Origin of the sequence: Wolbachia endosymbiont of Culex quinquefasciatus Pel (assembly GCF_000073005.1) — a bacterium.
Classification (GTDB): Bacteria; Pseudomonadota; Alphaproteobacteria; order Rickettsiales; family Anaplasmataceae; genus Wolbachia.
The window spans coordinates 980544-1038214 of record NC_010981.1 but is presented as its reverse complement, the minus strand read 5'-3'; the positions used below and the strand labels follow the sequence as shown (position 1 = coordinate 1038214).

General features: G+C 34.4%; 57 protein-coding genes, 4 tRNA genes, 2 other RNA genes and 1 pseudogene (2 of these 64 cut by a window edge). 44 read left to right on the top strand and 20 right to left on the bottom strand.

Annotated elements, in window-relative coordinates; translation table 11 throughout:
* Positions 1-518, top strand: the final stretch of a protein-coding gene (ispD, locus tag WP_RS04830; protein WP_012481959.1) for a 2-C-methyl-D-erythritol 4-phosphate cytidylyltransferase. It extends 688 nt beyond the left edge of the window; 518 of the gene's 1206 nt are visible here — the last part of the coding sequence; its start codon lies off the left edge, out of view; its stop codon occupies positions 516-518.
* An 84-nt stretch (positions 519-602) separates the two neighbouring features.
* On the opposite strand, the gene WP_RS04825 is transcribed toward ispD, so the two are convergent.
* From WP_RS04825 to WP_RS04815, 3 genes are all read right to left on the bottom strand, one after another.
* The gene (locus WP_RS04825) at positions 603-1469 is read right to left on the bottom strand and encodes a ParB/RepB/Spo0J family partition protein (protein ID WP_007302356.1); all 867 of its coding nucleotides are present in this window, start codon (positions 1467-1469) and stop codon (positions 603-605) included.
* A complete protein-coding gene (locus WP_RS04820) occupies positions 1466-2308 on the bottom strand; it encodes a ParA family protein (protein ID WP_006014513.1) in 843 nt (280 codons plus the stop codon). Before WP_RS04820 ends, WP_RS04825 begins: the two co-directional genes overlap by 4 nt.
* An 86-nt stretch (positions 2309-2394) precedes the next feature.
* The gene (locus tag WP_RS04815; RefSeq protein ID WP_007302355.1) at positions 2395-4875 is read right to left on the bottom strand and encodes a response regulator; all 2481 of its coding nucleotides are present in this window, start codon (positions 4873-4875) and stop codon (positions 2395-2397) included.
* Between the two features lie 159 nt (positions 4876-5034).
* Here WP_RS04815 and hemF point away from each other — a divergent pair, with 159 nt between their 5' ends.
* The 9 genes from hemF (at position 5035) to sucD (ending at position 10614) form a co-directional block, all read left to right on the top strand.
* Complete coding sequence (hemF, locus tag WP_RS04810) at positions 5035-5859, top strand: oxygen-dependent coproporphyrinogen oxidase (protein ID WP_007302354.1); 825 nt, start codon at positions 5035-5037, stop codon at positions 5857-5859.
* 234 nt (positions 5860-6093) lie between these two features.
* The gene (locus tag WP_RS07730; RefSeq protein WP_007302353.1) at positions 6094-6249 is read left to right on the top strand and encodes a hypothetical protein; all 156 of its coding nucleotides are present in this window, start codon (positions 6094-6096) and stop codon (positions 6247-6249) included.
* A gap of 3 nt (positions 6250-6252) precedes the next feature.
* On the top strand, positions 6253-7083 hold the full coding sequence (locus WP_RS04800; RefSeq protein ID WP_007302352.1) for a hypothetical protein: 831 nt from the start codon (positions 6253-6255) through the stop codon (positions 7081-7083).
* A 60-nt stretch (positions 7084-7143) separates the two neighbouring features.
* Positions 7144-7215, top strand: a tRNA-Glu gene (locus tag WP_RS04795).
* 32 nt (positions 7216-7247) lie between these two features.
* Positions 7248-7943, top strand: a complete 696-nt coding sequence (locus tag WP_RS04790) for a 16S rRNA (uracil(1498)-N(3))-methyltransferase (RefSeq protein WP_007302351.1) — start codon at positions 7248-7250, stop codon at positions 7941-7943.
* 122 nt (positions 7944-8065) lie between these two features.
* A tRNA-Pro gene (locus tag WP_RS04785) sits at positions 8066-8139 on the top strand.
* A 198-nt stretch (positions 8140-8337) separates the two neighbouring features.
* Positions 8338-8538: a 30S ribosomal protein S21 gene (rpsU, locus tag WP_RS04780; protein ID WP_007302350.1), complete on the top strand. Its 201-nt coding sequence runs from the start codon at positions 8338-8340 to the stop codon at positions 8536-8538.
* A 30-nt stretch (positions 8539-8568) separates the two neighbouring features.
* Positions 8569-9729, top strand: a complete 1161-nt coding sequence (sucC, locus tag WP_RS04775) for an ADP-forming succinate--CoA ligase subunit beta (RefSeq protein ID WP_007302349.1) — start codon at positions 8569-8571, stop codon at positions 9727-9729.
* Between the two features lie 3 nt (positions 9730-9732).
* Positions 9733-10614 carry a succinate--CoA ligase subunit alpha gene (gene sucD / locus WP_RS04770; protein ID WP_007302348.1) on the top strand — a complete coding sequence of 294 codons (882 nt, stop codon included), beginning with the start codon at positions 9733-9735 and terminating at the stop codon, positions 10612-10614.
* 6 nt (positions 10615-10620) lie between these two features.
* Here sucD and dapF read toward each other — a convergent pair whose 3' ends face one another.
* On the bottom strand, positions 10621-11415 hold the full coding sequence (gene dapF / locus WP_RS04765; RefSeq protein ID WP_012481958.1) for a diaminopimelate epimerase: 795 nt from the start codon (positions 11413-11415) through the stop codon (positions 10621-10623).
* A gap of 18 nt (positions 11416-11433) precedes the next feature.
* Between dapF and WP_RS04760 the strand changes: the two genes are divergently transcribed.
* Positions 11434-12633 carry a glycoside hydrolase family 5 protein gene (locus WP_RS04760; protein ID WP_019078623.1) on the top strand — a complete coding sequence of 400 codons (1200 nt, stop codon included), beginning with the start codon at positions 11434-11436 and terminating at the stop codon, positions 12631-12633.
* On the opposite strand, the gene WP_RS04755 is transcribed toward WP_RS04760, so the two are convergent.
* Positions 12609-13181 (bottom strand): nitroreductase family protein, encoded by a 573-nt coding sequence (locus WP_RS04755; RefSeq protein WP_012481957.1) that lies wholly within the window; start codon positions 13179-13181, stop codon positions 12609-12611. The genes WP_RS04760 and WP_RS04755 overlap by 25 nt on opposite strands.
* A gap of 96 nt (positions 13182-13277) precedes the next feature.
* On the opposite strand from WP_RS04755, the gene WP_RS04750 reads away from it, so the two are divergent.
* The 8 genes from WP_RS04750 to WP_RS07545 all read left to right on the top strand — a co-directional run bounded on the left by WP_RS04750 (position 13278) and on the right by WP_RS07545 (position 20231).
* The gene (locus WP_RS04750) at positions 13278-13805 is read left to right on the top strand and encodes a biotin transporter BioY (RefSeq protein WP_007302344.1); all 528 of its coding nucleotides are present in this window, start codon (positions 13278-13280) and stop codon (positions 13803-13805) included.
* Positions 13802-14200 (top strand): DUF1284 domain-containing protein, encoded by a 399-nt coding sequence (locus WP_RS04745; protein WP_007302343.1) that lies wholly within the window; start codon positions 13802-13804, stop codon positions 14198-14200. Before WP_RS04750 ends, WP_RS04745 begins: the two co-directional genes overlap by 4 nt.
* Positions 14201-14268: 68 nt before the next feature.
* Complete coding sequence (locus WP_RS04740; RefSeq protein WP_012481956.1) at positions 14269-15135, top strand: tetratricopeptide repeat protein; 867 nt, start codon at positions 14269-14271, stop codon at positions 15133-15135.
* A gap of 64 nt (positions 15136-15199) precedes the next feature.
* Positions 15200-15272 (top strand) — tRNA-Val (locus WP_RS04735).
* A gap of 51 nt (positions 15273-15323) precedes the next feature.
* Positions 15324-18026 (top strand): DNA topoisomerase (ATP-hydrolyzing) subunit A, encoded by a 2703-nt coding sequence (gene gyrA, locus WP_RS04730; RefSeq protein ID WP_007302341.1) that lies wholly within the window; start codon positions 15324-15326, stop codon positions 18024-18026.
* Between the two features lie 94 nt (positions 18027-18120).
* Positions 18121-18720 carry a ubiquinol-cytochrome c reductase iron-sulfur subunit gene (gene petA / locus WP_RS04725; RefSeq protein WP_006014178.1) on the top strand — a complete coding sequence of 200 codons (600 nt, stop codon included), beginning with the start codon at positions 18121-18123 and terminating at the stop codon, positions 18718-18720.
* Positions 18721-19047: 327 nt separating this feature from the next.
* Positions 19048-19920: an IS982-like element ISWpi16 family transposase gene (locus tag WP_RS04720; RefSeq protein WP_007301954.1), complete on the top strand. Its 873-nt coding sequence runs from the start codon at positions 19048-19050 to the stop codon at positions 19918-19920.
* A 152-nt stretch (positions 19921-20072) separates the two neighbouring features.
* The gene (locus tag WP_RS07545; RefSeq protein WP_019078626.1) at positions 20073-20231 is read left to right on the top strand and encodes a hypothetical protein; all 159 of its coding nucleotides are present in this window, start codon (positions 20073-20075) and stop codon (positions 20229-20231) included.
* A gap of 450 nt (positions 20232-20681) precedes the next feature.
* On the opposite strand, the gene tldD is transcribed toward WP_RS07545, so the two are convergent.
* On the bottom strand, positions 20682-22112 hold the full coding sequence (gene tldD / locus WP_RS04715; RefSeq protein ID WP_007302340.1) for a metalloprotease TldD: 1431 nt from the start codon (positions 22110-22112) through the stop codon (positions 20682-20684).
* Positions 22113-22174: 62 nt separating this feature from the next.
* Between tldD and WP_RS04710 the strand changes: the two genes are divergently transcribed.
* The 3 genes from WP_RS04710 to WP_RS04700 all read left to right on the top strand — a co-directional run bounded on the left by WP_RS04710 (position 22175) and on the right by WP_RS04700 (position 23530).
* Positions 22175-22259: transfer RNA gene (locus WP_RS04710), tRNA-Leu, on the top strand.
* 59 nt (positions 22260-22318) lie between these two features.
* Positions 22319-22792, top strand: coding sequence for a hypothetical protein (locus tag WP_RS04705; RefSeq protein ID WP_007302339.1), 474 nt, complete (start codon positions 22319-22321; stop codon positions 22790-22792).
* A 351-nt stretch (positions 22793-23143) separates the two neighbouring features.
* Positions 23144-23530 (top strand): hypothetical protein, encoded by a 387-nt coding sequence (locus tag WP_RS04700; RefSeq protein WP_007302338.1) that lies wholly within the window; start codon positions 23144-23146, stop codon positions 23528-23530.
* 5 nt (positions 23531-23535) lie between these two features.
* Here the strand turns inward: WP_RS04700 and WP_RS04695 are convergent, their stop codons facing one another.
* Positions 23536-24846, bottom strand: a complete 1311-nt coding sequence (locus WP_RS04695) for a bifunctional folylpolyglutamate synthase/dihydrofolate synthase (RefSeq protein WP_012481955.1) — start codon at positions 24844-24846, stop codon at positions 23536-23538.
* Positions 24843-25427 carry an MlaC/ttg2D family ABC transporter substrate-binding protein gene (locus WP_RS04690; RefSeq protein WP_007302336.1) on the bottom strand — a complete coding sequence of 195 codons (585 nt, stop codon included), beginning with the start codon at positions 25425-25427 and terminating at the stop codon, positions 24843-24845. The genes WP_RS04695 and WP_RS04690 overlap by 4 nt, the downstream gene beginning before the upstream one ends.
* Positions 25428-25544: 117 nt before the next feature.
* Here WP_RS04690 and ssrS point away from each other — a divergent pair.
* The 3 genes from ssrS to WP_RS04680 all read left to right on the top strand — a co-directional run bounded on the left by ssrS (position 25545) and on the right by WP_RS04680 (position 26931).
* Positions 25545-25706: non-coding RNA, 6S RNA (gene ssrS / locus WP_RS06970), on the top strand.
* Between the two features lie 17 nt (positions 25707-25723).
* A complete protein-coding gene (locus WP_RS04685) occupies positions 25724-26185 on the top strand; it encodes a type II toxin-antitoxin system RatA family toxin (protein WP_006013504.1) in 462 nt (153 codons plus the stop codon).
* A 53-nt stretch (positions 26186-26238) separates the two neighbouring features.
* The gene (locus WP_RS04680; RefSeq protein WP_007302335.1) at positions 26239-26931 is read left to right on the top strand and encodes a thioredoxin domain-containing protein; all 693 of its coding nucleotides are present in this window, start codon (positions 26239-26241) and stop codon (positions 26929-26931) included.
* Positions 26932-26959: 28 nt separating this feature from the next.
* Here WP_RS04680 and WP_RS04675 read toward each other — a convergent pair whose 3' ends face one another.
* On the bottom strand, positions 26960-27238 hold the full coding sequence (locus WP_RS04675; RefSeq protein WP_007302334.1) for a DUF2671 domain-containing protein: 279 nt from the start codon (positions 27236-27238) through the stop codon (positions 26960-26962).
* 251 nt (positions 27239-27489) lie between these two features.
* Here WP_RS04675 and WP_RS04670 point away from each other — a divergent pair, with 251 nt between their 5' ends.
* Complete coding sequence (locus tag WP_RS04670; protein WP_006013497.1) at positions 27490-28167, top strand: O-methyltransferase; 678 nt, start codon at positions 27490-27492, stop codon at positions 28165-28167.
* On the opposite strand, the gene WP_RS04665 is transcribed toward WP_RS04670, so the two are convergent.
* A complete protein-coding gene (locus WP_RS04665; RefSeq protein WP_007302332.1) occupies positions 28139-28792 on the bottom strand; it encodes a glutathione S-transferase family protein in 654 nt (217 codons plus the stop codon). The genes WP_RS04670 and WP_RS04665 overlap by 29 nt on opposite strands.
* 203 nt (positions 28793-28995) lie before the next feature.
* Positions 28996-29118, bottom strand: a pseudogene (locus WP_RS07900) (WPE palindromic element domain-containing protein); the annotation flags it as partial.
* A 109-nt stretch (positions 29119-29227) separates the two neighbouring features.
* Here WP_RS07900 and ffs point away from each other — a divergent pair.
* From ffs to dnaN, 7 genes are all read left to right on the top strand, one after another.
* An RNA gene (ffs, locus tag WP_RS06965) (signal recognition particle sRNA small type) lies at positions 29228-29326 on the top strand.
* A gap of 16 nt (positions 29327-29342) precedes the next feature.
* Positions 29343-30926, top strand: coding sequence for a DNA polymerase III subunit gamma/tau (gene dnaX / locus WP_RS04655; RefSeq protein WP_007302330.1), 1584 nt, complete (start codon positions 29343-29345; stop codon positions 30924-30926).
* Between the two features lie 21 nt (positions 30927-30947).
* Entirely contained in the window at positions 30948-31262 is a 315-nt protein-coding gene (locus WP_RS04650) for a YbaB/EbfC family nucleoid-associated protein (RefSeq protein WP_007302329.1), read from the top strand.
* A gap of 336 nt (positions 31263-31598) precedes the next feature.
* Positions 31599-32285: a P44/Msp2 family outer membrane protein gene (locus tag WP_RS04645; RefSeq protein WP_007302328.1), complete on the top strand. Its 687-nt coding sequence runs from the start codon at positions 31599-31601 to the stop codon at positions 32283-32285.
* Between the two features lie 283 nt (positions 32286-32568).
* Positions 32569-33462 carry an RNA polymerase factor sigma-32 gene (locus WP_RS04640; protein WP_012481951.1) on the top strand — a complete coding sequence of 298 codons (894 nt, stop codon included), beginning with the start codon at positions 32569-32571 and terminating at the stop codon, positions 33460-33462.
* Positions 33455-33952 (top strand): invasion associated locus B family protein, encoded by a 498-nt coding sequence (locus tag WP_RS04635; RefSeq protein ID WP_007302326.1) that lies wholly within the window; start codon positions 33455-33457, stop codon positions 33950-33952. The genes WP_RS04640 and WP_RS04635 overlap by 8 nt, the downstream gene beginning before the upstream one ends.
* Before the next feature lie 111 nt (positions 33953-34063).
* The gene (dnaN, locus tag WP_RS04630; RefSeq protein ID WP_007302325.1) at positions 34064-35215 is read left to right on the top strand and encodes a DNA polymerase III subunit beta; all 1152 of its coding nucleotides are present in this window, start codon (positions 34064-34066) and stop codon (positions 35213-35215) included.
* 1 nt (position 35216) lies between these two features.
* On the opposite strand, the gene truA is transcribed toward dnaN, so the two are convergent.
* Positions 35217-35954 carry a tRNA pseudouridine(38-40) synthase TruA gene (gene truA / locus WP_RS04625; protein WP_007302324.1) on the bottom strand — a complete coding sequence of 246 codons (738 nt, stop codon included), beginning with the start codon at positions 35952-35954 and terminating at the stop codon, positions 35217-35219.
* A gap of 114 nt (positions 35955-36068) precedes the next feature.
* On the opposite strand from truA, the gene recA reads away from it, so the two are divergent.
* On the top strand, positions 36069-37136 hold the full coding sequence (recA, locus tag WP_RS04620; RefSeq protein WP_007302323.1) for a recombinase RecA: 1068 nt from the start codon (positions 36069-36071) through the stop codon (positions 37134-37136).
* Between the two features lie 34 nt (positions 37137-37170).
* Here recA and pth read toward each other — a convergent pair whose 3' ends face one another.
* Positions 37171-37734, bottom strand: coding sequence for an aminoacyl-tRNA hydrolase (gene pth, locus WP_RS04615; protein ID WP_007302322.1), 564 nt, complete (start codon positions 37732-37734; stop codon positions 37171-37173).
* Positions 37734-38345, bottom strand: a complete 612-nt coding sequence (locus tag WP_RS04610) for a 50S ribosomal protein L25/general stress protein Ctc (RefSeq protein WP_007302321.1) — start codon at positions 38343-38345, stop codon at positions 37734-37736. Before WP_RS04610 ends, pth begins: the two co-directional genes overlap by 1 nt.
* Before the next feature lie 142 nt (positions 38346-38487).
* On the opposite strand from WP_RS04610, the gene WP_RS04605 reads away from it, so the two are divergent.
* Together WP_RS04605 and WP_RS04600 are read left to right on the top strand one after the other, a co-directional pair.
* Positions 38488-38787 (top strand): ETC complex I subunit, encoded by a 300-nt coding sequence (locus WP_RS04605; protein WP_007302320.1) that lies wholly within the window; start codon positions 38488-38490, stop codon positions 38785-38787.
* 819 nt (positions 38788-39606) lie between these two features.
* Positions 39607-40479 carry an IS982-like element ISWpi16 family transposase gene (locus WP_RS04600; RefSeq protein ID WP_007301954.1) on the top strand — a complete coding sequence of 291 codons (873 nt, stop codon included), beginning with the start codon at positions 39607-39609 and terminating at the stop codon, positions 40477-40479.
* Between the two features lie 260 nt (positions 40480-40739).
* Here the strand turns inward: WP_RS04600 and rsmH are convergent, their stop codons facing one another.
* Positions 40740-41624 (bottom strand): 16S rRNA (cytosine(1402)-N(4))-methyltransferase RsmH, encoded by an 885-nt coding sequence (gene rsmH, locus WP_RS04595; RefSeq protein ID WP_007302319.1) that lies wholly within the window; start codon positions 41622-41624, stop codon positions 40740-40742.
* 205 nt (positions 41625-41829) lie between these two features.
* On the opposite strand from rsmH, the gene WP_RS04590 reads away from it, so the two are divergent.
* Positions 41830-43041: an MFS transporter gene (locus WP_RS04590; protein WP_012481950.1), complete on the top strand. Its 1212-nt coding sequence runs from the start codon at positions 41830-41832 to the stop codon at positions 43039-43041.
* A gap of 30 nt (positions 43042-43071) precedes the next feature.
* Here the strand turns inward: WP_RS04590 and map are convergent, their stop codons facing one another.
* On the bottom strand, positions 43072-43854 hold the full coding sequence (gene map / locus WP_RS04585; RefSeq protein ID WP_007302317.1) for a type I methionyl aminopeptidase: 783 nt from the start codon (positions 43852-43854) through the stop codon (positions 43072-43074).
* 117 nt (positions 43855-43971) lie between these two features.
* Positions 43972-45210 (bottom strand): cell division protein FtsA, encoded by a 1239-nt coding sequence (ftsA, locus tag WP_RS04580; RefSeq protein WP_007302316.1) that lies wholly within the window; start codon positions 45208-45210, stop codon positions 43972-43974.
* Positions 45211-45347: 137 nt separating this feature from the next.
* Here ftsA and def point away from each other — a divergent pair, with 137 nt between their 5' ends.
* From def to WP_RS04565, 3 genes are all read left to right on the top strand, one after another.
* Entirely contained in the window at positions 45348-45887 is a 540-nt protein-coding gene (gene def / locus WP_RS04575; RefSeq protein ID WP_007302315.1) for a peptide deformylase, read from the top strand.
* Positions 45877-46650, top strand: a complete 774-nt coding sequence (locus tag WP_RS04570) for a uracil-DNA glycosylase (protein ID WP_010403847.1) — start codon at positions 45877-45879, stop codon at positions 46648-46650. The genes def and WP_RS04570 overlap by 11 nt, the downstream gene beginning before the upstream one ends.
* 509 nt (positions 46651-47159) lie before the next feature.
* Complete coding sequence (locus WP_RS04565) at positions 47160-47687, top strand: demethoxyubiquinone hydroxylase family protein (protein ID WP_007302313.1); 528 nt, start codon at positions 47160-47162, stop codon at positions 47685-47687.
* Positions 47688-47818: 131 nt separating this feature from the next.
* Here the strand turns inward: WP_RS04565 and WP_RS04560 are convergent, their stop codons facing one another.
* Complete coding sequence (locus tag WP_RS04560; RefSeq protein WP_007302312.1) at positions 47819-49051, bottom strand: hypothetical protein; 1233 nt, start codon at positions 49049-49051, stop codon at positions 47819-47821.
* Positions 49052-49300: 249 nt separating this feature from the next.
* On the opposite strand from WP_RS04560, the gene purF reads away from it, so the two are divergent.
* Positions 49301-50686, top strand: coding sequence for an amidophosphoribosyltransferase (gene purF, locus WP_RS04555; protein ID WP_007302311.1), 1386 nt, complete (start codon positions 49301-49303; stop codon positions 50684-50686).
* 655 nt (positions 50687-51341) lie between these two features.
* On the opposite strand, the gene WP_RS04550 is transcribed toward purF, so the two are convergent.
* Both WP_RS04550 and WP_RS04545 read right to left on the bottom strand, forming a co-directional pair.
* Positions 51342-52214, bottom strand: coding sequence for an IS982-like element ISWpi16 family transposase (locus WP_RS04550; protein WP_007301954.1), 873 nt, complete (start codon positions 52212-52214; stop codon positions 51342-51344).
* Positions 52215-52330: 116 nt separating this feature from the next.
* Complete coding sequence (locus tag WP_RS04545) at positions 52331-52699, bottom strand: TrbC/VirB2 family protein (protein ID WP_007302310.1); 369 nt, start codon at positions 52697-52699, stop codon at positions 52331-52333.
* Between the two features lie 128 nt (positions 52700-52827).
* Here WP_RS04545 and WP_RS04540 point away from each other — a divergent pair, with 128 nt between their 5' ends.
* The 3 genes from WP_RS04540 to carB all read left to right on the top strand — a co-directional run.
* On the top strand, positions 52828-53643 hold the full coding sequence (locus WP_RS04540; RefSeq protein ID WP_007302309.1) for a YihY/virulence factor BrkB family protein: 816 nt from the start codon (positions 52828-52830) through the stop codon (positions 53641-53643).
* The gene (locus WP_RS04535) at positions 53630-54394 is read left to right on the top strand and encodes an SDR family oxidoreductase (RefSeq protein ID WP_007302308.1); all 765 of its coding nucleotides are present in this window, start codon (positions 53630-53632) and stop codon (positions 54392-54394) included. The genes WP_RS04540 and WP_RS04535 overlap by 14 nt, the downstream gene beginning before the upstream one ends.
* A gap of 116 nt (positions 54395-54510) precedes the next feature.
* Positions 54511-57671, top strand: the 5' portion of a protein-coding gene (gene carB, locus WP_RS04530; protein WP_007302307.1) for a carbamoyl-phosphate synthase large subunit. The gene runs 58 nt beyond the window's last position; the window shows 3161 of its 3219 coding nt (coding positions 1-3161); its start codon is at positions 54511-54513; the stop codon falls past the right edge of the window.

The window sequence follows — 57671 nt, the reverse complement described above, 5'->3', positions numbered from 1 at the left end:
AACTTCTCTTTGGAGAGCCAAAATTCCGTGTCGGAACCGGTTATGATATACATAAATTTGTTAAAATTCAAAATGATGCTAAGAGCTTTATAAAAATTTGCGGTGTGGAAATTGAGCATAATATGGCAATAGAGGCACATTCCGATGGTGATGTTGCAATACATGCAATCGTTGATGCAATACTCGGAGCACTAGGATGTGGCGATATAGGAGAACATTTTCCTCCTAATTCCTCTAAATGGAAGGATTGCAATTCATCTCATTTTCTTGATTTTGCTGCTAAAAAAGCACAGGAAAAAGGATATAGCGTGTCTAATTTAGATATTACTATAGTTTGTGAAGAGCCTAAAATATCGCCTTACAAAGCAGGAATGAAGGAATTCATATCAAAAATATTAGAAATTAATGGTGAATTCCTAAGTATCAAAGCAACCACAGCGGAAAAATTAGGTTCTATTGGCAGAAACGAGGGAATAGCAACGTATGCTTCTGTGCTATTGCGTGCAAATTTTTATTGAAGGTAGGAACGAAATAACTTACTTGACAAACTCCACCATTTCACTTCCATTGCAAGGAAAGTGGGAAGGTTTGTCAAGAAATTTCTATGGGCTACTTTCGACATTAATAGCTGATTCAAGTCTTCTATTCAAAATTTTCAATATAAAATCCAATTCATTTGAGTTGTTATAACGTATCATGACTTTACCCTTAGAATTACTGTCATTAATTTTGACCTTTAAACCAAGCTGAGAAGATATAGCTCCTTCTAATACTGCCATATCTTGATTTTTAGTAAACTTATGCTCTTTTCGGTCGTTATTTTGTTGTAAGTCTTTTATCAATTTTTCAGTTCGCCTAACGCTCAGGCCCTGAGAAACTATTCTTTCTGCAATACTTTCCGCATTTTCAACATTAATCAATGCTCTTGCATGACCCATAGACAATTTTTTCTCGTTGATCATTGTTTTTACTCCATTAGGGAGTGACAGCATTCGTATCATATTGGTTATGTGACTGCGGCTTTTACCTAAAGTTAAGGCTAATTCTTCGTGTGTATAGGAGAATTCATCTATTAGTTTTCTGTACGCCTCACCTTCTTCTATTGGATTAATATCTTGCCTCTGTATGTTTTCAATTATCGATACTTCTAAGCATTCCTTGTCATTTAAATCTTTTATGATAACCGGCACACTATCAAGATTTATGACCTTACTTGCTCGCCAACGACGTTCCCCTGCTACTATTTCATAACCTTCATTACTTGGATCTTTGCGCACCACAACAGGTTGTATTATACCATTTTTCTCTATCGAACCTGCAAGTTCTTTTAATGACTCCTCATCAAAATATTTTCTCGGCTGAAATTTGCTCGGGTGTAGTAATGAAATAGGTAACCGATCTTCTTTATTACCATAATTATCGCCTATGAGGCCAGCAAGACCTCTACCTAAGCGCCTATTGTCCTTCACGCTGCACCCTCACTTATCAGCTTTTTCTCTTTACAGATGCTCATGTGTTTCTTTAAAATTTCTTTTGCCAAACTTATATATGCTTGTGCACCAGGACACTTAAGATCATATACAATAGCAGGTTTTCCATGAGAAGGCGCTTCTGATAACCGTACATTACGTGGAATAATGGTCTCATACAAGGGGATAATAGTTTTATATACTTTATCATTTAAATATTGGCAAATATCATTTTTAATCTGCTCACTAAGTTTGTTGCGTCTGTCATACATTGTGAGCAATATTCCTTCTATTAACAGGAAAGGGTTTAGGTTATTTCTTTTTATCAGCTCTACAGTCTTAACTAAATGGCTCAATCCTTCCAGAGCGAAAAATTCACACTGAAGAGGAACAATAATCGAGTCAGCAGCGGTCAGAGCATTGATAGTAAGCAGACCAAGTGATGGAGGACAATCGATAATTATGTACTCATAATTATTACGTACTTTCTCTAGCGTATCTTTTAGTACGAATTTTCCCTGCTCAAGTTGTGATAGCTCAATTTCTGCAGCTGATAAGTCAACCACTGATGAAATCAGCGATAGATTTGGAATTTCCTTTATATTGAAAATTGCCGATTCCACCAATTCACTTTCGCTGCTCAGCAGTATTTTATATATATTTTTTTCTTCCCTGCTACGATAAGAAATCCCAAGTCCTGTACTAGCATTTCCTTGAGGGTCAAGATCTACCAGTAAAGTACTTTTTCCCACAGCAGCAAAGGCTGTTGATAAATTTATACTAGTTGTAGTTTTACCAACTCCACCCTTTTGATTTACTATTGCAATGATCTTGCTCACGCCTTTTATCTTATGTATAAAATAACTCTATTGTATATATGCAAGAAATTTTTGCATTAGAAAATTTTTTTTGTTGCCAATCATGCTCAAAGTAAACTGCCTTTTTTTGTCTTGTGTAACACACTTTGAACCTTATTTCCTAACTCATTCAGAGTAAATGGTTTTGGTAAAAAATGGAAGTCTTCTATATTGATTTCATCGCTCTTTAAAAAAGCATCCTCTGTATACCCAGAAATAAAAATAACTTTGATGTTTGGCCTATGTATCAATGTTTCTTTAACTATTTCTGGACCACTCACCTCTGGCATGATTACATCAGTGATTATTAGATCTATGTGTTGATTTTTTTTTCTAATGATCTCTAGTGCCTCGCTGCCTATGCTCGCTTCTATGACATTAAATCCTTTTCTTGTAAGAGCCTTAGCAGTAAATTCCCTTACTGAATCTTCATCTTCAATTAATAAAATTATACCATTACCTTTAATCTCTACCGGTTTCTCTATTTCTTTACTATCTTCCTCTTTATCATTTTCATCCGATATGTAAACTATGGGCAAAAATATGCTAAATTTAGTTCCATGATTCACTTTGCTAGCAACATAGATGTATCCTTCGGTTTGTTTAATAATGCCATATACAGTAGAGAGGCCAAGACCTGTACCAGAAGTAATATCTTTGGTAGAAAAAAATGGATCAAATGCCTTTTCAATTATATCACTCGTCATTCCACATCCAGTATCAATCACTTCAATCACAACATAATTCCCATGTTCAATCGTTTCCTTATCTGGAGAAAACATATCCTGAGGTGTAGAATTTAATGAATCAACCTTTTGATTAAAGGTTCGTATAGTTAACTCTCCCCCCTTTTCCATAGCAGCACCAGCATTAACTGCTAAGTTAAGCATAACTTGCTCTAATTGTCCTTGGTCAGCCCTAACAGCACCCAAATCGCTACCATAATAAATATTAAATTTTATATTTTCACCTATTAATCTTTTGATCATTTCATAAAGATTAGCTATCGTACCATTTACATTAATAATCTTTGGCTGCAAAGTCTGTCTTCTTGAAAAAGCAAGCAGTTGTCTTACTAAATTTGACCCACGTTTTGCATTTTGCTGTATCTGTATTATATCTCCAAAAGATGGATCGCTAGCTGAGTGCTGGAGTAAAAGCAAATCACAAAATCCTATTATTCCGGTTAATATATTATTGAAATCATGTGCAATACCACCTGCTAATTGCCCTATAGCTTGCACCTTTTGATAATGCTCAAGTTTTATCTCTAGTTTTTTACGTTCAGTATTATCAATAAAATAACAAAGTATGAACATCACTTTATTATGAAGAAACTTATTAAAATATATTTTCATGTTATTACCGCCATTGAGCTGCACATCAAAGGACGCATTATTTATCCTGTTACTTGAAAAATATTCACGCACTTTCATATGATAACCATCTGATATCAATGCAAAGATAGAATCATTACTTGACCCCGCAAGTTTTACTAATGCTATATTTTTCTTTATAAAATTGCCATTTATATCGCATTGTGCAATAGCAATTGACGAATTTGTAAAACAAGGGTGTAGTTGATAATCAACAATATTTGATTCAGTTGGTGTTATAAAGCCGTGTATATAGCTATGATTGTATTTATCACAAAATATAGCAGTACTCATATAAGCCTTAAATGGAGCACCGCTTATAGTAAAAAACATAATTTCATTTTTGGTTATTGTATCGTCATACTTAGATTGAGATATAAAATCATTGATTGAGCTACCTTTTTCCAATTTTTTTAGTTCAAACATGTCTAAAAATCTTTTATTTACAGATAAGATACCTCCTTTTGTATTTGCAACGTAAGTTGCTATATTGTGTTTCTCTATCAACTCTTCATATACCTGCTCTTTGTTTACCTGTGTTGCCTTCAGTACAAAATACCCATTCGGTCTTGCTATTGGGGCTAATGATAAATTTAAAGTCTTATTACTATTTATAGCAATTTGTGGATTATCCGGTATTGGTTCAGAGAGCAAAAGAAAGTTAGATATTCTACTCTTCTTGCTTAAGGAAATGCATACTTTTACAGAAGTGTTATTTCTTAACGCATGATAGAGTGATTTTCTGTCTTTTTCTGACACATCTCCTGCTTCAAGAATTTTATCTAGCGTAACATCATCGTTTATGTGATCTTTGAACCTTTCGTAGAACCTCGCATCAGCATAAATAATACCCTCATCTTTATGTAAAATGAGACAAAACTCTGTATTATGATTCAGCGCATTTGCAAATATTGCATTTTGAAACTCTATGATATTAAGTAGATACTTGTAACGTTTTATATTATATACCACAAAGAGAGTCATTAGAATGCTAATTAATAAATTAATCTCTATATTAACATGCTGACTATATACATTAGAAAAATAGAGTACTGATATTGCTATTGGAGGTAAGAACATAATGACTGCCATCACAATAATTGACATCCCATAATTTCTTAGTATGAAGTCAACTCTGTTCTCTTTTTTGTTATCTATGTATCTTTTACTCATTATTATTGCTTGGCATCCTTGCACATATAAAAATATTCTACTATATTGATTTAATTATTATAGATTTATTAACATCCTTGATGAGTAGTTACTATCCCAATCTAATTAAGTCCTGTAAATATAGAGTACAATAATATTAATAAGCCAACAGAAGGCATTATGGAAAAACAAAAGACACAAGCATTTGAATGGTTCTGCGCACTGAGAAACAAGATCACCGAATCTTTCTTATCAATTGAGGTACAGTCATTCACACAACCAAAAATCGAAAAAAGAAAGTGGAACCGACCAGGTGGAGGAAGTGGTGAATCTACAATTATCTTTGGTAATATTTTTGAAAAAGTTGGAATAAACGTTTCAAGAGTATACGGAAAGCTCGAAGACTCAGCCATTAATGAAATTTCTGGTGCAAGTGAAAGCAATGGAGAGTTTTGGGCAAGCGGTATATCTTTAGTGTCTCACATGCAATCTCCCCTTATCCCTGCAGCACATATGAACACAAGATTGATATATACCTCAAAACAATGGTTTGGTGGAGGAATGGACTTTACTCCAATTTATAAGGATGAGGGAGATTGCAAGTATATTCACGAATCAATTAAAGCAACTTGCGATGAGTTCAACATCGAATATTATCCGAAATTTAAAAAGCAATGTGATGATTACTTTTTTTTACAACATAGAAAAGAGCCACGTGGTATTGGTGGAATTTTTTATGACAATCTAACTTCTGGCAACTGGAAAAACGATTTTGAGTTCACAAAAGCAGTAGGTGAAGCCTTTTTAGAAATTTACTTACACATCATACACAAACATATGCAAAAATCTTGGACAAAAGAACAACGAGAAGAACAATTGATAAAACGTGGCAGATATGTGGAGTTCAATCTTCTTTATGATCGTGGTACAAGGTTTGGTTTAATGACTAATGGTAACCCCGATGCAATTATGATGTCGATGCCTCCTCTTGTTAAGTGGGTGTGAAAAGCGATTATTAATATAAAATAAATCGTTATAGTTTAAGATTGTACCACATATGGTGAGCTTTTGTATAGAGGGGTACAATCATGGGTATAAGTAGATAGTTTTTTAATTAAATCCGCTAGAAATAGCAATATAAGAGGCGTGAGGCTAGCTTTAAGTCTTCATAATATAGTAAACAGCTTTGAAAAACTCTTTTCTAGAATTAATCCTTTTAGGAACAAGGGGTCATTTGACTTGAATAATGATCAAACTTTAAATCGAGCTTTAGAGTATGCAGTAACAAATCTTGATCATAATGTAATGACGTTACTTATTAGTGCTGGAGCAAATATTAATGAGATAAATAATAGTATAGGAAATGTAATCCTTCAATACAAAATAGCATCATAAGCTATGCAGTACGGAGATAAGGACAGTCTCAAAGATCATAAAGAAAAATGTTGTTTAGTGCTTGGTGAGCTAATAAAAAAAGAAAGAAAAGAAATATTGGAGATTTTGAAACAAACGGAAAGTTGTGACAAGCTTAAAGAGGAAGTAGAGATAAAATTTAAGGCCAACTCACCTAAAAAACCTCCTAGGATTTTTGAGCATGATGATATTTTACTTTTAAAAGAGCCCATTTATGATGAGGTATATGACGCTAAGGTTAGTAACTCATTAGAAGAGTTGAGCGTATCGGAAGAATCCATTTATGCTGAAGTATATGATTTGCATAAAAGATCTACTGAAAATTTATCATTGAAAGATAGTGGTTATTCTAGTATATCAGGAGAACCTATTTATGAAGATGTAGATGATTTCTCAGAGCAAAAAAAGCCCACTAGCTTAAATCATAAAGAGCAACCAGAGCCTATTTATGCTAAAGTAGATTTATCGAAAAAGAGATCAGAAAGACAAGCAAAACATATAAAAGATAATTCTGGGACTTATCATGGATTAGTGAAGGATAAAGTGAATAATTTGCAAGTAAAACTAAATGAGCAAAGTGCTAATAAGCCAGCGAGTCAGCAAATCAAGACCAAGGCTGGCTTTAACGTAAAAGAAATAAGGCAAAATTTTGAGCGTAGAGATTCTGGATACGATTCTGGCTATGATTCAGATACAAAAGTTGAACAAAAATTAGAATTAGGATCTAAAGCTCCTAAATCTGAGATAGGTTCAGTAAGCATTGAACATGGGGTAATAGGAGGCTGTCGATATAAAATCACTACTCTAACTGTGTGATTCAAAATAATTGAATTGACTTTATATGTATAATCGATATAACTCAGTTAGATTCAAGTCGACTCTTTCGTCTAGTGGTTAGGACACCACCCTTTCACGGTGGTAACACGGGTTCAAATCCCGTAAGAGTCACTCAAACAGAATGCAAATAACTAAAGTTTTGAATGAAAAAAATTAGGCTTTATGTTGAAGAAGCTTTATCACAAAATGTAAGTTTGGCGCTTCATCCACGACAAAGTCACTATATTTACAATGTAATGCGGCTTAAGAAGCATGATAACATCTATCTTTTTAATGGAAAGGATGGAGAATGGTTAGGAGAAGTAGTGAATATATCAAGTAAATCGACAAAAATTATAATAAAAGAACGCACTAAACAACAACAACATGAAAAAAATCTATATTTGTATTGTGCTCTGGTAAAAAGCGGCGCCTTAAGCAACATAGTAAGACAAGCAACTGAAATGGGAGTAACCTGCATTCAATTTATTTCAACAGAACGTACAGTAGTAAAAAACATTAACCTAAGTAGAGCGAAATTACAGGCAATTGAAGCTGCGGAACAATCCGGTAGGACAAGTATACCACAGATTTTTCTTCCTATTAATTTTTGTGAATTATCCGATTCCCAGAATAAAAATTTTGTTTTGTGTGATGAAACAGGTGAAGGACAACCTCCTAATAAAGTTCTAAAAGGCAAGAAAAACGTTGCTATTATTGTTGGCCCCGAAGGTGGTTTTTCATCTTGCGAACTTGATTCTGCCAATAAATTTTGTCAGAAACTGAGTCTAGGAAAAAGAATTTTGAGAGTTGATACTGCTGTAGTTGCTGCATTAACCTTCACCAATTGGTATAGCTAGATTTTTTAATATGGCTAGTGCAACTTGACACTCTATATAAAGAAATCTGCATTATATTTTTCCTAAAAGAAATAAATGAAACTTGCATTTTTCCGAACTATCGATACTCTTAGTAAAGAAGTCGGGGCGTAGCGCAGCCTGGTAGCGCATTTGGTTTGGGACCAAAGGGTCGGGAGTTCAAATCTCTCCGCCCCGAGATTAGAAAAATTACAAGAGCACTGTAACCTAAGAGCAATTTTTATCAGCAAGTAAATGATTGACAGCAGAATGAAGCTTTTTTCATATAAATCACTGCATATCATATTCTATCGCTCAAGTTTATAAAATAATTGACAATGTTAATTTTCTAATTTATAAATGGATTTTGAAGTGATTACCGAAGGAGGTATAGAGTTTGATTGAAGTATCAGTCCATTATGGTGATGTAGATAGAGCTCTTCCAGTGTTGAGAAAAATAATTCAAAAGGAAGGAAGAGGGCTCAAAATGAAAAAAAAATATCACGAAAAGAAATCAGAGAAAACAGCTAAAAAAAAAGCTGAAGCAAGGAAAAAGAGGTATCAGCAAGAATGCAGAAGACAGCGTTATGGTTGGTAGTTTTTACTAAGGTTAATAATTAGTTATCTTATGAATATTCATGAATATCAAGCAAAGGAAATTTTACACAAGTTTAATGTCCCGGTACCAAAGGGTTTTGTTGCTACATCTGCAGAAGGAGTAGAAACTCAAATAAATCAACTAAAATCTGACGTGTTTGTGGTTAAAGCTCAGATTCATGCAGGTGGTAGGGGTAAGGCTGGTGGTGTAAAGCTAGCAAAGTCAGTTGAAGAAGCTCAACAGTTTGTAAAGAACATGCTCGGCATAACTTTAGTTACTCATCAAACAGGGCCTAGTGGACAGCAGGTAAGAAGAATATACATTGAGGAAGGTTCAAGCATTAAAAAAGAGTACTATTTGAGTCTAGTAGTTGATCCAAAGCTCAGTAGGTTAGTATTTATATTTTCCTCAGAAGGTGGTATGGATATTGAAGAGGTAGCAAAAAATTCTCCTACAAAAATTGTGAAATTTGATATTGACCCTGCTACTGGTTTTACAAATCTTGATAACAGTAAACTTGCCAATAATTTTAATTTGAATTCAGAACAAATAGAAAGAATAACAAATATTGCAAAAAATATATATGATGCGTTTATTACAACTGATGCAAGCCAAATAGAAATTAACCCACTAGTTGAAACAAATTCTGGGGATTTTGTTGCACTTGATGCTAAAATTAATTTTGATGACAACGCTTTATATCGTCATCCAGAAATCGTGCAGCTTCGTGATTATGATGAAGAAGTTAAAGAAGAGATAGAAGCTTCAAAACATGGACTTAGTTACATCAAAATGGATGGCAATATTGGTTGCATGGTGAACGGTGCAGGTCTTGCTATGGCAACAATGGATATAATAAAGTACTATGGAGCAGAGCCTGCTAACTTTTTGGATGTTGGTGGTGGAGCGAGTAAAGAAACTGTAACTGAAGCATTTAAAATCATATTGTCTGATAGCAACGTAAAAGGAATTCTGGTTAACATATTTGGTGGTATAATGCGTTGCGATATTATCGCAAGTGGAATTGTTGCGGCTGCAAAAGAAATGAGCATTAAAGTTCCTCTAGTGGTTAGATTATCAGGTACTAATTTTGAAGAAGGAAAAAAAATCTTAGAAGAGTCAGGATTAAATATTATTGCTGCAGATGAACTGGGTGATGCTGCGCAAAAGATAGTAAAAGAGGTAAAATAAAGCATGTCCGTTTTAGTAAACAAAGATACAAGATTAATATGCCAGGGTTTTACTGGTGCACAAGGCACATTTCATTCAGAGCAAGCAATTGATTACGGAACGAAAATGGTGGGAGGTGTAACTCCTGGAAAGGGTGGTAGCACTCACCTTAATTTACCGGTTTTTAATACTGTAGCAGAAGCCAAAGAAAAAACCTGTGCAAATGCTACAGTTATATATGTACCTGCTAAATTTGCTGCTGCTGCAATACTTGAAGCAATAGATGCAAAAATAGAATTGATAATTTGTATTACAGAGGGCATTCCTATACTTGACATGGTAAAGGTAAAGCATGCTCTCGCTGGTTCAAACAGTCGATTGATTGGCCCAAACTGTCCAGGGGTTATTACACCTGAAGAATGCAAAATAGGAATTATGCCAGGACATATTCACAAACGTGGACATATAGGAATTATGTCTCGCTCTGGAACTTTAACTTATGAAGCGGTAGCACAAACAACTGCTGTTGGTCTTGGTCAATCCACGTGTATCGGAATTGGGGGGGATCCAGTTCATGGTATGACATTTGTTGACTGTATGGAGCTCTTTTTAAAAGATGACGATACTCATGGTATTGTAGTTATTGGTGAAATAGGTGGAAACGAAGAAGAAGATGTATCACATTTTGTGAAAACAGAAAAAACTAAAAAGCCAATCGTTGGTTTTGTAGCAGGCCAAACGGCACCTCCAGGAAGACGTATGGGACACGCTGGAGCAATCATCTCTTCCAGCGGTGGAAGTGCTGGTGCAAAGTTAGAGGTTATGCGCAGTGCTGGGATTGCGATTGCAGAAACCCCTGCTGTGATTGGTAAAAAGGTGTTAGAAGTAATGAGTGTCAGTGCCTAGCCTAGGTCATAAAAACCCTATATCCCCAGTCATCAGTATATTTTTTGACCACTCAATCAGTAAATGACCTCCTGGTAAATGTACTGAAGTTTGTTTAGTAGCCAAACACTTACGAAGTATAGATGCAACAAATGCTGCACAAGCCGCACTACCACATGAAGCAGTAATACCTGTTCCTCTTTCCCAAACTCTTAAGTTTATTTCTCCAGATTTTTCTATTTGTGCAATACTAACATTTGTTTTCTGAGGAAATAATTCGTGATTTTCTAGCTTTGGTCCTAAATTCTGCAATGGTATTTCGCTTATGTTATCAACAAAAAAAACTATATGAGGGTTACCAATATTTACTGCAACTGGCTCTTTCAGCATTTCAAGCTCTATAGGTAGATAAAGGGGATCGCATTCACAAGAAAGAGGAATTTCATTCCATTTAAGCAGTGGTTTACCCATATTGACCTTTATTGATTTATCACCTACTTTAAAACATTCTAAGATACGATTATTTATCAGCTCAATAGTGATATATTCAGTACCTTTTTCTAACATTATCAAATACCCAACACAGCGTGCTGCGTTTCCACACATTTCAGCTCGACTACCGTCAGCATTGTAGATATGCATAAAGCAGTTTGCAGCATTAGACATTGTTATAATTATCACTTGATCACAACTGCCTTGATCAGCAATTTGTCTATAATTCCAGTCTAAATTATTTGCTGAACGTGAGTCTATGATAACAAAACTATTGCCAGTACCATGCATCTTTACAAACGGGATCTTGTCTGTTAGGTTACTTACCATTATAGCAAAATTATATAAGTGAAAATTTTTCTTCTAATTACAGCTGTTTTGTATTCTATAGTTTTCTGTAATGTGAGTGCTAAGTCAATACCGGAGAACAGCAAAATGCTCTTTTGGCAAACTGGAGTTAGAAAGGGAGCAAATGTTTTCAATAGAAAAGTTGATAGTGACTTAATCAAAGCAGCAAAGGAATACAAAATTGGTTTTATTCGTCTTGCTCCTGACAAATTTGAAACTACGCAACGTGACTTCCTCTTAGGTAATGCAGACAGTTATCAGGGCCTAATTCCCAAAGACCTGAAAGTTCTGAAAGATGTTTTAGATGCTTTTCATCAACAAAAAATACCAGTAGTGTTAACGATGCTTAGCTTACCTGGATCTAGATGGAAGCAAAATAATAACGATAAAGATGATTTACGTTTATGGTCAGATCAAGCTTTTCAAAAACAAGCAGCAAAATTTTGGCAAGATCTTGCGAAAGAGCTTAAAGATCATCCTGCTATTGTTGGATATAATATCTTAAATGAACCACATCCAGAAAGGCTTTATAATACTGCAGATTCGGCTATTTATAACGTAGAACAAAGCAAAGTTCAGAAGAATCTATTTGGCTTTTATAGCAGCGTGGTAAACAGTGTCCGCCAAGTTGACTCAGAGACCCCAATAATACTTGATAGCAGCAGTTATGCTGACTCTAATACTTTTGATAAATTCAAACCAGTTGATGATTCTAATATTCTTTATTCTTTTCACATGTATGAGCCCTTTGCTTATACAAATTTAAAATTAAACCAGGATAACTTTGCCTACCCTGGACATGTTCAATCTTTTGATGGAAAAAAAGTAGAGTATTGGAATAAAGATAAGTTAAAATTATATATAGAACCTGTAAAAATTTTCCAAGAGAAGTATAATATACAAGATTATCAGATCCTTGCTGGAGAGTTTGGCGTACATCGCTGTTCAAAAGGATTAGAGCACTATTTTCGAGATCTTACTTCTATTTTTAATGAATATAATTGGCACTTTGCTGTTTATGGCTTTCGAGAAGATATGTGGGATGGAATGGATTATGAATTGGGAAGTAAAAAGCTTTCATGGAAAGATTGGCAAGCAATTGAAGAGGGTAGGATGAAAAAAAATTATTTGCCAGATAATCCAATTTTTAAGATATTAAAAAAAGAATGGTCAAGTCAGCTCGCTGGCCATTCGTCATAAAAAAATATTTCTTCTATTGGCTTTCTGTTCTTTTCTTTAACTTCGGCACCTTCTTCCTCGTAACCAACCGCTATCACTGACATTACATTAAAATCATCAGGTACATTAAACCTCTCTATTATTTTGTCTTTGTCAAATCCGCCCATCTGATGAGCCATTAAGCCTATAGCTGTAGCCTGTAGCATAAGTGCGTAATTTGCTGCACCAGTATCATGCTTAGCCCAAAAATTTCCCCCTTTGTCTGGCTTTCGGAAGTTTTTAGCACTTAAAGATATGATTAACACTTGTGCATCTTTTGCCCACTTTTGATTAGATTCATCAAGGCAATCGAACAATTTTTTCCATGCGCTTTGATTGTTCTGTTTGTTGCATATCACATATCGCCAAGGTTCATCACCAAAACACGAGGGTGTTAGCCTTACAGCTTCTATTAAAATACCCATTTCTTTTTGAGATATTGCTTTTGTAGGATCGTATGAACGTCCACTGTGTCTTGCTTTCATCAACGATAATAGATCTTGTTTACTCATCATTTTTAAATAGTGCATAAATAATTCATTGTAGCGCAATATGAGCAAAATTTAAATTGCAAAACCTCTTATACACATATATTACATTTAGTAAGTTATTTCTATTGGGAAGATATGTTTATAACACAATCAAGCAGTAGGTCAACACTGGTTGAAATATTGTCTTGCGTTTTACTTTTATTCTTGATGGCTCAAATAAGCGTACCGTTGCAGCCTGTGCCTATCACATTGCAAACTTTAGGAGTAATGCTCATTGGGCTTAAATTTAACCGCAGAACAGCATTCTATTCTGTGCTTACATATCTATCACTTGGTGCAGCAGGATTTCCTGTTTTTGCGAATTTTTCTAGTGGTTGTCACATTTTTCTTGGACCAACAGGTGGATATTTAATTGGCTGTTTAGCTGCTGTTATGGTAATGAACAAAGTAAATGAATTACTGAACTCTAAATATAAATCATTTGTGTGTAATTCTTTAAGTTGTCTGGCCGGTACAGCTGTAATCTTTATTTGTGGTGTTAGTTGGCTTTCTGTTTACTTTGGTCTGGAACGAGCAATAATGGTAGGTGTTTTACCATTTATCCTTCCTGGTTTGGTAAAAATTTTTCTACTTGTAGCAGCTTTGCAATATTTGAAAAAATGATAAAATTTCGTCCTCATCATTTCATGTGCACTCTTGCATTTCAAGGATATGGGTATTCTCAGGGTTTTGTAGAAAATTACAAAAAGATAGCAAGTAAAGTAATTAATGATCCTAATACTAAAATCGAAGTAGTTGATAATCTTGACACTATTTGCAGTGTTTGCCCAAACCAGACTAAACAAGGTAAATGTACCACACAAGCTAAAGTTTTAGAGCTAGATAGAAGGCATATGGAAATTTTAGGAATGAAAATAGGAGAGATTTTAACCTGGAATGAAGCAGTAAAAAGAATTAGAAAGAAAATGTCTTTAGAGAAATTTGACTACGCATGTGAGGAGTGTAATTGGCAACCATATGGAATGTGTAGAAGTGCTCTTTTAACTCATTCTAAATAGTATCTGCCAATTAATAATATCTTTATTATTATATTAGATAAGTAATTTAGCATTTATGAATTTGTAATGTGTTGCGTATAGTTCAAAGAAATAAGATTTACTGGTTACGCGCTGCAGCCAATGCCACAACACTAGGATCTATGTTTGTCTGCATGTTAATTTGCGTTGTGATTTTATGGAGGTCTTCTGTTACTTATGCTAGTGAAAATTTGGAGATACAGAAGGTCTTTGATAGTGTTGTCAAGCATATAAAAGCTGATAAAAAATATAAAGATCTTGATGTTATCGAGAGAAAAAGTGACAAATTTAATATCAAAATTTCGCAGAATTCTGGCAAGAATTTTGACATATACTCTATTTTAAAAAAAGCAAAAGATTCCTTTGAGTTAGGAGATAGTGAAACAGCTACTTCTCTCCTCAATCAGATTATCGCAAAATTTCCTTATCATGAAAGTGCTTTAATTGGACTAGGGAATATCTATTACGCTAACAAAGAATTTAAAAAAGCTGTAGAGATTTACACAAGACTGTTAAAAGAATATCCTAGCAACCCTTATGTATTAAAGAATTTTCTGACGATAATTTCACAATATGATCCTAATTTAGCATTGAGTGAAATGTTGAAATTGTATGATACACTCAGAAATAGCGCCCCTTTATCAGCAAATTTAGGTTTGATCTATATGAAAAAAGGGGATTACATAAAAGCTAAAGAATATATGAAAGCAGCAATTTCTTTAGATCAAAACAATATTTTTTATACCTATAATTTAGCTGTTATTCTAGATAAGCTCTCAGATTTTAAAAATGCCACAGCATGTTATTCAAAGTTGTTGAACATGTCAAAAAATGCAAGTGAAAGAATACCTTTATACAAGGTAGCAGCAAGGCTAAAATTTATACAACTCCATAGTGCGCACTCAGCGATTCCATAAGAGTTGCTTGTATCGCTATTTTTGTTTACAACAACAACATTGAACTATAGAATTATATCTAGAGGGGCAATTAGCTCAGCTGGTAGAGCATCTCGTTTACACCGAGGAGGTCGGCAGTTCAAGTCTGTCATTGCCCATTAGCCTAGTTGAATATTAATATTACAATTATTTCAATCAAAGTATAGAAAATGCAAGACAACATAGTACCAGTTTCAATAGTGAAAGAGCTAGAGGATTCTTATCTCTCCTACGCAATGAGTGTGATCATAAGTCGAGCTATACCTGATGTGCGAGATGGATTTAAACCTGTTCATAGGCGCATATTATACGCAATGTCGAGGGCTGGGTTCGATGCCGGTAAACCGTATAAAAAAGCAGCTCGTATAGTCGGGGATGTAATGGGAAAATATCACCCACATGGTGACATGGCTATCTATGACTCCTTGGTCAGGATGGCTCAAGATTTTTCTCTTCTTTTACCACTGATTGATGGGCAAGGTAACTTTGGTTCGATAGATGGAGATCCGCCAGCTTCAATGCGATATACAGAAGCAAGGCTCCACAGAGTGTCGCATTTTTTACTAAATGATATTGACGAAGATACAGTTGATTTTAGGCCAAACTATGATGGAAATGAAACAGAGCCTGTTGTACTGCCTGCAGAATTTCCGAATCTATTGGTAAATGGTGCAAGCGGTGTTGCAGTTGGTATGGCAACCAATATTCCTTCTCACAACCTTGGAGAAATAATAGATGCTTGTATGTTATATATAGATAATCCTGAAGTTACTTTGGATGAGTTACTTGAAGTGATGCCAGGGCCGGATTTCCCAACTGGGGGAATGATTCTTGGAAGGTCTGGAATAAGATCAGCATTTGCAACTGGTCGTGGCTCAATTGTTGTGCAAGGCAAGACTCACATAGAAGACCTGCCACAAGATAGGCAAGCAATAGTGATTAATGAAATACCTTACCAGGTAAATAAAGTAAAATTAATTGAGAAGATAGGTGAGCTTGTAAAAGAAAAAAGAATTGATGGCATAACAGAAATTAGGGATGAGTCTGATAAGTCTGGTATTAGGGTAGTAATTGACCTCAGAAGAAATGCTGAAGCAAGTTTTATACTTAATCAAATATTAGGACTAACTCCACTAAGAAGTAGTTTTAGTGTTAACACTCTAGTCCTCAACAATAACAGGCCTGCTTTGATGTCATTAAAAGAAATCATAGCTGCTTTTGTTGATTTTAGAAAAGAAGTATTAATCAGGAGAACAGAATTTCGTCTAAGAAAAACGAGGGAAAAAGCTCATATATATATAGGGCTCTACATTGCGGTCTTGAGCATAGGTGAAGTGATAAAAATCATCCGTGGTGCAAAAGATCCTGCGGAAGCAAGTAGAGAACTTTTAAATAAAGAATGGAAAACTTCAGCTGAGATAAACACAATTATTGGATTAATCTCAGACAGCATGAGCTTTTTGAAAGACGGAGTGTATAGATTAACTGAGCTGCAAACGAAAGCTATTCTTGACATGAAATTGCAACGTTTAACAGGCCTTGAAAAAGACAAATTAGAAGCTGAGCTAAGTTCAATGATCAACCTGATAAAAGAATATATCGCTTTTCTTGGCTCAGGAGAGAAGTTGATGAAAGAAATAAAAAACAATCTACAAGAAATAAAGAACAGATTTGCTGTGCCGCGAAAAACTTCAATAGAGGAATCAGATACGGACATTGAAGCTGAAGATCTAATTCCACAAGAAGATATGGTAGTGACCGTAACTATGAATGGTTACATCAAACGTGTGAAGCTCTCTCACTATAGAACCCAGCATCGTGGTGGAAAAGGAAAGCTAGGACAGGGGTTAAAAGAGGAGGACGTAATCACAAAATTATTTGTTGGAAATACTCATACTAGCCTTTTATTCTTTTCTAATACTGGTCGAGTTTACAGATTAAAGGTTTATAAACTGCCTCTTGCAGAGCCAACTGCACGTGGAAGAGCGCTTGTTAATATATTCCCGCTTAGCGATGGTGAAACTATAACTAACATCATGCCGCTTCCAAGTGAGAATGACGAAAATCAAAATATAGTTTTTGTTACTGCTCATGGGAACATAAGGCGTAACTCCTTAGCAGATTTTCACTATATTCCAAGCAATGGAAAAATAGCAATAAAGCTCGACGAAGGGGATAGGTTAATATCAGTTAAAGTATGTAGCGAAATTGATCATGTTCTACTTTCAACAACACTTGGAAAAAGCATCAGATTTGTTGTAAGTGATGTGCGTCAATTTAAAAGTCGCAATTCAGATGGCGTAAGAGGTATCAAACTTGCAAAGAATGACAGCGTGATATCTATGACCATATTAAATGGGATAGGTGTAGCAACAGAAACAAAAGAACTTTACTTAAAAGTTCCACTTGCAAAAAGACTGGGGACTGCAATTAATAACTTCATTGATTCTAAATTGGAAAAGACTTTGAATGATTTAGGAATAGATAACAAACTGTTCTTAAAACTTGCAATGAATGAGGAGTTCATATTAACTATTACTGAAAATGGCTTTGGTAAAAGAACTTCTGCGTACGAGTATAGGGTAACAAATAGAGGTGGTGTTGGTATTACAAATATCCTGACTACCGACAGAAACGGTAATGTTGTTGCTAGCTTTCCAGTTGAACAGGGTGATAATATCATGCTTATTACAGATAAAGGAAAGTTAATTCGTATTTCAGTAAATGATATCAGAATTGCAGGACGTAGCACTCAAGGAGTCACTCTGTTTAAAACAGAGAGTAGAGAAAAGGTGGTGTCAGTAGCGAAAATTGAGGATCCCGATTCCACTGAAGATAGTATTTCCGAAATTGACAACTCTGTTTCTTCTTAACTGTATAGCAAAGGTTAAACAAATAGTGCAAATTTCTATTGATTAATCTATAATATTTAAATTAAAATATGTGTCTATGTTCAAGTAGAGATTGATGGATAAGAAGTTAACTAAAAATAAAAAATCATTGACGAATGAGAAGAATAAAAAAACATCTCTTGTTAAAGATTTTGCCAAAAATAAGAGTAGAAGAGATTTTATCACATTAACTACGTGTGCCATGGCAGGTATAGGAGCTGCAAGCGGTCTTTGGCCATTGGTTAAGTCTATGAATCCTTCTGCTGAGGTTTTAGCGATGTCTACGGTTGAAGTTAATCTATCTGATATTCAAGAAGGACAAGGAAAAAAGGTAAAATGGCAAGGTAAGCCAGTATTTATCCGCAAGCGCACAAAACAAGAGATTGAGGCTGCAAGAGCCATAAATGCAGAAAATTTGAGAGATCCTGAATCAGATGAAAAAAGAGTATACAAAGGAAAAGATGAATGGTTAATTATGATTGGAATATGCACCCATCTTGGATGTGTACCAGTTGATCACGCTACAAAAGACGGCAACGGTTGGTTCTGCCCTTGTCACGGTTCATATTATGACACATCAGGCCGAGTAATTGGCGGTCCTGCACCAAAGAACATGGCTATACCTGACTACTTTTTTCCAAGTGAAAATATTGTAGTAATTGGCAAGAAGGCTTAACGGATTTTCATAATTAAAGTAATAAAAGTATATTGCATTTCAAGAAGCACACTGACTTCATAGGCAAAGCTCTTGAAGTCTATCAAGCTAATTTTATACTATGCACATATTCGGGTGATAATTAAGAAACTTGCCTGCCAAATTTTCAGAGTTGACAGCTAAATTTAAAACTTGTTCCTTTGCGTCAGAAAAATTCTGACTAACTTGCTTAAAGTTATTTTCTAACTCTTCGAACCTCAGTTATGGATTAGAAAATAGATAAAAGTATAACTAAGAAGAGGGAAACAGGGTAAACTCGAGTATTTTAGTAATAATAAGAGGTTACCCATGAAGAAAGATATTACAGAACTGTACTGTTGCGTCGAGGATTTTTGTCGTGCGGTAGATGATAATTTTGCAAATAGGTTCTTATCAAACGGCAAAAAACCAACCAGAGTACCAGAAATAGCGCACTCAGAAATTCTAACCATAATCCTGTTATACCATAAATCACCATGTAAAAACTTCAAGGCTTTTTATCTTTGTTATCTTCAGTTATTCTATAGATCAGAGTTTTCAAAGCTGCCTTCATATCACAGATTTATTGCCTTAAAGCCGCGAGTTTTGTGGTATTTAGCATTACTTTTGCAATGGTTCTGTGAACAAGCGAAAATGACCGGCACTTCCTACATCGACACCTCTACGATTGCCGTTTGCCACAAAAAAAGGATCTCTAGGAATAAAGTTTTTAATCATCTAGCAGAAATTAGTAAGAGTACGTATGGTTGGTTTTTTGGCTTCAAGTTGCACTTAGTGATTAACGAAATTGGTGAAATTCAAGCACTTACCCTAACCAAAGGTAACGTTGATGACAGAAAACCTTTACCAACTCTCACTAAAAGACTGACCGGACTTTTGTTTGGAGATAAGGGCTATATAAAGAAAGAGCTTTTTGAGAAACTCTTCGATAGAGGCCTAAAGTTAGTCACTAAAGTAAAAAAAGGTATGAAAAACGCACTAATTTCACTTAAAGAGAAGATTTTATTAAGGAAAAGGTCGATTATTGAGACTGTTTTTGATTCCTTGAAAAACAAATTTGAGATTGAGCATACAAGACATAGATCGCCAACAAATTTCCTAATTCATGTTTTTTCTGTTCTGATTTCCTACTCCATGCAGTCCAAAAAGCCTTCTATTTCTATGCCTTTCTTTATCGGCTAATCCATAACTGAGGTTTCGAGGATGGAGCTGAAATTAAAAAAACTTTTCTGCATTTTATCAAGATTTTGAGTTATATAGCTTAATACATAAAGATAGAGACAAGAGGGGAAGAGATATGGTAAAGCAAGAAAAAGCTGAAAGTGAGGGAATAAATGGAGTCACCATATCAATATGAATTAAGGGAAAGAGTGATTTCAGTGGAATTGGGAGTCGCAATAGTAAAAGTGAAAGAAATCTTCAAAGTAGAACTATCCCCCAAAGCTGCACATGGACATAGAATATCCTTTGTCAGGGATGGACGTAAACATTGAAGATCTTCCCCTAGAGCTGGATATAGATATAAAGTCATTTATGCCATTACCTATATTCGAGAAAAATATCACATGCCAAGAACCTTGTCAAAATTATATAATCTATCTCTAGAGCAGGTTATTGAGAATGTCAATCCACATAAAAGAGCCAGGTATTCCTAACACCACTAAACTCACAAATTCATTTGCTAGAGTTTATAAGTTCTTGTTTATAATAATTTTATTATATCGTAAAACCATCTATATCGGCCTATTTAAACAGATTTTACTTTCCTTAAGGATTTTTTAAAGACCACCTATTGAATTCTATGATATTATTTTTTGTGAGATTGTTATACACGTTATGGCAAGGAAGGCAGAGAGATTTGTTAAGTAGTTTTTGCATCTATATGAGCTACTTGAATAATGGTTACAATATTTGTACAATTGTACAGCATGAGCTGAGTTCGCTTAGCCCTTATCTACATATTCAGTTCCACCAACAGTTATTGCATCGACCTTGAGTGTTGGCTGACCAACTCCAACAGGCACATTTTGCCCGTCTTTTGAGCACGTACCAACACCAGGATCTAACTTTAGATCATTACCAATCATTGATACTTTTTTTAGCACTGTTGGCCCATCACCAATTAGTGTTGCTCCTTTCACTGGCTGTGTAATTTTACCATTTTCTATTAGGTAAGCTTCTGAAGATGAGAAAACAAATTTTCCTGATGTTATATCAACTTGTCCACCACCAAAATTTACTGCATATAGGCCTCTTTTTACACTGGATATTATTTCTTCTGGTGCATATTTTCCTGCCAACATATAGGTGTTTGTCATGCGTGGCATAGTAACTTCTTTGTAACTTTCTCTTCTACCATTACCAGTTGGATTTACACCCATAAGTTTAGCGTTCATATGATCTTGCATATATCCTTTTAGAATTCCATCTTCTATAAGCACATTATAGCCAGGTAAAGTACCCTCATCGTCTATGCTAATAGAACCACGCAAATTAGGTAGAGTTCCATCATCAATTACAGTAATGTTACTGGCTGCCACTTGTTTACCCATAGAATTTGAAAATGCCGAGATTCCTTTACGGTTAAAATCACCTTCAAGTCCATGACCTACAGCTTCATGCAATAATATTCCTGGCCAACCTGAACCTAAAACAACTGTCATCTCTCCAGCCGGAGCTGGAATTGCCTCAAGATTTACTAGCGCTTGTTCTAACGCTTGGTTTGCAACTTTTTTCCACTTCTTCTCAGAAACAAATTTACTATAAGAGTCTCTTCCACCGTGCCCTGCAGAACCTCTCTCTGCTCGGCCATTTTTCTCTACGATGACTAGTACATTAAAACGTACCAAAGGCCTGATATCGCTTAACCTGTGATCATCTTTTATTATTTGTACAACTTGCCATTCTCCATTTAGAGTTATTTTTACCTGCTTCACGCAGTTATTCTTCGACCTTACATACTCATTAATCTCATTGAGTAGTTTAATTTTTGAGCTCAGATCCATTTCATTTATGGGATTAATCTTTGAATACAGGCTTTTTGCCTCCTCATTTAAGTTTACTGAATTTGTTTTGCTTAAAGATGCTGAACTTTTTACCATAGAAGCAGCTTTACTAATTTCTTTTTCGCTAATCTCAGAAGAGCAAACAAAAGACGTACTATCTTCACAAAAAGACCTGAGACCAAATCCTCTTCTGATATTTAAATCCATATGTTTTAATATATTATCATCAAAAATCAGGGATTCTGATTGGCAAAACTCTAAAAATAGCTCACCACCATCACTATTGCTCAAAGCGTTGTTGACTATTTTATATACATTATTAATATTAACATTGTTCTGAGCAAAAAATATTTGATCTAGATTTGGCATTACCTTTGAGCTAAAAATTGTTTAAGTATATTATTTAATTTTAACATAGTAAATCACAAAAAGCCCGGGTGGCGGAATTGGTAGACGCGCTAGCTTCAGGTGCTAGTAACTTTTCAAGTTGTGGAAGTTCAAGTCTTCTCCCGGGCACTCTGTATTGATTTTTGAGTCAATTAATGCTATGATATAATGTATTTACTACTAAGTTTATGAGTTATGAAGAAAAAAAGCTTGTTTACAGAAAGAAAATAAGAACTTATTCAAAACGCTTGGTTACTGCACTATCTATTGCTTCTTTGAGTGGGTACATAGCAGCATTAGCCCTAAATATTTCTTCCTTAAGCTTGTATTTTACTATTGTCAGCACTATACTAAGTGCACTTTCGCTTGCTTTAAATATATGGTCATTAACTGATCATTTTAGGCAGTGTGGCCTTAATAAGCAACTCGATACCTCTCGGCAAGAGAAATTAATGAAGATCTGCCTCGACATTGCATCTAACGTTTCATTTTTAATAGGAGGAATTACATCTATATTACCTCTTGAATTTCCTATTATCCCCTTTATTTCCGTTGCTTTTTTTATTCTAGGTTGTACCTTTATGGCAACCAATTTCATTCGAACTATGATTAGTCAGCCGCAAATAGATGAAACCAAAACCTCAAAGTTAGTGATCATTTGAACATTCAATCTGCAATAGCTGCCTAATTATTACATGTTAATAACTTAGCTTATTTAACTTGACAAATTACGCCATCTCCCTTACTATGATAGCAAGAGTATTTACCCTTGTTTTTAATCTCCGCGGATTTAACAGCAAAATTCAGTAAAAAACTCAAATATTTATTGGCAAATTACATAAAAATTATAGCGGCTGCATGTCTTTTTTATTTTTTCTACATTCAGCCAAATCGCGCTTGTTAGTACATTATCAATTTAAATTATTAAAACTCGCTATACGGGGGTTCTTTTGTCTTTTTTTACTTAGTAAATTTCTTAATATTTGTAGCTAAAGTAATTTTAGAGAGCCAGCGTGGGACACACAACCGCACTAACGTTTATTTTTGAAGGTACTATTTATATAGATGAAATGTTCAAAAGTAAAGCATTTAAATATCTAATTCTTACTTCCCAAATTTCAAATTATCTTCCTCCTATTTTATTAATAGCAGGTTTGGTGTTGCAGTACCAATCTAGTTGCGTAGACAGTAAAGTACTCATTGGATTTGCTATAGTACTAGGTTGTACTTTATTATTACAATTAGCAAGTGAGATCTACGAGAGAAAAGTTGTAAATCTTGTAAAAACTGAAGGAAGAGGTGATGAACAAAATGTACCTATAGGAGCATTAACCGAAAAGCCAAGCAGCATTGTAAATCCCGATAGTGTTCACGCTCATGGAAGAGAGCAAGTTGTGTAGTGCATTTATTGTTCTTGGATTAATTGATAGCTATTCTCCATACTCAAATCTCTGGCTAAAAATAGCGAGCCACAGATTAGTATGGTTTTGACGTTTTGTATAGAAGCTTTTAGTATGTGATTTGATATAGCATCTCTGATTGATTCACATTCGATAGCATTGATTCCTATATTATGAGCTCCTTCTCTAATTAAATCTGTACTTGTTGCTTTAGGTTCAGATTTAACACAAACGGCGCATAGTAGTTTGATGTATGGCTTTAAGTGCTCTAAGAACTCTGCGACGTTTCTGTTACGAGTAACACCAAAGATCATATAGATACCTTCAGCAAAATTGTCTCTTACCCACTTAGCTAACACTCTGGCACCATCATTGTTGTGCGCGCCATCTAGAAATAATTGCCAATCTTTTGGTAATAAAGAAATTAAATTACCTTCTTTTATAGACTCTAGCCGCGCAGGCCAATAAGTGCTCTGTAAACCTGAAGCAATGTCCTCTTCTCCAATATTAAATCCATACTTCCCACTCAAAATGCTACATGCTGCAATTGCGTTTCCTGAATTGATTATTTGATGATCTCCTTTTAAAGATGGCAAAGAAAATTCTATTGATTGAATAGTCGATTGAAAGACCATCCTGTTATTCTGTTTTTCGCAATTCCACTCAAATCCTCCTCTATATAAGGGAGATTTTTTGTTTATTGCGTGTTGTTCTAGCGTGTTCATTATAGATTTTTCTTGTGGTGCTATTACGCAAGGAACATTAGGTTTCATTATTCCAGCCTTTTCACCTGCTATGGTTTCTACGGTAGGACCAAGATATTCTGTATGGTCAAGTGCAATGGAAGTGATGATCGTTAGAATCGGATTATCTATAACATTTGTTGCATCAAGCCTTCCACCCAGACCCACTTCAACTAAAGTAATATCAGCTTTATGACGAGAAAAAGCTAAGAAGGCTGCAGTCGTTGCGGCTTCAAATAGAGTGATGGGTTGTTCTGCGACTGCTATACGGCATTCTTCCAGTGAGTTATGTAATTCACTATCATCGATATCATTGCCTGCAACAACTATTCTCTCATTAAAATTCACTAAATGTGGAGAAGTGTACGTATGAACTTTATACCCTGCTGCTTGCATTATATATCTTATAAAGGATAGTGTTGATCCTTTGCCATTAGTGCCAGCTATGTGAATTATTGGCGGTATTTTTTTCTCGGGATTACCCAGTTTATTTAGAAAACTTTTTATGCGATCAAGAGAAAAATCCTTTGGCCTACTGCCAATCGGCTTAGGCCAATGAGGCATGTATATCATAAATTATTGTTACGTTTTAATTCATCTATTACACTTGCCATGCCGTGCGTGTCGATTTTTTCACTAAATTGAGAACGTTGATTAATAGCAATACTTATCCCACTCATTACAACATCGTTTATTAAGAAAGAATTGTCATTTTTAGTCACTTTAAAGTCAATGTTTGTAAATTCCTCATCACCATAAGAAAATCTTGTTCCTATCAGACAAGTTTCATCGTCAACTGCTTTTGTACTCATTATGATCATTTCACTATTATTTATGTATTTATACAAAATTTTAGCGCACAAGCGCGCGAGATATACTTCATATTCTTTTAGAAACTCTTCTTTTTCTTTCTGAGTAGATAAATTCCAATATTTCCCTATGACAAATCGAGATATTCCTTTGAGGTCAACATTATTCTGAATAATTTTCAGAAGTTCTTCTTGTACATGTTCTAGATTTTTTCTATTCCCTTTCATAGACGTGTTGTCTACTTGCTGCTTCATGGCAAGCACAAAAGTTTTGTGCCCTATACAATTCGCGTAAGCACTTGAGGAGATTACAATAAAAATGGTTAAGAACTTAATAAGATTCATAAGATATATTTATTAGCTATGATACTTAAAATGCAAAATTTAACAAAGGCAAAATAATGATCGCTAGTTTTAATATATCTATAGACATACTCTATATAAATAATCTATAATTAATTTAGGGGTCTGTGCTATGCGTTATGAGTTAAGTTAAATTTCCCGAGCGATAATTTCTGATCAAGGGAATTGCCTCTGTTAATTTCATTGAAATTAGTACGTGATGCCCACCTTAACTTTAGGTCTCAGGAATCTACTAAGACTGACGGTAGATATGGATCCCTTTTCCATTATTTAGGTTTATGTTACACCAATATAAAGAACAAGGTGTTTTTTTCTGTTCATCTCATGAGATATTTCAAGTTGTAATTGACGTTGAGAAGTATCCTGATTTTGTTCCTTGGTGCAAAGCTGTTTATATAAAAGAAAAAACTGATAGCCAAATGATTGTGGACCTCCTTGCAGCTTTTCATGGCATTAAAGGAAGTTACACATCAGAAGTGACCTTTCTTTCTCCAAATGGAGCAAATAAAAGTTGGATAAAAGCTGTGTCGTCAAATGGAATATTTAAACATTTATACAACGAATGGAAATTCACTCCTATAGATGAAAGTAAAACTATGGTAGAGTTCTATATAAAGTTTGAATTTAAATCCAATTTGTTTTCCGCCTTATTAAACTCAGTTTATAAATACACACAAAGTAAAATAATTGCTGCATTTAAAGACAGAGTAGAAAGTGTTGCCGAGAAAAAGTTATCTTGACATCATTTATATAAATGCATAAATTCTTTAATAAGTTAAGTATTTCCATTGTAATGATTTTTAGATTATTGTTCTTACTTATTTTTATAAGTGTTAGTTCTTATGCAGCTATTGAACAAAACTTACCCAACACTCAAAAAACTGATGAAATAACATCAAAAGAACTACTGTCACTACTGCCTGATGATAAATTATTAGGTGATCCAAAAGCACCAATTTTAATGATAGAATATGCTTCGCTCACTTGTTATCACTGTTCTCTTTTTCATAAGAAAGTTTTTCCTAAAATCAAAGAAAAGTACATAGATACAGGTAAGATGTTATACATATTCCGTCATTTTCCTCTAGATTACAGAGGATTAAAAGCTGCAATGCTAAGTTATTGCTATGAAAAAGAAGAAGACTATTTTAATTTTAACAAAGCTGTGTTTAATGCAATAGACTCGTGGAACTACTCTAATTTTAGTGATTTAACTATACTACAAAAAATTGCTGCACTAAGCAATTTGAAGCAAGATGTATTTAACCAATGCATTAATGATAAAAAGATGATGGACAAAATTATAAATGATAAATCACTTGCAATTAATAAACTTGATATCACAGCTACTCCTGTATTCATCATCAAGATTAACGATGACAAATCATATGTAGAGAATGGTAAAATCAAACATGAAGGGTATAGAGAGCTGGAATACTTCACTAATGTAATAGATGAGTTATATGGAAAAGCTATAGTGAAGTAATAACACTGTAGCTTACCATATAAAAACCCTATGCTGAATCATTATTTTTTGATACTGTTTGTTGCTTTTTACGCTCAAACTCTCTTTTTTTACTGTGCCAAGCATAATAATACATAGCAATTTTATTCTCTATTAATACTATCGTTCCATCATAAAATTGGACCATATCCATAACTTTTTTCTGAGCTTCGTTAAAGCGTTCTTTGTACTTCTCGCGATAAGCTGGATTGTGCAGTAATTTCACTCCTTCATTATTATTAGATTTCTTGCTTAACGTTTCAACTTCGTTAGCAATGTTATAAGACATATAACCCCCTCTAATTGATTATAAAAATTACATTTTAAGAGAGATGTAAAATAAACGATCCCTTAATTCTAGTATAACAATTGGTTATTATACTAGTTAACCATAGTAAAATATATAATAATCTTTGTCACTTAAAATTTTACTTTATAAAATAACAACTTAAAATAAAAATTTTTATTATTCTTAACTCTATTGTTATATCTATAAATCTTATATAGATTAAACCTCCTTAGTTTATATTATAAAACTTAATGCGTCATAACTTTAGCAGAAAATCGTTGTACATAAGAAGCTTATTTGCAAAAGAGTATAAAAAAATAGAAGAACATTGTACTCTTGATAAGAAACAACGTATTCAAATCACTCCTGAAGAAGGAAAATTATTAAATTTATTTATCAAAATCCATAAAGTTAAAAGCATAGTTGAAATTGGCACTTTATATGGTTATTCGTCAATTTGTATGGTAAAAGCTTTACCGAAAGATGGTCATATATATACAATAGAAAATAATCCTCAACACTCAAGAATAGCAAAAAAAAATTTTAGTGCTTTTAATCTAAGTGATAAAATTACTCTAATAGAAGGTGATGCACTGGAAAAAATTAATGAATTATCAGCAAAGGCACCATTTGACATGATATTCATCGATGCTGACAAAAGTAGTTATCCTAAGTATTTAGATTGGGCAGAGTCATACATTAAACAAGATGGGCTAATCGTTGCAGATAACACTCTATTATTTGATACAGTATTTTTAGAATCTCCTCCAAAAGAAGTATCAGAAAAGTCATGGCATGCTATGAGAGAGTTTAACGATAGATTGTCAGATGAAAAAAAATATTTCTCCATATTGATTCCTACTGACGAAGGAATGACTGTAGCTTTAAAACTAACGCAAGTTAAAAATCAAGGTCAGCGTAATGTCTAGGGGGAGTTAAGCCAAAAACTCTCTCTAATAATATTTCGCGAAAACAAGGCCTTGATTTAACAATGGAGTACCATTCTTTTAAAATCTTACTTTTTTCCCAGGGAAAACTATTTACGTAGTCTATTATAGAAATATGTGATGCTAAAGTAATATCGGCTAAAGTGAACTTATCGGTTGCAAGCCAAACGTTCTTGTTAATTAAGTGTTCGATGTATTCCATATGGTAAGGCAGGTTATGCTGAGCTGCATGAAGAAATCTAGAGTCAGGGCTGCGGTTAGTAATTACTTTTTCATTCATAATATACTTAGTAACTTCATTGTAAAATTTGCTATCGAACCAATTGATTAAAGCGCGTATTTTAGACTTAATAATAGTTGATGAACCAAGTAATTTGACGTTACTATTGTAAATCTCTTCTATATATTCACAAATGGCATTACTATCCGCTATTACAAAGTTATTATCTATTAATACTGGTACTTGTCCGATTGGATTGATCTCCATGAATTCATTCCGCTTTTCCCATGGATTTTCATATACCAAATCACAACTCAGCTTTTTTTCCTTGAGAAGAGCTCTAACTTTTCGTGAAAATGGACAAAGAGGAAAATGATATAAAATCATAATATTCCTCTTTTGTTATTCCAATACCTATATGTTGTCATTCCAGTACGTGACATTGGAATCCAGCTTATTTCATTATGGACATTACTTTTAACATATATTCCTAGAATCCATTGTCCATTGTATAATTTCCAAATATTTTTATACTTGAATCCCAGTACAACTGTACGAACATTGTAGTTTGAGAGCAATCCCCACCGGAAGGGTGTCATTTCAGTGATTGACACTGGAATCCAGTTCTTATTATACAACAGCCTAATGTATTCATTTAAAATTAAGTTTTCTGGATCCCAGTGTCTGGACACTGGGATGACAGAAGAAGAGTATTTTAGGTAACGGCTGTTTACTCCAAAGTAATGTTGCAAAAGGTCTAACATATAAATTATAAGACTAATATAGAATATACCTTGCTAAAAAAAAAAAAAAGTATAACCTTTGATAAGGTATGCAGGCAAAAATTCTGTAACTTGGTCAGGTCAGAAATGAAGCAACCATATCAGAATCTTTTTGGGTTGCATACCTATTTGTACTATTTGTTTTATTCTAGGCTATGAACATAGCATTAAAATATCGTCCTAGTAGCTTTAAAGATTTAGTAGGTCAAGATATATTGGTGCGTATACTAGAAAATGCTTTTACTCTCAACAAAATTCCACAATCTATACTGCTTTCTGGTAGCAGTGGAATTGGTAAAACCACCACTGCAAGAATAATAGCTTTATGTTTGAACTGCTCATTGGGGCCAACTTTTGAACCTTGTGGATCATGTACAAGTTGTCTGGCAATAAAAAATTCAAGCCATCCAGATGTAGTTGAAATCGATGCGGCAAGTCACACTAGTGTTGAGGATGTTAGAGCGATCTTGGGAGATATTTGCTATTTACCAATAAGTTCTAAATTTAAAGTTTACATTATAGATGAAGTACACATGTTATCCAGTAATGCATTTAATGCATTACTTAAAACTCTAGAAGAACCACCATCTAGCGTAAAGTTTATTCTAGCAACTACAGAAATAAAAAAGATACCAATAACTGTTATTGCACGTTGTCAAAGGTTTGACTTACATAACATTCCTTCAGCTAAGATAATGGAGCGTTTAAATGATATTGCACAAAAAGAAAATTATTTTATTGAAAAAGAAGCATCGGAATTAATTGCTCACCACTGTAGCAATTCAATGCGTAACGCTTTATTTTTGATGAATCAAGCATTGCTATATAGCAAAGATGGTACAATATCCACTCAAAGTGTTACAGACATACTTGGTCTAGTAGATAGAAACGTTATATTTGATCTACTGGAAGCAGTATTAGATAGTGATTTACAGAAGGCTTTGTTAGTATTCGACAATGTGGTAAAAACAGCAAATCCGCTCAATATTTTTGAAGATCTGCTGCAAACAATCCAGTTAATATGCCGTTTTTTAATTACAAAAGAGATTGATACAGAATATGAGAAGAGCAGAGTAAAAGATTTGAGTGCAAAAAAGTCTTTAATATTTTTTTCGAGATTGTGGAAGGTGCTGCTTAAGGGTATTCAAGATATAAAAATTTCAACATGCAATGAGGTTGCTGCTGAAATGATGTTAATTAGCCTTTGTTATCTTTCTGATTTGCCTTCTCCGGAACAGGTGATCAAAAAAATTCTTTCACAGAATGTAGAGCAAGGAAATAGACAGGGCAGACCTGTTGCACCTTCCCCCTCTGTCATCCAAGTAACTGACTACTCGGATCCAAAAAAATATGTGGAAAAACCCCACTCTGTCATCCCAGTGCGTGACACTGGGATCCATGTGAAAAATAAACAACAAAATTACGATTTTGATAAGATTTTGCAACTATTAAGGCGGAGTAACCAAATTTATCTTTACAAACAACTGTGTAGTAATCTAAAATTAATAGATTGTAAATTTGGGTATTTAAAATTAAAAGCTGTATCTAACTTGAACAGTAATTTTTGTAATGACTTGAAAAGTTACTTAAATCAAGCTACTAATCAGGAGTGGGTTATTATAGTTGATACGAGTTATATGAATAGGGAAGTGAGTAATTTAAATTATGCACCTGTAGTTAAGGATATATTAAATACGTTTAAAGGTGCAAAGGTAGTTAATATAGAAAATAAGGAGTAGGTTGTGGATTTCAGTCAAATAATGAAGCAAGCGCAAGAAATGCAAAAAAAGCTTGCGGAAGCCCAAGAAAAATATATTGGAAAAGAGTTTCAAGGTATTTCTGGTGGTGGCAAAGTTTCTATATTAGTGGAAGTTATAAAAATAGGTGGCTATAAAGCTAAAAAGGTAAACATAGACTTAGAGCTTATGAGAAATGAAGAAAAAGACATAGTAGAAGATTTAGTGACAGCAGCGTTTAATGATGCCATTAAAAAAGCAGAAGAAGATATGGCAAATGCAACCTCTGATCTTGCAGGTATGATGGGGTTACCACCTGGATTTAAACTTCCTTTTTAAATTTACTACTGAAGTTTGCCTTAATGCAGTAACTAAGTGTTTTCCTTTTATACTAGTACTTCCATGAAGTACATTCATATTACTGCATGAATATGCAGCAATTCACAATGATGAATGCAGATCAGAAGATAAAAAGACATTAGTGAAATAGGTGTCAGAAGATCAAGAGTAAAAAAAGTAGAGTAACTCTATTTATTAATTAATAAAATCTTTGTATTTTCCTAAAAGTTAGTTAAGATACAGAAGGTTTTATGTTATTAAGTTAGCACTTGACTTAACTTTAGTTATTATTTAGACTGCTAAAGTGGAATTTTAATTTTTTTAACGAGGGCAATTATGCATTATAAAAAGTTTTTTTCGGCAGCTGCTTTAGTGACGTTGCTAAGCCTATCAAACTCTGCTTTTTCATCAGACCCTATTGGTCCAATAAGTGATGAAGAAACTAGCTACTATGTTCGTTTGCAATATAATGGTGAAGTTTTACCTTTTAAAACAAGAATTGACGGCATTGAATATAAAAAAGGAACCGAAGTTCATGATCCTTTAAAAGCATCTTTTATGGCTGGTGGTGCTGCATTTGGTTATAAAATGGACGATATCAGGGTTGATGTTGAGGGACTTTACTCACAACTAAACAAAAACGACGTTAGTGGTGCAACATTTACTCCAACAACTGTTGCAAACAGTGTGGCAGCATTTTCAGGATTGGTTAACGTTTATTACGATATAGCGATTGAAGATATGCCTATCACTCCATACGTTGGTGTTGGTGTTGGTGCAGCATATATCAGCAATCCTTCAGAAGCTAGTGCAGTTAAAGATCAAAAAGGATTTGGTTTTGCTTATCAAGCAAAAGCTGGTGTTAGTTATGATGTAACCCCAGAAATCAAACTCTTTGCTGGTGCTCGTTATTTTGGTTCTTATGGTGCTAGTTTTAATAAAGAAGCAGTATCAGCTACTAAAGAGATCAATGTCCTTTACAGCGCTGTTGGTGCAGAAGCTGGAGTAGCGTTTAATTTCTAGTCTATCTTTGTCTTATTATCCCAGTGAGTTTTTCTTGTCATTCAAGTAGCATGACACTGGGATCTAGAAAAAAGAAATGTGAATTCCAGTGTTTGAGCACTGGAATAACACATTATTTATCTAATGTAGCTTTTATCGTTACACGCTGGCAATTTTAATTCTACATTTAGGTAGCTGTTGTTAAGATCTCAACTAGATATAAAGTTATGCTTTTTTAATTAAAGCTTGAATTTTTCACTGAAAATCAATATATTATATGTATAGAGTTTTAATTTAAGTTATTATGTTGACCCCAGTAGCAAATTTATGTGTTAATAGTAGCACTAATCTCATGCAATATATTGCTGAAGTGCGAAAATTTCCTATGCTTTCCCAAGAAGAGGAAGTGCGATTAGCAAAAAATTGGCAAGAATACCAGGATATTTCTTCTGCTCACAGGTTGATTACTAGCCATTTGAATTTGGTAGTAAAAATTGCAATGAAATTTAAGAATTACGGTCTATTGTTGATGGACCTGGTCATGGAAGGAAATATGGGTTTAATGCATGCAGTGAAAAAGTTCAATCCTGACTTGGGATTTCGTTTTTCAACTTATGCAGTATGGTGGATTGAAGCTTCAATGAAAGACTTTATATTAAAATCTTGGTCACTTGTAAAAATAGGTACAACGCAAGCACAAAGGAGATTGTTTTTTAGTTTACGTAAAATAAAAAAAAGAATTTTACAATACACAAACAGAGAAACTTTGAGTAAAGAAGAAATAAAAGCAATATCAAATGAGCTTTCTGTATCTGAAGAAGATGTTGTACAGATGAGCTATCGTCTGGCTTGTAAGGATCAGTCGTTAAATAATTGTATAAAAATAGGTGATGACTCTAAAAAGGAGTTACAAGATATGATTCCGTGTAATTTAGTTAGTCAAGAAGTAGCTTACCAGAATCATGAAGAAAAGGCATTAAAAGAAACAATTTTAAGCAATGCGCTGGCAAGTCTTAATGAAAGATCAAGAGACATTTTCATTAGCAGATATTTATCTGAGAATACTCAGACTTTGGATGAGCTTAGCAAAAAATATTGTGTTTCAAGAGAAAGAATAAGACAGCTGGCTGAGCAAGCGATGAGTAAGGTAAAACAACATATAAAATCAGAGAGTTTGAAATTCGGTTTACATGCGTAGTCTTTTCGTATTTCTAATATTTCTTTCAATAGACACTCTTGCATCGGTTAGTAATGTACAACTGAGCGAAAAATATAAAGACTGGTTTGTGTATACTGCATTGGAAGATGGTGAAAAAGTGTGTTATATTGTATCTCATCCTAAGAAAAAAAGTGAACATTATACAGCCGATCGCAAGCCGTATGTAATGGTCAGTTACGTTGATAAAAAAGCAGATGAGGTGAGCGTCACTTCTGGCTTTCAGTATAATAATGAGCCTGTAGTTCTCAATATCGATAAAAAAATTAAATATCAATTGCCAATAATACAGAGAAGTCTTGCGTGGACAGATGATACAAAAATGGACCAAGATTTGATTCTAAAAATGAAGCAGGGATTATCAATGGTAGTTAATGGAAAAGTAAAAACAGCAAATGTTGATGATACTTATTCCTTGCTTGGCTTTCAAAAAGCGTACCAAAAAATGCATGACTTATGCCATACAAAGTAAATTATTGATCACTAAAGTATAAGATAGGCTGTTTTGTCTCTCAGACAAAAATATGGATATCACTTTACATAGAATATGAATATCATTTAAAATATATTTTTGAGAATTAATATGTCAAAAATTGTAGATATAGGAATCAAAGAACAAAGTTCTGTGTGTGAACAAATGCGTTTTAGTGTAAGTCGTGCAAGCCTTTTAAATACGCTATCCAGGGTAAGTGGAGTGGTTGAAAGGCGCAACGCGATAGATGTTTTAGCGTGTATAAATATCAAAGCACAATATGGTAGCATAAAATTGAAGGCTACTGATCTTGACATTTCAATATTTGCCTCACTTACTGCAAATGTATCAGCAGAAGGAGAAGTGAAAATCTCAGCACATACTTTACATGATATAGTGAAAAAATTGCCAACTAATTTGGATGTCAATTTCGAAATGAATAATCAAGGAAAATTATTGATATCCTGTGGAAATGCAAATTTTTCTTTACCGAACGTAGTTTCAAATAACTTCCCTGTTCTTGAAGAAGGTGATCATCAATACGATTTCACTCTACTAAGTGCAGATTTGGTAGACTTGTTGACTAAAACGAAGTTTGCTGTGTCGCTAGATGATACAAGGTATAATTTGAATGGGATATATCTGCATACAGATGAGCAATTTCTGTACTGCGTTGCAACTGATGGCCACCGTTTATCATGTATAAAAAGGCCTAAACCTGAAGATATCAACGGAGAATTTGGGGTGATCATTCCACGTAAAACTATCATGGAACTGTTGAAAGTATTGGATGATTGTAATGAGATAAATATAAAACTTTCAGATAGAAAAATCAAATTTACATGTGGTGAGTATATTCTAATATCAAAATTGATAGATGGAACTTTTCCAGATTACAAAGCCGTTATTCCAACGTCTCAAGATAAACAAATGATTGTTGAGAGTAGCAAACTTGCTAGTGTTATAGACCGAGTTTCCGTTGTTGTGTCCGATAAAATAAAATCAATTAAATTTTCATTGCAAGAGAATTTATTAACTCTACATTCAAATTCCCAAGAGTGTAGTGATGCAACTGAGTCTATAGAAGTGGATTACGATGGAGCTCTTATGGAAGTAGGATTTAATTCTCGTTATTTGCTTGATGTTTTATCCTGTATAGAAAACAAGTGTAAATTTAGCTTATCAGATGGTAATAGCGCTACAATTATCACTGATGAAGATGATCCAAGTGCACTATATATAGTAATGCCAATGAGGACTTAAGCTAGTAATCTATCTTTACTAAGTATAAGCCGTGAGGCGGTGCAGTGATTCCAGCAGCGTTTCTTTTACATTGACTTAATATGTTTAGCATTTCTTGTGGATTAGTTCTATTTTTTCCAAATTCAACTAAAGTACCAACAATAATCCTCACCTGGTTATGTAAAAAGGAAATCGCAGATATTTTGATGTATATGTGACTTCCGTTTTGTACTATATCAATATCATCGATTGTTCTGACCGGATTTGTAGCTTGACAATCTTTTGAGCGAAAGCTTGAAAGATTATGTTTTCCAAGCAGGTGTCTAGCAGCTTCACGCATGATGTTTACGTCAAGTGGGTTAAATACTTGCCACACATAACCGATTTCCAGAGCTGCAGGAGCGTAGCGATTAATTATTCTATATTCATAATATCTTTTTTTTGCTGAAAATCGCGCATGAAATGCATCATCTACGGCTTCTGCACTAAGCACAACTATAGGAATCGCTTTTAAGTGATAGTTTATTCCATTTCTTATTCTGTAAAGCTCAAATTGCCTTTCCATATTGAAATGAGCAACTTGCCCTAAAGCATGAACCCCTGTGTCAGTTCTGCCACCACAATGCAAAGAGACTCTCTCGCCACTGAAATTAAATATAGCGTTTTCTATGGTTTCCTGAATTGAGTTAGCAGAGTGTTGTTGCTTTTGCCAGCCAGAGAAACTACTACCATTGTATTCTATCGTTATTTTGTATCGCACTACAAAGTCTATCTATCTAATTTTAGGTAACTAACGTTCTTCGTTATTAAAAAACCCTTGGCAGATTGGTTGCGTTCAATTACCATGGAGACTATACAAGTTAATAAATGATCCATGGCACATAATCCAGAAGAAAGAAATAATGATAAGCAAAAAGCACTAGATAATGCAATAAGTCAAATTGAAAAAGCATTCGGTAAAGGTGCAATAATGAAACTAAAGCAAAATCCTGTAGAAAAAATAGACACGATATCTACAGGGTCGATTGCACTTGATTCAGCTCTGGGTGTTGGGGGATTGCCAAAAGGACGTATAATTGAGATATTTGGCCCTGAGAGTTCTGGTAAAACTACCCTTGCTTTGCATGTAATTGCTGAAGCACAGAAAAAAGGAGGTTTATGTGCATTTATCGATGCGGAACACGCACTGGATGTTATATATGCTCGTAAACTTGGAGTGAAAACTGATGATTTGGTAATTTCACAACCAGACACTGGAGAGCAGGCGTTGCATATTGTTGAGTATTTAGTGTGTTCTAGTGCAGTTGATGTAATAGTTATTGATTCTGTTGCAGCACTAACTCCAAGAGCTGAAATTGAAGGGGATATGGGCGATCAGCACATGGGACTACAAGCAAGACTTCTAAGCCATGGACTCAGGAAACTAACTTCTGTAGTTTCAAAAGCAAACTGTATATTGATATTTATCAACCAAATTCGTATGAAAATAGGAGTAGTATATGGAAATCCTGAAACTACCACTGGTGGAAATGCGTTAAAATTCTATACTTCTATAAGACTTGATATAAGAAAAGTTGGTGCGATAAAGGATAAGGAGAATATTACGGGTAATGAAACGAGAGTTAAAGTTGTAAAAAATAAAGTTGCTCCTCCGTTTAGAGAGGCAAAATTTGATATAATGTACAATGAAGGCATATCAAAACTTGGAGAAATAATAGATATAGGAGCAAAACTTGGTGTACTTGAAAAGGCAGGTGCTTATTATTCATATAACAATACGCGTCTTGGCCAAGGAAGAGAAAATGTAAAAAGTTACCTCAAGGCAAACAAAGAAATTGCAAGTGAAATAGAAACAAAAATCAGAGATTTATTTAAAAATCATGATAATTCCATTGCAATAGAAGAGGAACGCGAACAACTTCTAGAAGAATCAGTATTCTAATCTAAATTAGTTTGTATTGGGCAGTATTCGTTTGCTATACTAAAGTTTCACTCTCAACCGAGTTGATAAAAGCTGTGGTATCTCCTTGCAGCATTAGGTGTATATTTTTTGCTATTTTTTCCACTAAGAGGATAACGTTATCAAAATTTTCAAATTTTGATAACACATAGTCTGCTAAGCTTTTCTGACCTTCAGGCCTGCCTACTCCAAATCTTAAACGCCAATAATCATTACCAATAAAGCTATCTATAGACTTAAGTCCATTATGTCCAGCAGAACTACCACCTTTTTTTACTTTTATTCTTCCAAATTTCAAGTCAGCATCATCATGTATGACAACAATATTGTCTAGCGATAATTTGTAAAAATTTTTTATTTTTGCAACAGGAATACCTGAATTATTCATAAACGAATAAGGCTTTATTAGCATAACTTTATTATTGTTAATTATGCCAGAGGTTATCAAGTAATCGGCTTTCTTAGAAAATGACTGAAAATTCCAATATTTGTAGATTGCGTCAATAACGATAAAACCAATATTATGATGAGTTAACTCATATTGACTACCAGGATTACCAAGCCCAGCTATTAAATGCACTACTCCTCTGTTTTTGTTTGAGTCTCTTCAACATCACTATCGGCAGCAGAGATTGTTACAATGGTGAAATTTTCTTCCTCATGAGCTACAAATTTAACACCTTCTGGCAATTTTACATCATTGATATGTATAGACTGACCAATCATTTTGCCAGACAAATCAATTTCTATGACTTGAGGTATTTTCTCAGGAGAGCATTTGACAGTAATAGAACGACACAGAACATTAAGCACTCCACCTAATTTGATTCCTGGTGATTTACTTTCATTGATGAATGATAAAGGTATATCTATTTTAATTTCACTACCTTTATCAACAAACTGAAAATCAACATGTTGCACAGTATCCTTTACTACATGCCATTGAATATCACGAACAAGAGCATATTCTTTTTTCCCTGAAATATCTAGTTCTATTAAATGTGCAGAAAGAGCACCTGATTTATATTGTTTAGTAAATTCCTTTGCAGACAATGTCAAATTTACGTTATCATGCCCTTTACCATATATAACTGCAGGTATACTTCCCTTCTCCCTCAGAGCCTGCATCGCTTTCTTTTTTTTTACATCACGTAACTCTGCATTAATTGTTACCATTTCTTGCTGTGCCATCGATTACTCCTATTCAGCTAATCCTTTTTATATAATTTAATAATATAACATAAAAATATTTATTTCAAACTTCATTCTTTCACACTAATTCTTTGTGGAAAAATTTATTTAGATATATACTTAAGATTACGTAGTAAGGACTATGAGTATTAACGATCAAGTAGTTTTTAAGATTTATAAGCCAACAAAAACTGCAACACAATCTGGCTTAGGTAATACAAAATTCTGGTACCTAAAAATTGAGCCTTGTTCTTACTATATTGAACCTTTGATGGGATGGGTTGGCTCAAAAGATCCCCAAAAACAGATTGTATTAAAGTTTGATTCTCTTGAAAAAGCAATATCTTACGCAAAGAAACACAACACAAAGTACACAATTGAAATGCCAAAAGATGTTAAAAGACTGCCAAAATCTTATGCAAATAATTTTATACTAAAGTAAATTTTATTGTAGTATGTTTACCTAAAAGCTTAAATCTAAGAACATATCTTGAAAGGACTTAAGTGGTTAAGCATATATTAAAGAGTTCTTGCAGTAAGGAGAGCACGCTCATACGTCAAGCAAATAATGTTTACCTAAAATTCTTTGACATTCGCAGCTTTCTTGGCAATCGTATCCCATTTTCAGTAAACAGTGATTCTTCTATATATTAGAAAAATTTTTATTTTAATTAGCGTTAAACAATAGGCGCCTATTGGTTTTTAGCTAAAGTAAAAGTCAAATATCTGGAATTCTGGACATAAAATCCTCCTGTGTAAAAAAGATTAGAAAAAAATGCAGTGCACATACGACAGAGATTAAGTATACGTGTATACACTGAAGAAGACACACTACATTTAATGAGTTTGATTGTTTAATAGAAAAAGTCTGCAGACAAAGATAGATTTTGAGCTCTTAAAATATCTCTAATTGTAATTATAATCAGATTTGAAATATGCGCAAGCAATTTTTCATGTTAATATTTCAAATTAGGCCTCTTGCATAACTATATTAAACTCCCTCATTATATATTTCATTGCATTAATAATTGTTATCGCCCCTTGTGCAACATTTGGCCTTATCACTCGTTACCCTCCTATTTTTTGCTTACCTCATCTTATTTTTTTCCCTTTCAAGATAGGTTCTAATTGTTATTCTGGGTTTTAAGTTGTGCTAACACACTACAGACCTCAGTTATGGATTAGAAAATAGATAAAAGTATAACTAAGAAGAGGGAAACAGGGTAAACTCGAGTATTTTAGTAATAATAAGAGGTTACCCATGAAGAAAGATATTACAGAACTGTACTGTTGCGTCGAGGATTTTTGTCGTGCGGTAGATGATAATTTTGCAAATAGGTTCTTATCAAACGGCAAAAAACCAACCAGAGTACCAGAAATAGCGCACTCAGAAATTCTAACCATAATCCTGTTATACCATAAATCACCATGTAAAAACTTCAAGGCTTTTTATCTTTGTTATCTTCAGTTATTCTATAGATCAGAGTTTTCAAAGCTGCCTTCATATCACAGATTTATTGCCTTAAAGCCGCGAGTTTTGTGGTATTTAGCATTACTTTTGCAATGGTTCTGTGAACAAGCGAAAATGACCGGCACTTCCTACATCGACACCTCTACGATTGCCGTTTGCCACAAAAAAAGGATCTCTAGGAATAAAGTTTTTAATCATCTAGCAGAAATTAGTAAGAGTACGTATGGTTGGTTTTTTGGCTTCAAGTTGCACTTAGTGATTAACGAAATTGGTGAAATTCAAGCACTTACCCTAACCAAAGGTAACGTTGATGACAGAAAACCTTTACCAACTCTCACTAAAAGACTGACCGGACTTTTGTTTGGAGATAAGGGCTATATAAAGAAAGAGCTTTTTGAGAAACTCTTCGATAGAGGCCTAAAGTTAGTCACTAAAGTAAAAAAAGGTATGAAAAACGCACTAATTTCACTTAAAGAGAAGATTTTATTAAGGAAAAGGTCGATTATTGAGACTGTTTTTGATTCCTTGAAAAACAAATTTGAGATTGAGCATACAAGACATAGATCGCCAACAAATTTCCTAATTCATGTTTTTTCTGTTCTGATTTCCTACTCCATGCAGTCCAAAAAGCCTTCTATTTCTATGCCTTTCTTTATCGGCTAATCCATAACTGAGGTTACAGAGAGTCGAATCTGGCTAGCTAGTATCAAAGGGTTATTTTTTAGGTATTTCTCCGTAAGACTGCAAGTTTTTTTAGATTACTCAAATAACTCCATTCTGCTTGCAGGACTTTTATGTCGCTTTGCACTAAATTAATTTTATGCTTTATTCATGCTAGTTCTCTATTTAGTGATTGAACGTGTAATTTTACCTTAAATAACCCTACAATAAAAATATAATTATTGAAATGGCATGAAAGGTCCTCATGATAACCTTTGTATAGCTCTCAGTTTTGCTGAACGCGCGCGTGGATTTACATTTATTTCTTCTGAACTTGCTTTGATCACTTTTTTATTTAAAAGGGAGAATGTTTTAGTAGATCCTGGTTCACATAAATCTTTAAAAACAGTTTTGACTATACGATCTTCTAAAGAATGAAAAGTAACTACAATTAATTTGCCGTTCTCACTTAAAATCTCAGATGCAGCTTTAATACCCTTTTCAAGCTCTCCTAGCTCATCATTTACCCATATTCTGATTGCCTGAAATGTCCTAGTTGCAGGGTCAATCTTGCTTTTTCCACGAAACACTACAGAACGTACAATATCCGCAAGTTCAAATGTAGTTTTGATAATTTTCTTCTTCCGCGCATTTACTATCGCTCTTGCGATTCTGCGGGAATGACGCTCACCCCCATAATTATATATAGTGTTCGCAATCTCTTCTTCACGTAAAGCGTTAACAAACGTCGAAGCATTCATATGAGAATAGTTATCCATGCTCATGTTAAGTGGGCCATCACGTAGAAATGAGAATCCTCTATCTCCATTATCAAGCTGCATAGATGAAACTCCAACGTCGAAAACTATTCCATTGATACCTTTAATGTTATTACTATCTAATAAATTTTTGATATTACTAAACTTTTCAATAAATAACTTTATTCTATTAGGGTATTTAACATTTAGATCATCATAAAATTTAGTAACTGTTTCATCTCTATCAACTGCATACACTTTGCAATCAGCGGATTCCAATATTGCTTTGCTATATCCTCCAGCTCCAAACGTGGCATCCACATATATACCACCACTGTGTGGTGACAATTGCAGTAGCATCTCTTTCAACAAAACTGGAATATGTGTCATATCAAGAGACTTTGTGCACTTAAATTAAAATAACTTTCTCGCCAAAAAATATATGGAAATATATAGGTATAGTATAAGAATATTTAAATATAATCAACGATATAAAAATTTAATAAGATAATATTATTAATATAACATTTACATAATTCACGTTTGAAAAAGTAAGTAATATTACTATAATATCAAACAAATTACGGAAGATTTCGTGCAACAAATAACAAAAGTAATACTATCAAGTTTAATTTGTAACACTTTGTTGTGGTATGATCACATGCTTTTCAGCCATCTAATAAGCATAATCGGAGATGTGTTTTTTCCATCAGACGACAAATTAGTCAGCATACTTAAAGCTTTTGGAGTGTTTGCAGTGGGTTTCTTAATAAGACCAATTGGTGCTGCTATATTTGGCCACATTGGCGATAAATATGGAAGAAGGATTGCTCTATTTCTCTCTATCATATTGATGACTCTATCAACCGTACTTATTGCATTTGTTCCAGGCTATCAGAACATTGGGGTACTCGCATCAGTACTGGTGGTATGTTTAAGATTATTGCAGGGTATATCTCTTGGAGGAGAGGCAGGAAATGCCCCATTTTTAATAGAGCATGCTCCTAAAAATAAAAGAGGATTCTTTGGCAGTATTGAAGTATTGAGCGCAATTCTTGGCTCAATATTAAGTCTTATAGTGGTGCTTATATGCAAAAAAGTATCCGATTTTGAATCTTGGGGATGGAGATTGCCTTTTATTTTCAGTTTTGTAATAGGATTAATCAGTATATATATGAGATATATACTCGATGAAAGCCCAGAATATAAAAAGCAGGAAAAGCCACATGAATTACCGTTAAAAGAACTGTTAAATGGCTATAAAAAACCTTTTCTAATATCAATTGGAGTTGACATAGTTGAGAATGCATCTCTTTACATATATTTAGTGTTTTTTAATCTACTTGCATCAACAATAAACACTCACTTTAATCACGCAGTAGAAATATTGAATCAGGTTGCACTTGGAGGATTGACTATACTATTTGCAATACTTTCTGATAAGGTAGGGAGAGAAAGAGTCATGAAATTTGCATTTGTGACTTTTATAGTAGTAAGTTATCCAGTTTTTTCAATGATACTAAGTGGTAATAATTTGCTCACCATAATGGCGCACGTTCTTTTTATAATCCCAATAGCTGCTTCTCTTGGTCCTGTTAGCGCGTTTATGTGTGAATTATTCCCAATAAAGGTACGATACAGTGGATTTGGTTTATCAAGAAATATAGCTTCGGGATTTTTTGGTGGTCTTGCACCATTTATATGCACAACTATTATCAAAGTTACAGGACAAGGAACTTTAGCAAGTTTTTACATGATTTTCTGTGCATTAATTGGGTTAGTTGCTATATCACAAGTTAAGAGTTAGATTTTTTCAAAAACCAAGTGTTTAAAAAATCTAATCATAAGGTGGAAAATGCCAATTTTTAGGTGATAGTGTAAATATTTCAACTCCATCTTTTGTGACTCCAAGCGTATGCTCAAACTGTGCAGAAAGTGAAAGATCACGTGTTGTCACTGTCCAGCCATCTAGCTTGCTGAGCAGAGTTTCATGTTTTCCAGCATTGATCATTGGTTCTACCGTAAAAAACATGCCTTCTTTTAAGATAAGATCCTCACCTTCATCATAAAAATGTACAACATTTGGTGGAGCATGAAAAACCTTTCCTATGCCATGTCCACAATAATTGCGTACGATAGAATATCCAAAATCTTCAATATATTTTTCTATAGTAAGTCCTATTTTATTTAACTTATTGCCTGGCCTGACTTGTTTTATTGCTTCCATTAGCGCATTATAAGTAGCATTACACAAACGCTTTGCTTTTATTGAGGGTTTACCAGCCCAAAACATGCGACTTGTGTCACCATACCAGCCATTTAAAATCACTGTAACGTCAATATTTAAAATATCTCCATCTTTAAGAGGTTTATCATCAGGAATACCATGACATACAACAGCATTTTTCGAAGTACAAATTGATTTCGGATATCCCTTATAATTCAGTGGTGCTGGAATTGCACCTGCATTGATTATAAAATCATGACATAGATCATTTAATTCATTAGTTGTTACGCCTACTTTGACGTGTGGTGCAATAAAATCAAGGGTTTCAGCTGCAAGCCTGCCAGCTTTACGCATAAAGTCAAAATCTTCTTGTGAATGTATAGTTATGTTCATGTTTCTTACGTTTTATTGTAATTTTCTGCTTCTCTTACGGATACATCAGTGTAATAATACTATAAAAATAAGCTCTTAGATCAAGCCATTTGTATATTAAGAGATAAAGACAAAAATCTAGACTGTGACTTTTGATTTAACCCAATGGTATAACTTACTTATTTTGCCATCGTGACCAAGCATTCCAGAATTATTTCTATAAAAGGTGTCAACTATTAGCTTTATAGAGCCTAAAGCAGCAGAAAATACAGGATTTTTGTCGTATTCGCCATCAAGACCGCTACAAGATTCAGGGCATCCGATACGGACTTGTTTATTGAATATATAGCTTGCAATTTCTTTCATGCTTGTGAGTTGACTGGTTCCACCTGTGATCACTACTTTATTAATTGGATCTTTCTGTTCTTGAAATTGTTCTCTTATCAGCTCAAGTATTTCCTCAACCCTTGGTCTTATGATGTTAACAAGTTCAGACTTAAACACTTGAGTTGGTTCATCGCTTTCATTACTTTGCACTGCAATACATTCATTCTCATCTATTGAAGTTACAATAGTGCTACCGTATAGTATTTTTATGCGTTCAGCATGCTCTATACTTGTGCATAGTCCATAAGCTATATCTCGGGTAATGTGAATGCCACCAATTGGAATGCTGCTTGTGTACACAAGTTTTCCTCTCTTAAAAATTCCAATTGCAGTGCATCCACCTCCTATGTCAACAACGGCAGTTCCTAGCTCTTTTTCATCTTTACTTAGACAGGCAAGGCCTGCAGAATATGCAGAAGCAACACAACCAGACATACTTATCCCACTATTATTAGTTATACAATTTTCGATATTGGTAAGCGCTGGACGCGAAGCAGTGACAACATTAACATCAGCAGATAATCTTTTTCCATATAATCCACTGACTTCCTTTATGTCAGTCATATCATCTAAGTGATATTTCAGTGGTATATTGTGAATGATGACATTTTCTTCGATATATTTCTCAAATGTCTGAAAGACTACACGTTTTATGTCTCGGTCTGAAATTTCGTGATTAGCTGCAATAATTTCGTTATATACGTTAAAAGATGAGACTCCACATCCGGCTACATTCACATATATCTGGTCTATAGTCTCTTCTGATACTTGCTCAGCTAAACCTATAGTTGATGAAATAGAGTAACTTGCATGCTTTGCATCAGTTATTGATCCACCGCTTATACCTTCTGCACTTTTATAACCCGTTCCTATTATTTTATAGCTGAAGTTGCTATTGATCTTAACAATGAGACAGATAATTTTTGTTGTACCTACGTCTAAAACGGCAAAAACATTTCGCTTTGGTTTTATTATTACTGCAGAGTACATTAGTTGACCTTATGACACAATTCCATTCAAATTGTAGCTTCCTTTAATAATTTATATTTCTATTAAAAATACAGCAACATTTTAATATACCCAAAATACTGTACAAAGGAAAAAATAAAACATAAAATTTTAATTTTATGTCTAAATTGCCAATTGTAATTGCCCCTGATGAAAGGTTAACTACACGTGCCAGTGAAGTAATAGATATAACCGATAAAATTAAAGAATTAGTAAACGACATGTTCGAAACTATGTACTATGCAGAAGGTCTTGGTCTTGCTGCAGTACAAGTTGGAGTGCTGAAGAGAATTTTTATCATGGACGTTCAGCCAGAGAAGGCTGAAGATGGGCCAGCAGGATATGAATCAACTGGCAAATTTTGCATGATTAACCCTGAAATTACAGAATTATCGGGTGAACAAGTAATTCTCAAAGAAGGGTGCCTTTCAATTCCAGAGCAAAGCCATGAAATTAAGCGTCCAAAATATTTAACTGTGAAATATAAAAATTTAAATAACGAAGAACAGACGCTAAAAGCTAGTGGTTGGCTTGCAAGGTGTATTCAGCATGAGTTAGATCATTTAAATGGTATATTATACGTTAGACATTTGTCTAAATTGAAGTACGATATGGCTATGAAAAAAGCTCAAAAGGTTAAGAGGCACTATGAACAATGAAGATCTAGAATTGTTGAAGTTCTATCATGAAGTGGGTGTTGACTGCACGCTAACTGAAGGTGAAGAGGAAAAAAAAGTGGAAAATGAGAGAGCTGCACAGTCTTCTGTCATCGAGCAGAAAAAAGCCATGTTCCCAAGTGATTGGATCATTGAAGCAAGGAAGCTTGCAAGTGAATGTGGTAGTGTAGATGAACTAAGAAGTGCAGTTAAGTCATTTGAGGGTTGTGAAATAAAAAAAACTGCAACTAATACTGTTTTTTCCGATGGTAATCCAAATGCAAAAATCATGCTTGTTGGTGAAGCACCAGGAGCAAATGAAGACCTGAAAGGCATACCATTTTGTGGTGCAAGCGGAATGCTGCTCGATAAGATGCTCGGTGCAATTAATCTGGACCGCACTAAGGTATATATAAGCAACACCGTGTTTTGGCGTCCACCAGGTAATAGAAAACCAACTGATCTAGAGCTTGATATGTGCAGACCATTTGTTGAGAAGCATATTGCTCTTGTTTTACCGCAGATTCTGATTTTTGTTGGAGGAATCGCATGTTATAGCCTTCTTGATAACACAAAGACTATATCGAACTTGCGTGGCAAATTTCATACTTATACTAACCAATATTTATCTCATGCAATTACCACAGCCGCTATATTTCATCCAGCCTATCTACTTCGTCAACCAGCACAAAAACGCTTAGCTTGGGAAGATTTAAAGAAGATTAGAGAATATCTTGATAATACCAATAACCACACGGACGTTTAGCTTACTACTTGTTGTCATCGCAGTACCTTCTCCTATCATTCCAGACTAGAATGACACCCTATTGACACACTGCCTAGTTCATGTTAGTTATAGATATTAAGAAATTTACTAAACAAAAAAAAGGCAAAAGAATCCCCCAGTAGTGAGTTTTGACCCTATAATAATGTAAATTGGCATTGTAATAATGTGCTAACGCTTATTTAAAGCGTGTTTTGGCTGAATGTAGAAAAAATAAAAAGACATGCAGCCGCTATAATTTTATGTAATCTGCCAATATATACCTGAGTTTTTTACTGAATTTTGTTGTTAAATCTGCAGAGATTAAAAACAAGGATAAATACTCTTATTGATATGATAAGGGAAAGTGGGAGAGTCTGTCAAGTAACTTTTGCTATTGCTACTTGAGTTCCTGTAATCACAATGTTGGTGCAATGTATGCATGGAATTTTATTTACTCTATAATATATTGGTTTATAGTAGTACTAATGCAGAAATAAAGGGAGGAGACATTGGAAAGCAATATAAAAAAATTGAAAGGAAATTTTTTAGAACAAGCAATTAGAGTAAATCATGCTGGCGAATATGGAGCCATTTGCATTTATTCCGGTCAAAAATTTATTCTTAAAAAATCTTCCATAATTGACAAAATAATTGAAATGGAGGAGCAGGAAAAAAAACATTTCCACTATTTTAATGAGAAAATCAAGGAGCAAAGAGTTCGTCCTACTGTTTTGTTGCCAGTTTGGGGTGCTTTAGGGGTATCACTTGGTGTTGTAACTGCCATGATGGGTAAAAAAGCCGCTATGGCTTGCACTGCTGCAGTTGAAGAAGTGATCGGAGAGCACTACAAGGAGCAAGTCTTACATTTAGAAGATGGGGAATTAAGAGAAACTATAAGTAAATTTCGCGATGAGGAATTAGAGCACAGAGATATTGCAATTCAGCACAATGCCGAAAGCGCACTTGGCTACAACGTTTTATCTTTGTTCATAAAAACAAGCTGCAAAGCTGCTATTTACCTCTCTAAATTGATTTAATCAATCACTATTTGACAACCAACCACATTTGCCTTTAGTTCTTGTGCTAATTGCTGCCTCATATCCTCTACTACAATCGAATGCGTATGAATGTTTATAATTAATTTCTTAATTATTATCCTAAAAATACATTAATTTAATTCCCTATTAGAGTTTTCTTGTTGTTGTAAACATGTTTGCATAAGACTAGTAGATGGAACGTTTTTAATAGTCTGAGTTAACTCCTCAGGAATATTTTCAAAACTCTTGCCCATAACTTCTAAAACACTTTTTCCCTGTATAAGACAATTCCCTCCAAAGCTTGATTTGTTTTCTAACTTGCTAAACCTTATTTTGCTTTTCTCATCAATTTCTACTACCATTTTGTTACCATCTTTCCGTAGATAAATACTAATCTCTCCTATTTTAGTAGTAAAAAATATTTCAATACCACCTTTTAAGATATCTGTGTAATTTCTTTTTCCATCTTCTGTAATTTCAACTTTTACTATATTTTCCTCAATCTGAAATATGCCAACTTCTAAATCCTTAGCTTTTTCATTATTTAAAGTTCTCGCAATTTCAACAATACTACCTTGTGGATACTTAATATAAAAATATTTATTATCTACTTCTACTTCAAGATCATATTTATCAATTTGCTTGTTATTTTCTTTCACAATACCTTCATATGCTAGACCCTCTAGCATTTTTTTCTTACTCTTACATTGTTCGTTAAGATCATTTAAATAATTAGAGCCGTAATATCCGCCTTCAATATCGCTATAAAAAGATAATCCTTTTTCTACCCCACCTTTTAACACTAAATTACGAGTGATCTTTTGTATGATATTTTTTGTAGTTGAATTGTGTGGATTTGCATGAAAGCGATTAATTAATTCTTCCATTTTTTCAAATATAAAATTTGTTACAGTCTTATTATCCTTACCGTAATATGAGTTTAATCTTATTCCTTGATTTAAATAACCCTCTATTATGCGTTCCATGTACTTTAAAACGCTTTCTTGCTCATCGTGTTCTGTTATACCTTTTATCATCTCATCACAAAATTTTTTAACTAGAATTTGTTCATCTGTAGTCAATGGTATTTGCAATTTCGTAGAAGATGAGTCTCGCTCAAAAAGATAAATTATTGACAATTCTTCTGCTCTTTTAATAAAGTCATAACTTCTTAGATATTCTGCAACATCTTTGTTTTTTGCGTACCTTTTCTTGATTAAATCCATATGCCTATCTTTACGACTTATAGTCGGTAATTTTGGATTTGATGAACTACTCTGTTGACTATTGAAGAAGCTGTTAGAGAACTGTTCAGGCTCTAAAATAAGATTACTTTCACCTTGTTTACCTACTTGCTTAGACATATTATATACCATAACCAATAAAACTTTTTAGTGATTACTTCAATACATAGATAAGTCAATAAAAATATCTTTTTCTCTTCAGTGCTAAAAAATTGTCAAAAATCTCAAAATTGGTTAATTGCATATAATCTACTTTCTGGTATACATCAAAACTACCGTAGAAAGCTTCAACTTTGAAAGGGATTAACAAATAAAATTCTTGTACTTTACCTCTACTAAAGTACAATCAGGCTTTATTTAATATTTTTCATGCTTGATGAAGTACATGAGGAGTGTGGGGTATTTGGCATAAGTTGCAACCAAAGTGCTGCTTTTAACTCTATACTTGCTCTCCACGCTTTGCAGCATAGAGGTCAAGAGTCTTTTGGTGTAGTAACCAGTAACAACGATAAGCTGCTCTCTTATCACTTTCAAGGTCAAGTGAGCAGCGTATTTGATGATATAGATGAAATAAAGAAATCCTTACCTGGAGATTGTGCAATAGGTCATGTTCGATACTCAACCAGTGGTAGTAAATTTGGAGTGCAGCCCATGTTTGGCAAAAGTGGCAAATTTGGAGATTTCGCCATAGCACATAATGGTAATTTAATTAATATTTCTCCGATACGCGAACAATTAATTAAACAAGAGTGTGTTTTTCAGTCAGATATTGATACAGAAGTAGTAGTGCATCTGACAGCAAGCGGTGAAAAAGATAGCTTTTTAGAGAGTTTTATATATGCATTAAAGCAAATACAAGGTGCTTATTCTTTTGTGGCAATCAATCAAGAAGTAGTTATTGGAGTACGTGATCCATCTGGAATCAGGCCTCTTGTTTTAGGAAAGTTAAACGGTTCTTACGTTCTTGCATCTGAAACTTGTGCTCTTGATATAATAAATGCAGAGTTTATTAGAGAAATAGAACCAGGCGAATTAGTTACCATCAGTTCGGATAGTAAGCTAGCCTCAATGTTTCCTTTCCCAAAGCAAAAATCAAGTTTTTGTATTTTTGAATACGTTTATTTTTCAAGACCAGACAGCATAATGGAGAATAGGTCTATATACGATACAAGAAAAGAAATAGGAAGAATACTTGCAAAGGAAAGTCCACCAAAGAACAATGTAGATATGATTGTACCAATACCTGATTCTGGAATACCTGCAGCTATTGGATATGCAAAGCATTCAGGATTACCTATGGAACTGGGGATAATTCGTAATCATTATATAGGAAGAACATTTATACAGCCAATCCCTGAAATACGTAAGGTTAGAATAAAATTAAAGTTCAATGCTAATAAGCATATTTTAAAGGGTAAAAACATAATTTTAATAGACGATAGTATAGTGCGTGGTAGCACGCTCAGAAGTATAATAGTTATGTTAAAAGATGCAGGAGTAAAAGAAATTCACCTAAAGATTTCATGTCCACCAATTAAGCACTCTTGTTTTTATGGAATAGATACGCCAGAGTGCAAAGATTTAATTGCTGCAAATAAATCTGTAGAGGAAATTAAGGAAGTTATAGGAATAGATAGCCTAGCCTTCTTGAGTATTGATGGCCTATACAGGGCTGTTAAAGGAGAGGTGCGTAACAATGCTACACCGCAATATTGTGATGCTTGCTTCACTGGTGATTACCCAATTGGTAAGTAATCTATTATTAATGAAGGTGAGGTTTTTTCTATGTTATATTAACAGTTTTAAAAATAGATTTTTGCATAACCATATAGTTTTTGCCTGGGCGTCATTTGAGTAAAAACTACTTTACAAATTTCGTCATTCCCTTTACTATGATACTAAGAGTATTTATCCTTGTTTTTGACCTGCAGGCTCAATCAAAAAATCAGTAAAAAACTCAAATATTTATTGGCAAATTACATAAAAATTATAGCGGCTTTTTAAATTTTTTCTACATTAAGCCAAATCACGCTTGTTAGCACATTATCAATTTAAATTATTAAAACTCGTCACACGGGGATTCTTTTGCCTTTTTTCTTCGTTTTGTAAATTTCTTAATATTTGTAACTAAAGTAATTTTCGAGAGGTGTTATGTAAGTAGCTGACACACAGCTGTACGAGCATTCATTTTTGAAAGTAAATTGCGTAGCAAATGGTGTCATTCTAGCGCGTGACGCTGGAATCTAGACTTTAACTGATATGATTACAGAAAGAGAATTTATTAGGTAGTTATAGACAGTGAAAGTGGCCATTTTAGCCACTTTCAAGTGAAGGGAATCTCAACAAAGGTTTATGATATAATGTAAAAGTAGCGCCCCTCTTAAGCACTATTTTTAACCTCAGTTATGGATTAGCCGATAAAGAAAGGCATAGAAATAGAAGGCTTTTTGGACTGCATGGAGTAGGAAATCAGAACAGAAAAAACATGAATTAGGAAATTTGTTGGCGATCTATGTCTTGTATGCTCAATCTCAAATTTGTTTTTCAAGGAATCAAAAACAGTCTCAATAATCGACCTTTTCCTTAATAAAATCTTCTCTTTAAGTGAAATTAGTGCGTTTTTCATACCTTTTTTTACTTTAGTGACTAACTTTAGGCCTCTATCGAAGAGTTTCTCAAAAAGCTCTTTCTTTATATAGCCCTTATCTCCAAACAAAAGTCCGGTCAGTCTTTTAGTGAGAGTTGGTAAAGGTTTTCTGTCATCAACGTTACCTTTGGTTAGGGTAAGTGCTTGAATTTCACCAATTTCGTTAATCACTAAGTGCAACTTGAAGCCAAAAAACCAACCATACGTACTCTTACTAATTTCTGCTAGATGATTAAAAACTTTATTCCTAGAGATCCTTTTTTTGTGGCAAACGGCAATCGTAGAGGTGTCGATGTAGGAAGTGCCGGTCATTTTCGCTTGTTCACAGAACCATTGCAAAAGTAATGCTAAATACCACAAAACTCGCGGCTTTAAGGCAATAAATCTGTGATATGAAGGCAGCTTTGAAAACTCTGATCTATAGAATAACTGAAGATAACAAAGATAAAAAGCCTTGAAGTTTTTACATGGTGATTTATGGTATAACAGGATTATGGTTAGAATTTCTGAGTGCGCTATTTCTGGTACTCTGGTTGGTTTTTTGCCGTTTGATAAGAACCTATTTGCAAAATTATCATCTACCGCACGACAAAAATCCTCGACGCAACAGTACAGTTCTGTAATATCTTTCTTCATGGGTAACCTCTTATTATTACTAAAATACTCGAGTTTACCCTGTTTCCCTCTTCTTAGTTATACTTTTATCTATTTTCTAATCCATAACTGAGGTTTTTACTATCTGTCTCAAATCATCAACTACATTGTCCTGATGCATTACGTCTTTTGTTTCCAGCACATTTTGCAACACATGTACCATTGATCATTTCCTGATTACTAGGGCAACTTATGCAAGCTTCTGCTACACCTGGTGCTATCACGCTCACAATTTTAGGTGCACCAAAAAACACAGCAGTAAATGCACCGAGTGCAAAAAGTGCTGGCCATGGCATTCTGCCAAATATTGCAAGCAAGGCTGCACCAATTATCACTACTGTAATCATCGGTCCACCTATGCTGTGAGTATAGTCTACTATCTTACATATTACTGCTGATGTTTCATCAGCGCTTGCATCAAACGCAAAAGAGAGAATTAAAGCTACAAGTAGAAGAAAATTTTTCATTATGCCTCCGTATTTAACGCTGGATTATCTATCATTTTGATTAAATTTAAGTAAACGGTGAGGATTTTTTACTTAAAAGTATGCTTTATTTCATTTAGAATACTTTTCTTAGTTTATTTATATTACAAGTGCTACAGAAATTTTATAGTATCGTTTATTGCCTTTATCGTGCTTTAATTGACACAATTTATAATGATGGAGTGGAGCATGCAGGGTATCTATCATTTTTAATCCTGTTATCAATATTTCCTTTTCTTATTGTTTTAATAGCCATGGCATCAACGTTCGCAAATTTCTTAGATCAATACAATGTCGGCTGGGCATTTATTATTGATAACATGCCACAGGATATTTTATCATCTTTGATGCCACGTATTAGGGAGATAATATCAGGCCCTCCGCAAAGCTTATTAACCTTGGCAATTGTAGGCGCTGTTTGGACTGCCTCATCGACAATTGAAGGATTTAGAACGATATTGAATAAGGCCTATAAAGTTCCGGTTTCATCGCCTTATATATGGAGAAGGGTGCTCAGTATATTACAATTTTTAGTAATTACGCTTGTTACAACTCTGACTATAGTATTTTTTACATTAGTGCCAATGTTAATTGATTTTTCTTACCAAGGGCTAAGTTATACTAGATATTTACTTATTGAGTTTGTGCTTTTTACTATAGTATCTTGGCTATATTTTACATTGCCAAACATAAAGCAAAACTTATCAGACGTATTTCCCGGATCTTGTGTGGCTGTTATTCTTTGGACGATCTCTGCTTCAGCTTTCAAGCAATATTTAAAAGCTTCCTTTGATCAACTGAATTTGATATATGGAAGTTTAGGTGGTGTGGTAGTATCGTTACTATTTTTTTATGTGCTAAGTTTGATTTTTATATATGGAGCAAAATTTAATTTTCAGCTAAAATATTTCAATGGATCTTGCTAAGGAGAAAGAAATGGGTAAGTTAGAAGGTAAAGTAGCTTTAATTACCGGGGCTTCAGGTGGAATAGGCTCTGCTGTTGCAAAAAGGTTTGTAAGAGAAGGTGCATGTGTGATTCTGATTTCAAGGTTTATCGATCACCTCAAGCCACTGTATAATGAAATTGAAGAGCTTAAAGAAGGCTATGTAAAACTAATTCAGCTTGATCTTTTAGACTTTGAAAACGTAGAAAAACTGGCAAATATGATAGAAAGCCCAAAATTATCAGAATCTGGCACACTTGATATACTGATTACATGCACTGAAATTTTATGTAAGTTGAGCCCTGTTCACGATTGTGAGCTTGAAGATCTACAGAAGGTAATGAATACAAATTTTACTGCCAGTTGGTACTTGCTAAAAAATTTGGGTCCGATACTAAAAAAGTCTAATGCTGGAAGAGCGATATTCATGACCTCAAAGATAACACTTTCTCCTTCCTCTTATCCATATTGGATGCCATATGCTGCAAGTAAAGTTGCACTAGAAGCAATGGTGAAGATATATGCATCTGAGACAAAACATACGAATTTGTGCATAAATGCCGTGTATTCGGAAGAGCCTATCGATAGTGAAATGTATAAGCAAGCATTTCCGGGAAAAGATATATCTGAATTGGTGCCACCTGATAAACTGACAGACAAATTTGTAGAACTTGCTTCTGAAGATTGTAGCATATCAGGACAAATCTTACCACTTAGCAAATCTCCCGAGTAAATTACCATAGTATCTGCAAAGATACTGTTAAGCCTAAAGGTAGTTAGGTTTAATAAAAATTCACATACACAGGAAAGATTGGTAACATTATTTGAGTCGAGACTATTATTGTAATTATGCCAAAACGCACAGATATAGAATCTATATTAGTAATAGGAGCAGGCCCAATAGTTATAGGTCAGGCATGCGAGTTTGATTATTCTGGAACGCAAAGCTGTAAAGTATTAAAAAGTGAAGGTTATAAAGTCATTTTAGTTAACTCCAACCCCGCAACTATAATGACAGATCCTGAATTCTCTGATGCAACTTATATTGAGCCGGTGCTACCTGAAATCATAGAGAAAATTATAATTAAGGAAATGCCAGATGCAATATTGCCAACAATGGGCGGGCAAACAGCACTCAATTGCGCAATAAAACTTGCAGATGATGGAGTGTTAGACAAATACAACGTAGAATTAATAGGAGTAAATAGAGAAGCAATAAAAAAAGCGGAAGATAGAGAATTATTTCGCCAATCCATGGATAAAATAGGTCTAAAATACCCCAAAAGTATCATTATAAAAAATCAAGAACAAATAAAAAAGGCTTTGGATTACATTGGATTACCAGCAATCATCCGTTCATCATTCACTCTTGGTGGCGCAGGTAGCGGCATAGCATACAATAAAGAGGAGTTTTTCAATATTGCAGAAAGTGCTCTAAAAATTTCACCAATAAATGAAGTTCAGATAGATGAATCAATTATGGGCTGGAAGGAATATGAAATGGAAGTTATCCGTGACTGCAAGGATAACTGTATAATAGTGTGTTCAATAGAAAATATTGATCCAATGGGAGTGCACACCGGAGATAGTATCACAGTTGCTCCTGCTTTGACTCTGCGTGACGTAGAATACCAACAGATGAGAAATGCATCTATAGCAGTGTTGAGAGAAATTGATGTTAGCGCCGGTGGTGCAAATGTTCAGTTTGCAGTGAATCCTAAAGAAGATGGAAGCCTCGTTGTAATTGAAATGAATCCAAGGGTTTCTCGCTCCTCTGCACTTGCTTCGAAAGCAACAGGCTATCCTATTGCAAAAGTTGTAACTAAACTTGCTATTGGCTATTCGCTCGATGAAATATGTAACGACTGTGCTCCAGTTATACCTGCTGCATTCGAACCAGTGATTGATTATATCGTCACTAAAATTCCTCGATTTGAGTTTGAGAAATTTAAGGGGACGAATTGTGAACTATCAACCTCCATGAAATCAGTGGGAGAAGTAATGTCTATAGGCCGCACTTTTAATGAGTCACTACAGAAAGCTTTTCGCTCACTTGAAACAGGGCTCACGGGACTTGATGAAGTGTTTTCTGAAGACACAGATGTTAAATCTCAATTAGCAAAATTGCTGCCAAACAGATTACTGATTGCTGCTGACGCAATGCGTCACGGAATTAGCATAGAAGAAATAAATTCGATTACAGGATATGACTTATGGTTTCTGCAAAATATACAGCAAATCATCTTGGCTGAACAAAAAATCAAGGAAAACGGCCTTCCTGGAACTGCATATGAAATGTTAGAGCTGAAAAAAATGGGATTTTCAGATGCAAGGTTGGCAAAGTTAAGCAATAAGAAAGTAGAGCAAATTGAAGCAATAAGGAAAAGGTTTGGTACTAAACAAGTTTATAAACGTGTAGACACCTGTGCAGCTGAATTTGAATCGAGCACTGCTTATATGTATGGCTGCTATGAGGGTGATGTTGAAAATAAAACGGAATGTGAGGCGAATATTTCGGATCGAAAAAAAGTTGTCATTTTAGGAAGTGGTCCAAACCGCATTGGTCAGGGTATTGAGTTTGATTATGCATGCGTACATGCAGCTTCTGCCGCCAAAGAAATGGGATATGAAACAATAATGATTAACTGTAATCCAGAAACCGTCTCAACTGACTACGATACCGCTGATCGTTTATATTTCGCCCCACTGATTGCAGAGGATGTGCTTGAAATACTAAGCAAAGAGCAAGAAAATGGCACACTGGTTGGTGTAATAGTTCAAATCGGCGGGCAAACGCCTTTAAAGTTAGCCAAAGTGCTTAACGAGAGAGGTTTCAAAATTCTGGGAACTTCGTTTGATTCTATTGACCTTGCAGAAGATCGCATGAGATTTAAAAATCTTGCTTTGCAACTTAATTTAAAACAACCTGAAAATTCTATCTGCCATTCAGTAGAAGAAGCGTTAACCAACGCAGAAAAGGTGGGGTTTCCACTAGTAGTCAGGCCATCATATGTCCTCGGCGGTCAGTCTATGTCGATTAGACACGATACTCAGAGCTTTAAAGAGTATGTCTTGAATCAAACCAAAATTTTTGAACACGGATCGCTGCTTCTTGATAAATTTTTAGTCAATGCAGTTGAGGTTGACGTTGATGCTGTATGTGATGGGAAAAAAGTTTTCATTGCAGCGGTCATGGAGCACATTGAAGAAGCTGGTATCCACTCTGGCGATTCAACATGCTCAATACCGACAAATACATTGAGTGACGAAGTAATAAAAGAGATCGAGCTCCAAACTGAAAGAATAGCATTAGCATTAAAAGTGAAAGGTCTGATAAACATTCAGTTTGCTGTTCAAGAGAGTGATGTATACATACTTGAAGTGAATTTAAGGGCTAGCCGTACAGTTCCTTTCATTTCCAAGGTAATCAACATTCCTGTTGCAAAGCTTGCCACTCAGGTTATTTTGGGTAAAAATTTGAATCAGGAAAACAAGCCTTTCAATCATTTTGCAGTTAAAGCTGCTGTTTTTCCATTTACCCGCTTTGCAGGAGTTGATACTTTACTTGGTCCTGAAATGAAATCAACAGGAGAAGTGATGGGAATTGACTTATCTTTCGAAGCTGCACTTGCAAAAGTGCACATGGCTGCAGGATACAAGTTACCAACAGAAGGAGCAGCTCTGGTTTCAGTAAAAGATGATGATAAAGAGTGTATATTGCCTGTTGCACGAATGTTGAAAGAACTGAGTTTTGAAATATATGCCACCAAAGGCACAGCTTCGTATCTGAACAATAACGGCATTGCTGCAAAAGCTGTAAATAAAGTGAGAGAAGGCAGACCCCACATAGTTGATATGCTCAAAGATGGAAAAATAAATCTAGTGATCAATACCTCAAAAGGTGTGAAATCAGTTTCAGATAGCAAAGATATCAGGAGAACTGCTATTTTGCAAAATATAGCTTATAGCACCACAGCTTCTGGGAGTAAAGCGTTAGCGCTTGCAATTCA

What these genes read in the sequence shown, in the direction of transcription:
- WP_RS04815 (WP_007302355.1), bottom strand. Translation starts at nt 4,875, where the DNA reads ATGAGTAAAAGATACATAGATAACAAAAAAGAGAACAGAGTTGACTTC.
- WP_RS04790 (WP_007302351.1), top strand. Translation starts at nt 7,248, where the DNA reads ATGAAAAAAATTAGGCTTTATGTTGAAGAAGCTTTATCACAAAATGTA.
- petA (WP_006014178.1), top strand. Translation starts at nt 18,121, where the DNA reads ATGGATAAGAAGTTAACTAAAAATAAAAAATCATTGACGAATGAGAAG.
- WP_RS07545 (WP_019078626.1), top strand. Translation starts at nt 20,073, where the DNA reads ATGGAGTCACCATATCAATATGAATTAAGGGAAAGAGTGATTTCAGTG.
- WP_RS04610 (WP_007302321.1), bottom strand. Translation starts at nt 38,345, where the DNA reads ATGGCACAGCAAGAAATGGTAACAATTAATGCAGAGTTACGTGATGTA.
- WP_RS04560 (WP_007302312.1), bottom strand. Translation starts at nt 49,051, where the DNA reads ATGTCTAAGCAAGTAGGTAAACAAGGTGAAAGTAATCTTATTTTAGAG.
- ftsA (WP_007302316.1), bottom strand. Translation starts at nt 45,210, where the DNA reads ATGTACTCTGCAGTAATAATAAAACCAAAGCGAAATGTTTTTGCCGTT.
- WP_RS04750 (WP_007302344.1), top strand. Translation starts at nt 13,278, where the DNA reads ATGTTTATAACACAATCAAGCAGTAGGTCAACACTGGTTGAAATATTG.
- map (WP_007302317.1), bottom strand. Translation starts at nt 43,854, where the DNA reads ATGAACATAACTATACATTCACAAGAAGATTTTGACTTTATGCGTAAA.
- WP_RS04675 (WP_007302334.1), bottom strand. Translation starts at nt 27,238, where the DNA reads ATGTCTTATAACATTGCTAACGAAGTTGAAACGTTAAGCAAGAAATCT.
- WP_RS04650 (WP_007302329.1), top strand. Translation starts at nt 30,948, where the DNA reads ATGAAGCAAGCGCAAGAAATGCAAAAAAAGCTTGCGGAAGCCCAAGAA.
- WP_RS04755 (WP_012481957.1), bottom strand. Translation starts at nt 13,181, where the DNA reads ATGCACTATTTAAAAATGATGAGTAAACAAGATCTATTATCGTTGATG.
- WP_RS04705 (WP_007302339.1), top strand. Translation starts at nt 22,319, where the DNA reads ATGAGTTATGAAGAAAAAAAGCTTGTTTACAGAAAGAAAATAAGAACT.
- WP_RS04800 (WP_007302352.1), top strand. Translation starts at nt 6,253, where the DNA reads ATGCAGTACGGAGATAAGGACAGTCTCAAAGATCATAAAGAAAAATGT.
- WP_RS04545 (WP_007302310.1), bottom strand. Translation starts at nt 52,699, where the DNA reads ATGAAAAATTTTCTTCTACTTGTAGCTTTAATTCTCTCTTTTGCGTTT.
- WP_RS04535 (WP_007302308.1), top strand. Translation starts at nt 53,630, where the DNA reads ATGGATCTTGCTAAGGAGAAAGAAATGGGTAAGTTAGAAGGTAAAGTA.
- sucC (WP_007302349.1), top strand. Translation starts at nt 8,569, where the DNA reads ATGAATATTCATGAATATCAAGCAAAGGAAATTTTACACAAGTTTAAT.
- gyrA (WP_007302341.1), top strand. Translation starts at nt 15,324, where the DNA reads ATGCAAGACAACATAGTACCAGTTTCAATAGTGAAAGAGCTAGAGGAT.
- def (WP_007302315.1), top strand. Translation starts at nt 45,348, where the DNA reads ATGTCTAAATTGCCAATTGTAATTGCCCCTGATGAAAGGTTAACTACA.
- WP_RS04570 (WP_010403847.1), top strand. Translation starts at nt 45,877, where the DNA reads ATGAACAATGAAGATCTAGAATTGTTGAAGTTCTATCATGAAGTGGGT.
- WP_RS04665 (WP_007302332.1), bottom strand. Translation starts at nt 28,792, where the DNA reads ATGATTTTATATCATTTTCCTCTTTGTCCATTTTCACGAAAAGTTAGA.
- WP_RS04695 (WP_012481955.1), bottom strand. Translation starts at nt 24,846, where the DNA reads ATGATATACATGCCTCATTGGCCTAAGCCGATTGGCAGTAGGCCAAAG.
- WP_RS04720 (WP_007301954.1), top strand. Translation starts at nt 19,048, where the DNA reads ATGAAGAAAGATATTACAGAACTGTACTGTTGCGTCGAGGATTTTTGT.
- hemF (WP_007302354.1), top strand. Translation starts at nt 5,035, where the DNA reads ATGGAAAAACAAAAGACACAAGCATTTGAATGGTTCTGCGCACTGAGA.
- dnaX (WP_007302330.1), top strand. Translation starts at nt 29,343, where the DNA reads ATGAACATAGCATTAAAATATCGTCCTAGTAGCTTTAAAGATTTAGTA.
- WP_RS04645 (WP_007302328.1), top strand. Translation starts at nt 31,599, where the DNA reads ATGCATTATAAAAAGTTTTTTTCGGCAGCTGCTTTAGTGACGTTGCTA.
- dapF (WP_012481958.1), bottom strand. Translation starts at nt 11,415, where the DNA reads ATGGTAAGTAACCTAACAGACAAGATCCCGTTTGTAAAGATGCATGGT.
- WP_RS04640 (WP_012481951.1), top strand. Translation starts at nt 32,569, where the DNA reads ATGTTGACCCCAGTAGCAAATTTATGTGTTAATAGTAGCACTAATCTC.
- recA (WP_007302323.1), top strand. Translation starts at nt 36,069, where the DNA reads ATGGCACATAATCCAGAAGAAAGAAATAATGATAAGCAAAAAGCACTA.
- dnaN (WP_007302325.1), top strand. Translation starts at nt 34,064, where the DNA reads ATGTCAAAAATTGTAGATATAGGAATCAAAGAACAAAGTTCTGTGTGT.
- sucD (WP_007302348.1), top strand. Translation starts at nt 9,733, where the DNA reads ATGTCCGTTTTAGTAAACAAAGATACAAGATTAATATGCCAGGGTTTT.
- WP_RS04690 (WP_007302336.1), bottom strand. Translation starts at nt 25,427, where the DNA reads ATGAATCTTATTAAGTTCTTAACCATTTTTATTGTAATCTCCTCAAGT.
- WP_RS04600 (WP_007301954.1), top strand. Translation starts at nt 39,607, where the DNA reads ATGAAGAAAGATATTACAGAACTGTACTGTTGCGTCGAGGATTTTTGT.
- WP_RS04635 (WP_007302326.1), top strand. Translation starts at nt 33,455, where the DNA reads ATGCGTAGTCTTTTCGTATTTCTAATATTTCTTTCAATAGACACTCTT.
- WP_RS04670 (WP_006013497.1), top strand. Translation starts at nt 27,490, where the DNA reads ATGCGTCATAACTTTAGCAGAAAATCGTTGTACATAAGAAGCTTATTT.
- WP_RS04605 (WP_007302320.1), top strand. Translation starts at nt 38,488, where the DNA reads ATGAGTATTAACGATCAAGTAGTTTTTAAGATTTATAAGCCAACAAAA.
- rsmH (WP_007302319.1), bottom strand. Translation starts at nt 41,624, where the DNA reads ATGACACATATTCCAGTTTTGTTGAAAGAGATGCTACTGCAATTGTCA.
- WP_RS04550 (WP_007301954.1), bottom strand. Translation starts at nt 52,214, where the DNA reads ATGAAGAAAGATATTACAGAACTGTACTGTTGCGTCGAGGATTTTTGT.
- WP_RS04745 (WP_007302343.1), top strand. Translation starts at nt 13,802, where the DNA reads ATGATAAAATTTCGTCCTCATCATTTCATGTGCACTCTTGCATTTCAA.
- WP_RS04680 (WP_007302335.1), top strand. Translation starts at nt 26,239, where the DNA reads ATGATTTTTAGATTATTGTTCTTACTTATTTTTATAAGTGTTAGTTCT.
- WP_RS04685 (WP_006013504.1), top strand. Translation starts at nt 25,724, where the DNA reads ATGTTACACCAATATAAAGAACAAGGTGTTTTTTTCTGTTCATCTCAT.
- tldD (WP_007302340.1), bottom strand. Translation starts at nt 22,112, where the DNA reads ATGCCAAATCTAGATCAAATATTTTTTGCTCAGAACAATGTTAATATT.
- purF (WP_007302311.1), top strand. Translation starts at nt 49,301, where the DNA reads ATGCTTGATGAAGTACATGAGGAGTGTGGGGTATTTGGCATAAGTTGC.